Raw genomic sequence first — 57,671 nt, forward strand, 5'->3', positions numbered from 1 at the left:
CCGGCTTTGCCGTCTCGGTAGCCGGAGCGATCGGCTTCATCGGCCTGATTGCCCCGCATCTGGCAAGGCGGCTGAGCGGCAGAATGTTCGGCAGCCTGCTGGTTATGTCTGCATTAACGGGCGGCCTGCTGGTCTTCCTGGCTGATCTGATCGCCCGCACCCTGTTCCATCCGCTCGATATTCCGGCAGGCGTATTCACCGCCGGAATCGGGGCGCCGTTCTTTATTTATATGCTGTTCCGTCACCGGAATCAATGGTAGCGAAGGGGGAAGAATGTTGGCGAGTCTGGAAGCGCGTGAGTTAACCGTATCCTACGGTTCCAAGACCATAATTCATAATCTGAATCTGGCCATTCCTGAAGGGAAAATCACGGTGCTGATCGGCGGCAACGGCTGCGGCAAGTCTACACTGCTGCGCACCCTGGCCCGGCTGCTGAAGCCGGGGGGCGGTGAGGTGCTGCTGGACGGGGGGCAGATTGCCCGGATGCCCACGCGCGAGGTGGCCAAGGCGATGTCGATTCTCCCGCAGGGGCCGTCTGCGCCGGAGGGGCTGACCGTGCGGCAGCTGGTCCGCCAGGGTCGTTATCCGCATCAGAGCTGGCTGAAGGCATGGTCAGAGGCGGATGAAGCGATGGTCCGGGCCGCGCTGGAGTCCGCGAAGGTGGAGGATCTGGCGGAGAGAACCGTGGATTCGCTCTCCGGCGGCCAGCGGCAGCGGGTCTGGATTGCGATGTCCCTGGCCCAGGGGACGGATCTGCTGCTGCTGGATGAGCCGACGACCTATCTGGATCTGTCCCATCAGGTGGAGATCCTCGATATGCTGTATGAGCTGAACGACCGGGAAGGGCGGACGATTGTTATGGTTCTGCATGACCTCAATCTGGCCTGCCGCTATGCCCATCATATGGTGGCCGTCCAGGGCGGGAATATCTATGCCGAGGGAGCCCCGGAGAGCATCATTACGGCAGAGACAGTGAAAGAGGTATTCCGGCTGGACTGCGAGGTTATCCGCGACCCGCTGTTCGGGACGCCGCTGTGTATTCCGCGCGGCAGAGGCAGAATCATTCCGGCCATGGCGGAGCCCGCTTCGTCCCGGGAGGAGGCCGTGCTGCTGAAGCAGGGCTGAGGCATGGATAACGTTGTGTACTGCGCGAAACAATAAGGGCTGTCCCAGCATAAGCCATCTTGATGGCTCAAGCGGGACAGCCCGTTTGCGTCGGAAGGTTATTCCATATAAATCTCGACAACGGTAATCTGGCGTTCGCGTGACAGGTCCAGGAACTTGCCCTCGCTCTGCACGAGCGGACGGAAGACATCCAGCGGATTGTTCATAATGATGACCCCCATGTCTCCGGTGCTCAGCAGGACCCGCTTGCCGATGAAGTTGGGCATCAGATGATGAATGAAGGCCTGGACCGGCTTGCCGTTCAGCTTGCCGAAGCTTAAGGAGTTAAGCTCGCGCAGGACGGAAATCAGCTCCTGCTTGGACTGATATACCCGGTGCGTGGTCATCGCACTGTAGGTGTCGGCGACGGCGGCAATCTGGGCGTAGGGGTGGATATCATTCTTGGTCAGCTGGCGGGGATAGCCGGAGCCGTCTTCGCGTTCATGATGCTGCAGGGCGACCAGAGCGGTATAAGGGTCTTTCATGGAATTCTGAATGATTTCGTATCCGTAAACCGTATGTAATTTGATCTCTTCGAATTCGGCGGCCGTCAATTTGCCGGGCTTGTTCAGGATGTCCGGAGAAATCCGGCATTTGCCGATGTCGATCAGGTAGCCTGCACGGCCAATCTCGTAACACTCACTCTTAGAGTATCCGAGCCATGAAGCAAGGTAATACGAGAGCATTCCAACCTGCAGGGAATGATTGTAGGTATAATTATCTTCACGGTCGAGCAGCAGAAGGAGGGACACGACATCCTTATGCTTGTCGAGTGTGGATAATGTGGGCTGGAGAATATCGTCCACCACGGACTGGCTGAAGCTGCCCTTGCTGAGCGCTTCCATATACAGGGACTCGAAGCCGTCAATCATGGTATCGAAGGTGCCGGCCGCAGCCTGCATGATGGAGGAACGGCTTGAAGGGGCGGGCTGCTCCTGGGCGGTCTCGATATCGACATAATCTACACCATGCTGAATCAGCTTGGATATCTCCTCTAATTGCAGCAATGATCCCTTAGGGAGTACATGCAGCCCGCGCGAGCTGAAGGCATCCATCCGCAGATGATCGCCCGGTTTAAGATCCATGACGTGTACTCTCAATGAATAGGCCACCTTACTATAGCATTTTTTTACAGCATAGCAACAAACCCGGTAATATTCAATGGTGTAAGAGTACTGATTATGCCTTGCAGCACGGGTCCCAATTAATGTGCAACTGCGAAGGCTTCCGGCGGATGAGGCGGTTAAGGCAAAATGCGGTTATCCCCCGGAAACGGGCGGAATGAGGGCGACCTCGGCGTCTTCGCCGATCTCTGTACCCTCTGAGGCGTATTCCTTATCCACAGCAACCATAGATACGCTGATCTGACCCGCCGCATCAGGATACGCAGCGGACAGAAGCTCCTTCAGCCGGCGTGCTGTCAAAGGGGATTCAGGTGCGTCGAAGGTGAGGGCAGAGGCCCCCATGACTTCGGCCAGACCGGCGAACAGACGGACAGATATTTGCATGATTATTTCCCCCTTCAGGACTTATCGGTGGACAAGCTATAATGATTCCAATATACCATATTGGTTCTGAAAATGTTATGCTAACTCTAGAACAGCACAAGCCTGCCGCTTACACTATAAACGGCTGTACAAGTGGGAGGGAAGCGAGCTAATGAAGTCTGGGCCAGAGCGGTTAACCATTATCCATACCAATGATATACATAGTCACTTTGAAATGATGAGCCCCGCCGCCGCCGAGATATTCGCGATGAAGGCTGCGGCGGGAGATGAGCCGGTGCTGCTGCTGGATATCGGCGACCATATGGACCGCGCAGCAGTAGAGACTGAAGGCACGATGGGCCAGGCCAATATCGATATCATGAATCTGACCGGATACGATGCCGTCACGATCGGCAACAACGAAGGGCTGACCTTCTCCAAGGAGATGCTGTCGGCTGTATTTACCGGCCTTCAGTGCCCGGTTGTATGCTGCAATTTCCTCGATGCGGCAACAGGAGAGCCTCCGCACTGGATGCAGCGTCATGCCATCCTGGAGAAGGACGGAATCCGCATCGGGCTGACTGGCGCTACGGCGGCGTTTACCTCCTTCTATTCCCTGCTGGGCTGGGATGTACTGGACCCTGAGGAGGCGCTGCGCGAGCAGTGCGAGCTTCTGGCCCCGCAGGTGGATCTCCTGATTATTCTGTCTCATCTGGGGCTTCCTGCGGATCAGAAGCTGGCGGAGCATCTGGAAGGGGTGCACGCCATTCTGGGCGGCCACACCCATCATATGCTGGAGCAGCCGCAGATCATTGCGGGAACGGCGGTATGCGGAGCCGGCAAGTTCGGCCGTTACGCCGGACGGCTCGTATTCGAGCGGGAGCATCCGGGAGCCGCCTTCCGCCTGGCTGAAGGGGGATGCACGGAAGTTGACCCTTTGCTGCAGGAGGAGACGATTAGCCGGGCCGCAGCGATTCATCTGACGCGGGGCCGGGAGGCGCTGGAGGAGACCGTCGCTATTAGTGACCGGATGCTGCCGCTGGACCTGCAGGGGGAGTCCCCGTTTGCCAACCTGCTGGCCCAGGCCGTCCGGCGGTTCACCGGAACTCCGATCTCGCTGGTCAATTCGGGCCAGCTGCTGGGGCCGCTGCCGGAGGGCAAGATCACGGCAGGCATGCTGCACGCCTTATGTCCTTCGCCGATCAATCCGTGTATCGTCCAGCTCACCGGTAAGGATATCCGCATCGCGCTGGAGCAGAGCCTGCTGGCTGAATACCGCAACAAGATCATCTACGGCTACGGCTTCCGGGGAGAGATGCTGGGCACACTGGCCGTGGACGGATTAAACATCTTGTACGATCCCAGGGTGATGCCGTATGATAACGGTATTGCCATTTTTGCGGGCGGCGAGCAGCTGGAGGATTCTAAGGTTTACAGTGTGGGTACGCTGGATATGTTCACCTTCCGTACCGGCTATGAGAGCCTGGCGGACGGCCGGGACCCTGTGTATCTGCTGCCTCATTTCCTGCGCGACCTGCTGCGGATGGAGCTTCAGCGCCCGGGCAGCCTGGATGAGTGTGAAGCGCTCCGCTGGGAGAGACGATCCCCCTGATCATCCTGTAATATTCAGTTAAATAACAGTAATCGTTGTTGTTATCCATGTTTCATTGACCAGATCAGGAGGAAGTATTATGGATATGATTACGGCAATCATTCTTGCCATCGTAGAAGGAATAACCGAATTCATCCCGGTGTCGTCAACGGGACACATGATTCTGACGACCAAGCTGCTGGGCTTCAGTGAGCAGGATTCGATCATGAAGACCTATGAGATTGTGATCCAGCTTGGGGCGATTCTGGCGATTGCCCTGGTGTACCGCCAGCGGGTGCTGAATCTGCTTGGCATCGGACGCAGCCGCAGAAGCAGCGGCGTTATGCCGGCATCGCGCCTGAATCTGATTCATGTGCTGCTGGGTATCGTGCCTGCGCTTGCTGTAGCTTTTTTCGCCCGTGATTTCATCAAAAGCCTGTTCGGGGCATCCACCGTGCTCTGGGCGCTGGTGGCCGGGGGGATTCTGATGATTGTTGCGGAATGGGTGAACAAGCGCAAGATCCGCATCACCGCGCATGAGCTGGATGACCTGTCCTACGGGCAGGCGCTGGCGATCGGACTCTATCAGATTATCTCTGTTCTCTGGCCCGGATTCTCCCGCTCCGGTTCGACCATCTCCGGGGGGATGCTGAGCGGTGTCAGCTACAAGGCTTCGGCGGACTTCTCCTTCCTCATCGCCATTCCGATTATGTGTGCGGCCTCAGGCTATGAGCTGCTTGATTCCTACCGCAATTTCACGACGGAGACGATCGGATATTTTGTCGTCGGCTTCATTATTTCCTTCATTGTGGCCTATGTGGTTGTCGTTCTGTTCATGCGGATGATCCAGAAGATCAGACCTACACACTTCGCCATCTACCGCTTCATTCTTGCAGCCGTCTTCTGGCTGTTTATTATGCGTTAAGCCTCCGAAGTTCCGGGGAAGGAACCGCTCCTGACATCACACGCTTGCCCGGTCGCTCAAGGTAACGGTATAGCATAGTGCCTGGACCCGAGGATTCCGAAACAGAATAGCAATTTTACCGTTAAAGGCAGGAGTGAATCAAGGTGCGTCTAGTATCCGTGAATCGGCTTCAGGCGGGAATGAAGCTGGGTAAAAAAATATATAATGATGAAGGGCTGGTTCTCCTCGCTGACGGGGTAGAGCTGACTGATGCCTTGATCCGGCGGCTCGCCAAGATCGATATCGGCTACATCTATATTGAGGACGCGGCCACGGAGGATATCGTTATTCCCGGTATGCTGCAGGACGAGACGCGCAATCAGGCGCTCAAGGTGATCCGGGGCCAGTTCCAGCAAATGTCTGGCGCTTCCGGGATAACCAAAGGCTTCTACCATCTGGACAAGAAATTCTCCAAAATCATGGATTCGATTCTCGAAGATATGTCCTCGCAGGAGGACCCGATGATCATGCTGCTTGATATGCATACGGCAGACAACTACCTGTACGTCCATTCCCTGAATGTATGCCTGTATACGCTGGTGCTGGGTATTGCCCACGGGTACAGCAGGGAAGAGCTCCGGACGATCGGCCTGGGCGCGCTCCTGCATGACATCGGCAAGACACAGATTCCCGTCAAAATTGTCCAGAAGCCCGGTATGCTCAGTGATGAGGAGTTCCGCATCATGCAGGCCCATACCGAGATCGGCTACAAGATTCTTAAGGATGAGCCGAATATTCCGCTGCTGGCGGCCCACTGCGCGCTGCAGCATCACGAACGCATAGACGGCTCGGGGTATCCGCGCGGACTGACCGGCCAGCAGATCCATGAATATGCGAAATGGCTCGGGGTAGCGGACTCCTATGACGCCATGACCTCCAACCGGATCTACAAAAAAGCGATGCTGCCCCATCAGGCGGTTGAGGCGCTGTATGTCGGCTCCGGGACTCTATATGAGCAGAAGCAGCTGGAGCTGTTCAGAGACCGTGTGGCCATCTATCCGCTGGGGCTTACGGTCAAGCTGAGTACCGGCGAGAGCGGCGTTGTGGTAAGGATTGACCCTGCTATGCCGCACAGGCCTGTGGTCAGAGTGCTGAACGGGCCGGAAGGGGAGGAGCTTACCCCTTACGAGCTGGATCTCAGGAAAGCTCTGTCTGTGGTGATTGCCGGGGTAAGCGACGGGGATGAGGCGGCTGTGAAGAGTACAGGAAAGTGAGGGGCAGCGAGGAGAGAGAAGGAGCATCTGCAGAGGCTGCTGCGGAGGCTGTATTCTCCGCCTGGCTGTTTTTTTGCACCGTGTGGATAAATTGGACGCTTGAGCCGGGCGTGTCTCAGCAGTTTTCCGGCAGTCGTGGTATGATATAGCATAAGTTATCGTTCTTTTTGAATTACTTTGGGTTAATAATAAGGAATAAGCATTAGAAGGAGCATTAAGAAATGAGCATACTAGAGCCATCATCAGCAATAATTCCCTTAAAGGAGCTGTCGCCGGAGTATGATCCCTGGGACCCGATCACCTCACTCCGCCAGTACGGACGGCATGTGCTGACCAGTGTGGAGATGACGGTTACGAATCTGTGCAATATGCGCTGCGAGCATTGTGCTGTAGGCGACAGCCTGACCATGAAAGAGGGAGAACTGCTGCCGCTGACTGCTATGCTGAACCGTCTGGAGGAGGTAGAGCATCTGCAGACGATCAGCATCACCGGCGGTGAGCCTATGTTCCGTGCGGGAACGGTGGAGAACACCATCGTGCCGCTGCTGAAATATGCACGGGAGCGGGGCATCCGCTCCCAGATCAATTCCAATCTGACGATGCCGTATTCACGTTACGAGAAGTTGCTCCCTTACCTGGATGTCATGCATATCTCCTTCAATTATGTGAACGGAGATGACTTCCATGAGGTGGGCTTCGCGAACAGCGGACATCCGGTCTCGAAGGAAGCGGCTTACCGGCTGTATGACACGATGCTGGAGAATTCCCGCCGGCTCAGCAGTGACGGGATGCTGATCTCCGCCGAATCGATGATCAACTACCGCACGCATACCAAGCTCCCGCAGATTCACAAGCTGATCGGTGACATGGGCGCAAGGCGGCATGAGGTTCACCCGATGTACGCCTCCAGCTTCGCCTCGAAGCTGCCGGTGCTGTCGCTGCCGGAGATGGCCGCTGCTATTCATTCTCTGCTGGATCACCGCGACCCGCAGATGTGGATGCTGTTCGGCACCCTGCCGTTCTTCGCCTGCAGCTTCCTGGAGGAGGATCAGAAGCTGCTGCGCAGACTGCGCAGCGAGAAGAATGTGACGCTGCGCAATGACCCGGACGGAAGAAACCGGGTGAATGTGAATCTGTTTACGGGCGATGTGTTCGTGACGGACTTCGCGGATATTTCAGCATTCGGCAATATTGGCAGCGCCCGGCTGGATGATATTTTTGCCGAGTGGCAGACGAAGCATCCTCTGAATCAGAAGGTGAACTGCCACTGTGATGCAGCCGGCTGCTGCGGGCCTAATCTGCTGGTGGCTGATATGTACTACCCTGAGGTTGATTTCAAATCCAGAAAGGCGATCACTCTGTAGAAAAGAGGCGTTATTATAGTGGTGCATACGGAATTCGAGATAGGAAGCTTAGTGCTTAATCTGTTGCTCGTTCTGGTGCTCGTATTATTGAATGGAATCTTCGTAGCGGCGGAGTTCTCGCTGGTTAAGGTCAGGCATTCCCGTCTGACCCAGCTGGTCAGCGAAGGCAACAAAATGGCCGGCTATGCGCTGAAGGTCAACAAGAAGCTGGATGCCTATCTGTCGGCTACGCAATTCGGGATTACCCTGGCCTCCCTTGGACTTGGCTGGATCGGGGAACCCGCGATATCCGAGCTGCTGGTGGAGCCGCTGATGTATAAGTTTGGCGTCACAGACCATACCTTGATCTCTACAGTGTCTGTGGTGATCGGCTTCTCGATTATTACCTTCTTACATATTGTGCTCGGGGAGCTGGCCCCGAAATCGCTGGCCATCCAGAAGACTGAAGGCTCGGCCCTGCTGCTGTCGGCTCCGCTGATGTTCTTCTACAATCTGTTCCTGCCCTTCATCTGGGTGCTGAATGCTTCGGCCAACGCTCTGCTCCGGCTGTTCGGTGTCGAACCGGCCAGCGAAGCCGAGGCGGCCCATTCCGAAGAGGAGATCCGCATTCTGATGAACCAGAGTGCGAAGAGCGGGGTCATTGACCAGGATGAAATGAAGCTGATGGACAATATCTTCGAGTTCTCCGACCTGCTGGCCCGTGAAGTGATGCTTCCGCGGACGGATATGGATGTACTGTACAGCAATCTCCCGCTGGAAGAGAACATGCGGATTATTACCGAAACGAAGCACTCCCGTTATCCGGTGGCCTTCGAGGACAAGGACCGGATTATCGGCTTCATCCATATCACCGACCTGTTGTTTGCGCCGCTGGAGCAGCAGAATGATCTGGCCTCTCTGGTCCGGCCGATTCTGAATGTACCCGAATCCATGGAGATTAGCCATGCGCTGCGGCTGATGCAGAAGAACAAGGCACAGCTTACTCTTGTCGTCGATGAATACGGCGGGACTGCAGGGCTGCTCACAGCGGAGGAGATTCTGGAAGAGATCGTCGGCGATCTGCATGACGAATTCGAGGATGAGCGTCCCAGCGTTGAGCGCAACGGGGACTATATCTCCGTGGAAGGCCGGATGCTGATTGAGGATGTCAACGATCTGACCGGCGTCGTGATCGAGGACGATGAGGTCGACTCCATCGGCGGCTGGCTGTTCAAGGAGCTGGAGGGCAATCCGACCAAGGGCAAGCAGGTAGTCGTTGGCGATGTTACCTTCGAGGTCGAGGAATCCACCCGGCTGCGGATTACGCGGATCAATATTCATAAGGCCACTCCGGAAACGCCGGAAGAGGAAGAACAGGACGGGGAAGAAGACAAGGAATAGAGGAAGATATACCCCCGATATATGTATGATCTAATACAGGCAGGGTAATCCGGGAGCCGGCAACAGGGCTCCCCGGGGCCCTGTTTTTTATTATAGCTGTTCTTTTCCCCCCTTGGCCCGTCATAAGTTAGTTACGAGGGAATGCCGTCAATTTGATTGAGGAGGAATGATCATTGAACTCCCAGGAGCGCGTATGGACACCATACAGGGGACCGTTTGATCCTTGTCCGCCGGTGCCGTTCAAGACGTATGTTGTGCCGCCGAACCAATTCGTTACGTTTCAGCCGCCGAATCTGCCGCAATTCTCCCTGCCGGAAGCGCTGAAGCACGGAACATTGTGGCCGTCGCTGTACAGCCCTTATGAATCCAAGTTCAAAGGAGGGAAGTAGGCTATGGACGCTAATCCTTGCGAACCCCGCTACTATGAGATGCTTGAGCAGCTGCAGGTGCTTGATTTTGCACTGGTTGAGCTGAACCTGTTCCTGGACACCCATCCTGAGGATCTGAAGTCAATTGAGCAGTTCAATCAGTTGACCTATGAGCGCACTAAGCTGGCGAACCAGTTCCAGGAGCTGTACGGACCTCTGCAGAACTTCGGCCGTGCGTATTCCAAATGTCCATGGCAATGGAGCGAGAGTCCTTGGCCGTGGCAGGTCTAGGTTGGCAGGAAGCCGGGAAGAATCAAGCCTGAGGAGGGGGAAGTTCACGAATGTGGATCTATGAGAAAAAGCTGCAATACCCCGTGCGTGTCGGCAAATGTGACGTGCGCATGGCCCGTTATCTTATGGAGCAATACGGGGGGGCGGACGGGGAACTGGCGGCTGCGCTGCGCTATATGAACCAGCGGTATGCCATACCGGACAAGGTAATCGGTGTTCTTACGGATATCTCCACTGAGGAATTCGCACATCTCGAGATGATTGCCACGATGATCTATAAGCTGACCAAGGACGCCTCGGTAGAGGAGCTGGAAGCCGCAGGGTTAGGGCCGAACTATGCGCAGCGGGATCATGCCCTGTACTATCAGAACTCAGCCGGCGTACCATGGACCGCATCCTACATCCAGGCCAAGGGCGATCCGATCGCGGATCTGTATGAGGACATTGCGGCCGAAGAGAAGGCCCGGGCTACATACCAGTGGCTCATCGACATGACGGATGATGTGGATCTGCAGGACAGCTTGAAGTTCCTCCGCGAGCGGGAGATCATTCATGCCATCCGCTTCAAGGAGTCGGTGCAGATCTTGATCGAGGAGAAGGATAAGAAGCGGGTGTTCTAAATCGTGCAGATACGATTCAAAAGCCCCTCAACCTTAATGGGTTGGCGGGCTTTTTTGATTTTCTGAAGGTATGCGAAAAACCGAATACAATGTGCCGGCATGCAGGCGGTATAAATTCTTACATCTACTATGAACACTTTTGGAACGGTTTCAGTCATTTTTCTGAAATGACCAATAATAACTATAAAATCAGAGGAAATGACAGGATAGCGGGCTTCAGATTAGCCAGCTTCTCTTTGCTGACACCTTCTCTTACATGCTCGTCCTCCGCGAACCATACGCTTTTCTTTTTGCTTTTGGTCTTTTCTCCTTATTTGAAGGGGATTGCTGTCTAATACAATAAAATTTAATATGCTTACATTGTGATGATTCTACGAACATATTACGCCGTTATGCTGTCTACTAGAACCGACAACAAGGAGCGTGAAAGTTCGTGAATAATCATCCATTTGTAAAAAAAGTATGGAGCGGGATTTTGGCTATGGCGATTCTGCTTCCCGTCTTTACACCTGCCCTGGCTCCGTTACCGGCTGCTTTTGGGGCTGCGGCGGAGCCAAGCGGTGTTGTGAAGGTAGAGGATTTTGAACAGGTGAGCTTAACGGACCTGACCTTCGACAGTGCCCGCATTCACAGCGGCAGTCTGGCGCTGGAGACCAATCCGAAATACGTACATAGCGGAGCGAAGTCCCTGCGGATTGATTATGACTTCATTGGCATAACCGATAACCCGTCTCAGGTTGCCGTTGGTCCGGCCACTCAGCTGCCGCTCTCGGATAGAACCCCCAAGAGAATCGGGATGTGGGTATACGCCAATCAGGAAGGGCATGGTCTGACCTCCAAATTCTACGTGTCTTCCACGGGCAAATCGAAAACGTATGAAATCAGGAGTGAAGAGACCGGGATCGACTGGAGCGGCTGGAAGTATGTTGAGGCTGATATTGGGTCTGACCTGACTATGCCGGGTACGCTGGCCTTCTACTTCCAAATGAAAGAAAGACAAATGAGCAAAAAGAATAAAGGCTCGATTTGGATTGATGACGTCAGGCTGATCTATGATGAGCCGATTAATGAGGATATGGATGTGCCTGTGTTAAGTCCAGCGGCACCAGCTCCTAATCAAATGTTGAGCGCTCCTGTCACTGACATTATTCTGTCTGCGGAGGATGCCAAGTCGGGCATTGATCCGGATTCGATCCGGTTAACGGTGGATGGTCAGGCTGCGGCACCGTCAGCTTATGCCTATGATCTGAATCTCAAGCAGATTATTTATCACCCGGAGCTTCCGCTGGCTGGAGGGTATCATCAAGTGCTGGCAGAAGTGAAGGATAGGGCTGGTAATCCGGCAGCGTCAGAATATGCTTTTCAGATTGAGCATGGGGCCAGATTTAGCTTGGAAGCCCCGGAGGAGGCTGTCAGTAATGACACCTACCGGCTGAAGCTGAAGGCGACGGACGTGGGCGAAGTCAAGAGCTTCCAGGCCAGAATCAAGTTCGATCCAGCGACACTACAGGCAAATGTAGTTACTGCCCGCTCCGGCTTGAGCCAGGTGAAGACGACTCTCGATAATACAGGCGGCTATGTTGAAGTCAGTGCAGAGGGACTGCAAGGGGATCAGGCGGAGGCTCTGGCAAGTATTGATTTTGAGGTGAACCGGTCTGCGAAAATGGAGCGCGGCGAGACGGCCAAATATATAGAGATGGTGGATGGCAGCTTCGGGTATGGAAGCGGGACGCCAGTTCGTTCCTTAGCCTCCCCTCTTACGTTTAAGATAGGGTTTCCTTACAAGATCAGCATCAAGGGATCAGGCTTGCTCACTCAGAGTATCATCACGGTTACCTCCCGCGCAGGAGCGCCGGTGGAGGGAGCCGGGATTGATTTTACCGATACCAGCGGTCCTCAGACTTATGTGCGTGTAACCGCCGACGGGGCCAAAGTATATGCCAAAGCCGATTCATCGTCTGCAATACTGCTTACTGTTGAGAAAAACGCGCAGATGTTCGCCACAGCAGGCAGTGCCTCCGAATTCACCAAGGTGTATTTGCCGGATGGCAGCAAGGCGGGGTACATCTCATCCGTGGATGTGGAGCAGGATGATCTTACCACAGGAATGGGCTTAACGGATGCCAAGGGAGAGATTCGTACGTCCCTGACTAACCTTGCCATTGGCACTTGGAGCGTGCAGGCGGTCAAGGATGGTGGTACCAGCGAGAGTATCCGTATGAATGTTGTAGCTCCGTTTGGCGGGGAAGATCCGCAATATGTGCAGACCTTTGTTACCGAGGATATGAAGACAATGATGAGTGTCGGGTGGCAGAGCGCGCCGAGTGTTCAAGAAGCTTACATCCAGTATATGAAGGATAGTGATTGGGTGGACAGTGACCTGACGAATGCTCCTGCAAAAGCAGCCGTACAGCGTGCGTTCTCTGACGTGGAGGTCATCCCTGAGGCTGCAGGCGGACCTATGGGCGAAATTAAGTTCCACAACGCATTGGTGACGGGGCTTGAGCCGGGTACAGGGTATCATTACAGAGTCGGCTACGAAGGCCATTGGAGCGATTGGTACAGTTATAAGACGGTGGAGGCTGCGCCGGACAAGCCTGTTTCTTTTGTATTTGTAACCGATTCACATACCAAAGGGGACAATGGGCTGGAGACCTATCAGCAATTGATCAAGAATGCGTTCACCAATTATCCCGATACCCAGTTCATTATGCATGGCGGTGATATGGTCGATGACGGAGCGGTTTTGAATGAATGGAACCAGTTCCGGGAAGCTTCGTCGGTCTACGCCTCCTCTGTTCCTTCAGCGTATGCCATGGGCAATCATGATGTCAAAGGGGGAGGAAAGTACATTTTCGCCAAAGGCTTGGGGCTTCCTCTTAATGGGCCTGAGATCCAGAAGGAGTATGCTTATTCGTTCGATTCGGGAGAAGTGCATTTCGTGGTGCTGAATTCTGAAGCGGACGAAGTAACGATGGGCAAACAAGCGGAGTGGCTGCGGGAGGATCTAATAAGCAGTAATAAAAAATGGAAGATTGTCATGTTCCACAAACCTGCCTATCATACCGAAGACGGACGCGGTAATCTGATTGAATACACACAGACTTATTTTGCCCCTATTCTCGAAGAATTGAAGGTTGATCTGGTGCTGGAAGGCCATGACCATGTATATGCGCGGACTTATCCTATGAGCAAAGGCAAGCCGCTGCCAAGCGGAGAGCAAGGAACGGTCTATCTGGACGGCGGGGCGTCCGGCTGGAAGTTCTACGATGGAAGCAAATATGAGTATCTTGATTTCATGTTTGACGAGGATGTTCCGGTCTATTCAGCCATTCAGGTGAGCCATGATCAGATTATCATCCAAGCCCGCACTACAGAGAGTGCAGAATTCATTGACAACTATACGATTGTGAAAAAGGATGAGCGGACGCTCACTTCCGTGGCTGTAGCTCCGGCCGAATTGAAGCTGAATGCCGGCGATAAGCACGCGACGGTGCTTACAGCAACCTATAGTGATAACTCCACTGCCGATGTTACGAATCAAGCGGTATGGACATCTTCTAATGAGCAGGTAGCTACAGTAGATGCCGAGGGCATCATTCATGCCGTTGAAGTGGGCGAGGCGACGATCCAGGCGAATTACGGCAACCTGCCGCCGGTGAAGCTAACAGTAACGGTTCAGGCAGAAGGTACACCCCCTAAGCTGCTGAAGCTGATTGCCGAGCCTGGCACACACACCTTACAGGTGAACAAGCAAGCAGCTTCCGTGATTTCGGCGGTATATGACAATGGAGTAAATACAGTGGTTACGGATCAGGTCCATTGGACATCTTCAGATCCTGCGGTCGCCTCGGTGTCGGAAAAGGGGATCATTACGGGGGTTGCAGCGGGGGACGGGGTAACGGTCACGGCTTCCTTCGGCGGCTTAACCGTTGCGATTCTCATCGTCGTTGAGGGCGGAACGGTACCGGTGGTAACGCCGACGTCAACGCCACAAGCGGTAGGAACACCGGAAACAACGCCAGCACCAAAGCCGGCAGTAACACCGGCAGCAACGCCAAAACCAACACTGTCACCAACAGCAACGCCGACACCGTCACCGGCTATAACTGCCGCTCCTGTGAAGCCAACCTTAACCAGACCTGTGCTGAAAGACGGATTGGACTTAGATGCGCTAAAATCTATCGTTGCAACAGGCCGGACGGCTGCTATGGTTTCATTTAAGGATGTACCCGCAGTTCTGTGGAGTGCATCGTTCATTGAGCGTGCAGCCCGGATGGGGATGATAACGGGCTACGCGGATGGTTCATTCCATCCTGAAGCCAAAGTAACACGTGCGGAGTTTGCCGTAATGCTCACAAAAGCTTTCGGCCTGACCGGCTCACAGGGGACCGGATTCTCCGATACGCAGGGGCATTGGGCTTCGATGGCACTTGCAGCGCTTCAACAACATGGAGTGATTCAGGGCTATGCCGATGGTTCCTTCCACCCCAAGCAGGAGATCACCCGTGCGGAAGCTGTGACTATGCTGGCGCGTCTTACGAGCTATGTTCCCGGCACACCAGCACGATTCTCTGACCTCCCGGCAAGCTGGGCGGAAGAGCCAATTAATGCCTTCGCTAATGCGGGGATTATCTCAGGGACAGGCAATGGCGCCTTCAAACCGAAGGAATCCGCTTCCCGCGCTGAAGCCGTAGTGATGATCATCCGGCTCATGGATAAACTTGTTGAAACGGGTCAGGAGTAGGATAAATAGATTAAGATAATGCGAACATGTGTGCCTTTTGTTATATAATAATCCATTAAAATGGAATATAATCACAAGAAACAAGCAGGATATAACAGGAGGCGACTAAAATACCCTTACCGCATGATGAGGCTTTTAAGAAGCTGCTGGAGACGTTCTTTCAGGAATTTATTGAGTTGTTTTTCCCTGAGCTTGATTCGATGCTGGACTACAGTGAGACCCGGTTTCTGATGCAGGAGCTGCTGGTCGATATTGTTGGCGAGGAAGCGCGGGAGCTGGATCTGCTGCTGGAAATCCGCTACAAAGGATTGGACGGTTATATTCTGATTCATCTGGAGCCGCAGTCGTATAGGGATTCACGGTTTCATGAACGGATGTTTATTTACTTCAGCCGTCTGTTTGAGCGCTACCGCAAAGAGCATAAGCTGATTATTCCCATTGCGATCTTCACTTCAGATGAGATCAGGGAAGAGCAGGACACCTTGGAGATGGTGATTCCTGAGCACCAGATCCTGCGCTTTCAGTTTCTCAAGGTCGAACTGCGCAATCAGAACTGGCGCCGCTTTATTGATTCGGATAATGCGGTAGCTGCTGCGTTACTGGCCAAGATGGGTTATACTACAAGAGAAGCGAGAGATGTGCGCCGGGAGTTCCTGCGTATGTTCATGAAGCTGAAGACACGGCTCGATCAAGGACGGCTGGCGCTTGTGATGTCAGTGGCAGATTTATATTTCCAGCCGGACCGGGCCCAGGATGAAGAGATTATAAAAGAGTTAATGATACAATATCCGGAGGAGGGTGAAGCGATTATGGAATTGATGCCGGCCTGGAAGCGTTGGGGATACGAAGAAGGTATAGCTGAAGGCATAGAACAGGGAATTGAGAAAGGCATAGAACAAGGCATAGAACGGGGAATTGAGCAAGGAGTAGAAAAAGGCCAGGCGGAGATTATCCGCAAGCTACTGCTTCACGGATTCACTCCGGAAGAGGTGTCCAAAGCGGTGGAGTTACCGATAGAGAAGATTAAGAAGCTGATGTAAGCAGAGCCTCTCCATATATCCGTACGCAGACAAACAGACCGGCTAGCCTAAGCCGGTCTGTTTGGTGTGTCTACACCCACATTTTATTCAATATAGCTCTTCGTTGCTTCATACATCTGGGCCGCGTATTCATCAATCCGGTCGCGCGACATGCGCAGCCGTTCCACCGAGCTGCCGTATCCGATCTCCTGGAGGCCCTCAGTGAGTCCCTGGAAGATTCCATCCGTGAACGCATCTAACGGCTCGCCATGCACATGCAGTCCTGTTCCGCCGAGGTCCGTATTCACTGCCGGGGGCGCAACCTCGATCACTTCAACAGAGGTCGCGGAGAGCTGGAGCCTCAGACTCATGGTGAAGGAGTGTAGGGCCGCCTTCGTGGCAGAATAAATGGGGGCAATGGCAAACGGAGTAAAGGCCAGACCTGAGGTCACATTAAGGATGGATGCGGCTTCCTGGCTTGCGAAGTATGGAGCAAACAGCATCGCCAGATGAAGCGGAGCTTCAAGATTCGTGGTGATTTCCTGATTGTAATCAGCCCAGTGATGCTTCACATCCGCTGTCTGCACATTGAACCGCTGCTGAATTCCGGCATTGTTCACCAGAACATTCACTCCGGGATAGCTTGCGGTTACCCAGTCGAATAAGCCGAGACGTTCAGACTCTGCCTTTAAATCACACACTCGGGTAATCAGCTCCGGGAATTTCTCCTTTGCAGCCTGCAGCACCTCTTCACGCCGTCCGGTAATGATGACCGTATTCCCCATCTGGATGAACCGTTCGGCCATCGCCAGTCCAATGCCGGAGCCTCCGCCTGTAATCAGAATGGTGTTTGCTGAGAGCTTCATGATAAAACCTCTTTTCGATTAGTTTTCAAATAATTCGTATACCGCTCTATTTTCTTGTCTATCCCCTGCAAGGATTCGGTCATGAGTGCAATCTGGTCTAATACCGCCTGCTTATGTTCTTGAAACATGGCCAGCCGCAGCGCAATGGTGCTGTCCCCTTCTGCCATCCAGTCCACATATTGTCTGATCCGGCTGATGGGCATTTGTGTGTTTTTCAGATAGAGGATGATCTTAAGGAAAGCGAGATAATCCTCCGTGAAAATCCGCCTGCCTGCCTCATCGCGCTCCATCCGGGGCAGCAGCCCCTGCTTCTCATAATAACGTATGGTGGATTCCGGAACCCCTAACCGGGCCGCAGCTTCGCCAATGGAATAATACTTCATCTGGAGACCTCCAAAGTGTATGGTGTCGACTGATATAGCATACGACTTAAACTATGGTTTAAGTCAACCTGCTTTTTTGGGACTCTGTTAAAATATGGTTCTGGGGTAGTTTGCCAATTTGCTATAGTATGGGGAATACGTTTACAATTCATAGGTATGATCCAAAAATTAGGAGGATTCTAACATGACGAAGACTGATTTTGCGGCTTACAAGTGGATGAATGAGGGAGACATCAGGTTTGAGGAGAACGCGGTTATTATGAGTGCGCCGCCGAAAAGCGACTTTTTCTGCAACAACGGGGCCATTGCCGAGGAGGGGCTGACTCCTGAGAGTCTGACGAATGCTCCCTTCTTCTATACAGAGGTGACCGGAGATTTCGTGCTGCGCGTGAAGGTCAGCCATGACTTCAGGGATACGTATGATTCCTCTTCCATTATGGTGATGCAGGACCTTAGCGTCTGGGCCAAGGCCTGCTTTGAGCTGACCGATTTCAATACTCATGCCGTGGTCAGCGTGGTCACGAACCAGACCTCAGATGACGCGAACGGCTGTAACATTGACGGCAATGAGGTATGGCTTCAGGCGGCCCGGTCGGGTAACGCCTTTGCTTTTCATTATTCTACAGATGGAGTCAGGTTCGACATGATGCGCTTCTTCACGTTGCCTGTGGAAGACACGATCCGGGTAGGATTACTGGCCCAAGCCCCAACAGGTGAAGGCGGAGAGAGAAGGTATGAGCAGTACTCGCTGGAACCGCGGACCGTTAAGAATATTAGAGCTGGGGAATAAGCGGGCCTTTAGCCCGTACTTTTGGCCTGGCGGGGCCAGATGAAGTAAGTAACGGTGATGACCAGATCAATGCCGACAACAATCGACCAGATTCTCAGTGTGCCGGATAGCGCTTCAGTACGTGCGGGATCGCCAATCCAGACGATCAGTCCATAGAGAATACCTGCACCGAGGGCAAAAGAGAGCAGATGCCTCACCCAGCCTTTGAGATAATGCCTCGCATAGTCCAGGCCATACCGTTTCACCGGCTTCGCCCCTTGCTTCGTAACATAGTAGCGGAAGCGTTCGTCTGCCCAGGCGATCATGCTTTTGCCAAAGATCAGGGAGACCGAGATGTACACGGCTGCCAGCGCATGTGCAAGTGTAGCGGTAGCGCCCCGGGCGAGATCTACGCCGGAGACGGCCAGCAGAATGATATCCAGCACTGGAGTCATCGCCAGGAGAATCAGCCCCAGTGTAGGCCGTTTGAAGATATAGCGTGCTGTAAAGCCGGCAAGAATGACCACCCAGAACAACACCTCACAGGTAACAATTGCCCATGCAACCAGATTCATATCGCACCCCTTTTTATAGTCGATTGTAATAATAGTCTAGTCGAAGTATAGCAGCGGATTTTAAATAATACAAGTGTATTGCAAAAAACATTGCTTCGCGGCAGGGTTGTGCTAGAATAGGATCATGCCAAAAATTGTAGATCATTCCGAACGAAAATCACATATTGCCGAAGCCACCTGGCGTGTCATAGTGCGGCATGGAATCCAAGGGGCTACGGTGCGTAATATTGCTGCCGAGGCGGGAGTGTCTCTGGGGGCGCTGCGCCATTATTTCTCTACCCAGCATGAATTGCTGGATTTTGCCATGAATCTCGTGAAGGAGCGGGTTACTGTAAGGTGCATAGACATTATGCAGCAGGAGCTTCCCCCGAGAGAGAAGGTCTCCAAGGTTCTTCTGGAGCTCCTTCCTACAGACGAGGGCAGCATGGCGGAGATGGAGATCTGGCTCGCCTTCACCTTCCACCTCAAGACTCCGGGGGCATCGGGCACAGAGCTTGGGGATGGTATCCACCCTCTGGCCATCCGCCTGATAGAATATCTGGACGCGAACGCTCTGCTGAAGGAGAACCTGGATAAGGAGCTTGAAGCCGAGCGGCTGTATGCCATACTGGACGGACTGGCGCTGCACGCGCTGCTGGAGCCTAAGCGGCTGGACCGGGAGCGGATCATCCGGGTATTGGAGGGGCATCTGGATTCGATATGTATTTAGATTATCTGCCCCTCCAACTGATTCTTTCTCTTATTGACAAAATGTACTAGAATGGAGAGGGTTGAAGTAACCGGTTACGGGCCGGATTCAGAGAGGAGCAACGGATTCATGAAGTACCGCAGATTGGGTGGAACAGGACTGAAGGTCAGCGAGATCAGCTTGGGAAGCTGGCTGACGTATGGGGGTTATGTGGAGCAGGACCATGCGGTTAAGGCGATTGAAACCGCTTACTCGCTGGGCGTTAATTTTTTTGATACGGCTAATGTGTATGAAAAAGGGGCGGCGGAGCAGGTGCTGGGGGCAACCTTAAGCCACTATCCGCGTGAATCCTATGTCCTGGCGACCAAGGTATTCGGTGTGATGGGCGATGGTCCTAATGACCGGGGACTGTCCCGCAAGCATATCACGGAACAATGTCATGCCAGCCTGAAGCGGCTTGGTGCAGAATATGTGGATCTGCTCTATTGCCACCGGTACGATCCTGAGACTCCGCTTGAAGAGACTTTGCGGGCGCTGGATGATCTGGTCCGCCAGGGCAAGGTGCTCTATGTAGGGGTAAGCGAGTGGACGGCGGCACAGATGACCGAAGCGCTTGCCGTTGCTGACCGTTACCTGCTGGATCATATCGTGGTTAATCAGCCGGTATACAATATGTTTGAACGCTACATCGAGAAGGAGATTATTCCCCTGGGCGTGCGCAAGGGAATCGGTCAGGTTGTATTCTCTCCGCTGGCCCAAGGCCTGCTGACCGGCAAATACAGCTCCGTCAGCGACATTCCTGAGGATAGCCGGGCGGCAAGAATCGACTGGATGCGCAAAGGGATTACAGAGGAGAAGATTACCAAGGTCCAGGAGCTGGGCAAGCTGGCTGCGGAGCTGGATATCTCTGTCGGCAATCTGGCGCTGGCTTGGATTCTGCGCCAGCCGAATGTGGCCAGTGCCCTGGTCGGGGCCAGCAGTCCCGAGCAGGTGGAGCAGAATGTGCAGGCCTCCGGCCTGGAGCTTAGTGAGGATGTACTGGCACGAATTGAGGATATTATCGCTTAATCTATGATTTGAATCATTCGCATATGGAGAGGGAGGAAGCAGATGAAGGTTCTATTTATCGGAGGAACGGGGCTTATCAGCCAGGCGGTATCGCGGCTGGCAGTGGAACGGGGAATAGAACTGTATCTGTTCAACCGGGGAGAACGCAGCAGTCTGGTGCCGGAAGGCGCGCAGGTGATTCAGGGGAACATCCGTGACAAGGAGCAGGCGGCAGAGGCACTTAAGGGCTATGACTTCGATGTGGTGGTGGACTGGATTGCCTTCACACCGGAGCATGTGCAGACCGATATTGAGCTGTTCGCCGGAAAGACCCGGCAGTATATCTATATCAGCTCGGCGTCTGCTTACCAGAAGCCGCAGCGCCATTATCTGATTACAGAAGAGACGCCGCTGGTGAACCCGTACTGGCAATATTCCCGGGACAAAATTGCCTCGGAGCAGCTGCTTCTGGAAGCCTATAAGACCAGCGGCTTCCCGGTGACGATTGTCCGCCCTTCCCATACCTACGGGGATACGGCGATTCCGGCAGCGCTGACCAGCTGGAGCCATCCATGGTCTCTGATTGAGCGTATCCGCAAGGGCCAGCCGCTCGTTATTCATGGTGATGGCACTTCCCTGTGGACGCTGACACATAATACCGACTTCGCCAAGGGCTTCGTCGGGCTGCTGGGCCACCCGGAGGTGATTGGGGAGGCGGTACACATCACCTCGGATGAGGTGCTGAACTGGAACCAGATCTATGCAGCAATCGGGGAGGCCGCAGGCCGGGAGCCGAAGGTGGTGCATATGTCCACCGATTTCATCGCCGCGCATACACCGCCCGGGACAGCGGACGGGCTGATCGGGGACCAGGCGGTCAGCAGTGTGTTCGACAACAGCAAGATTAAGCGGCTTGTTCCTGACTATCAGGCTACGGTCCCCTTCGCTGAAGGGGTGAAGCGGTCGGTGGCCTGGTTCGAGGCCCGGCCCGAATTATGCACCGTGGACCCGGACTGGTCCAAGCTGCTGGACGGGTTACTGGCAAGGCATGGCGTGGATGCCAAGCTGCTGAGCTATTACGTGTAAGTAGAATAGATCATCCAGAACAGGTGCTGTCCGGGAACGGGCGGCACCTGTTCTGCGCTTTCAGCAGCAATTGTGTTTCATGCGCCGATGTCAGGTTATAGCATGAAAACCGGATTCCTGAATATACTCTCACTACCGAAATCCCCTTAATAAAGGAGTCCTGGCCATGCCGACACATCCTTATGTCTCCCGTTTCTTTGTGAAGAGCGATGCACGCCGTGAGCAGCTGGTGTATCAATTGCCGGAGGCCTGGTGGAGCCGACCTTATGAATATGAATGGTGTACCCACTTCATTTCACCGCATGATGTTGTGCTGGATGCAGCCTGCGGAATTTCCCATCCGCTCAAGTTCTATCTGGCCGGGCAGAGCGCTGAGGTCTATGCCTGCGATCTGGATGCCCGGATTCTGTCGCGGGAGGCCATTCTGCAGAATGTAGCCGAGGACATCGGTGCAGAAGCGGTCCGCCAGGTGGAGGCAGTGCCGGTGCCCCGTCTGCATCTGGCCCAGGCGAATCTGAGTAAGCTGCCGTATGAGGATGAGAGCTTCGACACGATCTTCTGCATTTCGGTGCTGGAGCATCTGTCTGTGCAGGACACGGTGCTGGCTGTCCGCGAGTTCCACCGGACACTGAACGGAGAGGGCCTGCTGATTCTGACCTTCGATTATCCTACCGTGAATCTGCCGCAGATGAATGAGATTCTGCTGCAGGCCGGATTCCGGTATTGGGGCGAGACCGATTTCAATCTTCCGCCAGACGCTGTGCATACGGAGCAGTGGGGCGGTCTGAACTGCTTCCGGGCGGTGCTCAAGAAGGTGGAAGTCTAGCAGAGTATTATCCTATCATTTGGTTGTTTCCTTCGGGTGTAGTAGAATAGCTTCAGGACAGAAGAAACAAGGAGACAACCTCACGGGGATGCCCAAAAAAGGAGATAGAGAACACTTGCGCAGATATGCTGTTATACTCATGATTCTGCTCCTGCTTGTCCCGGCTGCGGGAGTCAGCGGGCAAGGGGCTGCCCCGCAGGAGGAGATTCGCCTCGCGTTTGCCGGGGATATCCTGCTGGACGGCTTTGTCGGGGAGCAGATCGCCAAATACGGTGTGAATTTCCCTTTTCAGAAGGTGGCACCGGTGATGAAGAAGGCGGACTTGGCCTTCGCCAATCTGGAGACGCCGGTCTCGGTGCGCGGGGAGGCGGCAGGCAAGACGTTTGTCTTCCGCTCGAAGCCGGCGGCGCTGGCCGGACTGAGTTATGCGGGGATTGACGGGGTCACCCTGGCGAACAATCACATCCTCGACTATGGACGGACCGCCATGCTGGATACGCTGACGCATCTCGACCGGAACAAGATCGGGCATACCGGTGCCGGGTCCAATGCCGAAGAGGCCTTTAAGCCGTACACCAAGACCGTTAAGGGCAAGCGGATCGCCATTCTGGGCGCCAGCCGGGTGCTGTCTGACCCTTCCTGGTACGCCGGCAAGAACAGCCCGGGCGCAGCCTCCGCCTACAAGGATGAGCCGCTGCTGAGCGCGATTAAGAAGTCTGCCAAGGAGAACGATTATACCATTGTCTACATGCACTGGAATCAGGAATTCAAGGATTACCCAGAGGCGTATGCCCGCAAGCTGGCCCGGCAGATGATTGACAGCGGAGCGGATATTATTCTCGGGGCGCACAGCCACTGCCTTATGGGAATTGAATATTACAAGCATAAGCCGATTTATTATTCGCTGGGGAATTTCGTCTTCAACCGCTCCACACGGGGCGGGGACAAGACCCTGCATACCATGCTGGTTCACTTCACGATCGGGAAGTCAGGGGTGACAAGCAGCATTACTCCGGTCAAAATTATTGGCGGACAGCCTAATTTCATGGGCGACGCCTATAATAAAGAGACGGTCAGGAAGCTGAACCAGCTCTCCTATAATGCCAAGATCTCGCCCGGCGGAGTGGTCAGCGAGAAGCCCTGAAGCGCATGTGGATATGGTGAAGGTTCAAGAATACAGCCCGGGGACAGTTCATGCCCCCAGGGCTGTTTGGCGTTCGGCGCGGGATTATTCATTTTGTGCTATTCATTATTAGCATTGTACTAACCGCGTGCGGCTGATCTGCTCTACAATAGATACGGTGAGACACTAGCCCCGGTTAATGATTCACCGTCAGTGGAACGATAATATAGACATAACGAAATTGATGCAGAGGATGTTCCGCGAATGATGCCCAAGCTGAAGAAGTACATGCCTTTTACCTATAAAATGATGATTCCCTACCTGGCGCTGGTGCTCCTCACCGATGTATTCATCGGATACATTTCCTATTCGATGCTGACCGACTCCCGGACGGAGATGGCCGAGTCCAACATCCGTACCGGGATGGAGCAGTCCAGGAACAATATCCGCTACCAGATGGATGAAATCCAGCGGATGTCGGACAACCTGTTCGGCAGTCAGCCGTTCCAGCGGGCGCTGAGTCTGAAGGGGACTCCGTTCGAGATCTATCTGGCGATGATCGATGAGATTGTCCCGCAGATTACCGCGCCGCTGCAGCTGTTCGGGAACAAAATCCGCTTCATGCTCTACACGCCGAACACGGATATCAATATTGTGTCCGGCGATAATCTGGATGAGCCGATCAAGGACAGCGACTATTACATTCTTCCCATTGAGGATATTGAGAGCAGTGAATGGTACCAGTCGCTGAAGGATTCCAAGCGCGACAACCTGTGGCTGCAGATTGATACAGACCGCAAGCTCGGCAATCTCTCCCATGTGCGCACGCTCGTCAGCTTCAGCGATTACCGGACCCTGATCGGCTACGTGCGGATTACCGTATCGCTGGAGGACCTGTTCGGCGGCTTCGACACCTTCCCGCTGGAGGAAGGTATTACGCTGCGGCTGGTAGAGGAGACAACGGGCGATATTCTGTTCCAGCGCGGAAGCGCCGAGTATAATAACACGCATGAGAATGTCCTCAGCCTGCATGAGCAGATTCCGGGCAGTGACTTCGTGATTGAAGCAATGGTTCCGGATAAATATCTGACCCAGGATGCCGGACGGCTGCGCAGGGTAATCATTGCGGTCTGCTCCTTAAGCTTCCTGGTTATGACTCTGATCGGCTATCTGGTTGCCCGGATCTCCGGGCGCAAAATGAGCCGGATCGTCGGCCTGGTGCGCTCCTTCCAGGACGGGAATTTCCAGAAGCGCATCCGCTTCTCCGGCAATGACGAATTCGTGCAGATCGCGGATTCCTTCAATGATATGGCCTCCAATATCCAGGGGCTGATCAACAGCGTCTATGTGCAGGGCATCCAGAAGAAGCAGGCAGAGCTGGAGGCGCTGCAGGCCCAGATCAACCCCCATTTTCTCTACAATACGCTCTCTACGATAAGCAGCCTGGCGAATCTGGGCGAAATCGGCAAAGTCACGGAAATGGTCCAGGGGCTGTCGCGCTTCTACCGCCTGACACTGAACCAGGGGAATGTGTACATCGAGCTGCAAAAGGAGCTGGAGCAGGTGGCGACCTATCTGGAGATCCAGCGGGTCAAATATGCTGATACCTTCAAGCTGTATGTGGATGTGGATGAGGAGATCCTGCAGATGCAGGTGATTAAGCTGGTGCTGCAGCCTTTTGTGGAGAATGTGTTCAAGCATGCCTGGTTCGGCGAGACGATTGCCATCCGGTTAACCGGTAGGCGGGTGGGGAGCAACATTGAGCTGAAGGTGATTGACAACGGCATCGGGATGAGGCCTGAGGTGGTCAAGCGGATGATGCAGGGACCGAGCCAGTCGGGCGGATACGGAGTGAAGAACGTCGATGAGCGGATCAAGCTCAGATACGGCGATGCCTTCGGCGTCACCATTGCCAGCATCTACGGAGGAGGTACAACCGTCAGACTGCTGCTGCCCGCTGGAGTCCAGGATCACGAAGAGAGCTAGAGGAAGAAGCATCATATACACACGGGAGGAAAAAGATAGTCATGAGTATCAATGTATTATTGGTGGACGACGAGGCTGTCGATCTGGAATGGCTGCGGCGCAGAGTGCTGGCGAGTCCTCTGGACCTCGCCGTTGTAGGAACGGCGAACAGCGGCTTCAACGCGCTGAAGATTATGGAGCAGGAACGGGTGGATCTGATCCTCTCGGATATACGGATGCCGATTATGACGGGAACGGAGTTCGCCCGCCGGGCTAAGGTGATTAATCCGAAGGTCAAAATTGTATTCATCAGCGGCCACGAGGATTTCAGCTATGCGAAGGAGGCGATTCAGATCAACGCCTCCGGTTATCTGCTGAAGCCGGTGGAGGACAAGGACCTCTATGACATGATCGGGTCCCTGGCCGCTGCACTGGAGCAGGAACGGGAGCAGAGCCGTTCTTTCAGCGAGGCGCTGTCCCTGGTGAACAAGGAGCTGATCCTGCGCTGGTTCGAGGATACTTCCCCTGAGCCGGCGGAGCCGCATCTGCGCAGTGCGCTGAATCCGCTGCTGCAGAAGGGGGCGGTAGTCGCCATCGCCGAGATCGATGATCTGGAATGGAAGCTGCGCGATCTGTCCGAGGAGGAGGCGCGGGTCAAGACACGGCAGATGGCCGGCCTGATCAAGGACTTCGTTGAGTCTGCCAAGCTGGGTACGCTGATCCCGCTCCATCATCACCGGTTTGTCATTCTCTGCAGCCTTGCGCCGGACAGCTTCCTGAGCCTGCTTGATGAGCTGATCCGCAGCATGGCCAAGGAATCCCCCTGCACGCTAACCATCGGGGTGGGGCGTTATGCCCAGGATGAGGCGGGCCTGCACGAGTCCTACCAGCAGGCCACGGCTGCGCTCAGCGCGAAGTGGCTGCTCGGGAAGAATCGGCTGATCCGCGACAGCCTGGAGTCCCAGCAGGGAACGCCGGGGGCTTGGACCGAGCAGACGGTGGACCAGCTGCTGGAGGCGATCATCCAGTACGATCTGGTGGCGATTGACGACCATCTGCTGGCGCTGTTCCGCAATGCGGGCAAGAAGGATGTCTATGAGCTGATTATCCGCATCACCTCTAAGCTCCATGCCGACCTGCAGCAGCAGAATGAGAATCTGTACGAGCTGCTGCAGTGGGAGTCCCATCAGCCGGATATCCTGTTCCAGTTCGAGACCATTCACGATATCCTGTCCTGGATGAGGCGGCGGTTCTTCGAGTTATCCGAGCTGCTGTACGTGAAGCGGCAGCGCCAGAAGCGCAAGCTGATCGATGAGATTATGAACTACGTCGAGGAGAACCTGGAGAAGAAGATTACGCTGAAGGAGGTCGCGGCCCATTTCGACTTCACCCCGAATTATCTCGGCTTCCTGTTCAAGGAGGAGAGCGGGCTGCCCTTCAGCGAATACGTCAATGAACGCAAGACAGCGAGAGTCTTCGAGCTGCTCAGCGATCCGACACTCAAGATCTATGAGATTGCCGAGCGTATGGGCTATAAGAATATCATCTATTTCAACCGGCAGTTCAAGCAGATTACCGGCATGACGCCGGGAGAGTACCGCAAGAAGCAGAAGATCTGAACAGGTTACCAAACGTTGCCAGCACTGGTTTTTCAAATCAGAGGCAACGTTTTTTTGTTTTTTGGAGAGGATATAACTAAACCGAATCGTTGCAAAAGTATTACTTTTAGTTGATAGCCCTAATCCTCACCGTGAGTACGCTTATTTATAATAAAACTATAGAGAAACGGAACAAAAGGAAAGGGGATTCAAGATGAAACAGAAACAACATGGCTTCTGGGATGATGTGAAGAAATACAGATCCTTGCTGCTTATGCTGACACCGGCTGTATTGTTCTTCCTGCTCTTTGCTTATATACCGATGTCGGGGATTATTCTGGCATTTAAGCAATACGACTACAACGGAGGGGTGTTCGGCAGCCCCTGGAACGGATGGGCCAACTTCAAATTCTTCTTTGATTCGGGTGACGCCTGGCGCGTGACGCGAAATACGGCTCTATATAACATTGCCTTTATCGTGGTTAATAATGTGTTGCAGATCTTCGCCGCTATCCTGCTGTTCGAGGTCGCCGGCAAATGGTTCCGCAAGCTGACCCAGACCGTATTGTTCCTGCCTTACTTCATCTCCTGGGTTGTTGTCGGCGCAATTGCGTATAACCTGTTCAACTTCGATGTCGGTACCATCAACGTGCTGCTGAAGGGACTGGGGATGCAACCGGTTGATATCTATAATACGGCAGCCTACTGGCCGTTCATTCTGGTCATCGTCTCCGCCTGGAAGACACTGGGCTACGGAACGATCATGTACCTGGCCGCGATCACCAGTATTGACACCGAGATGTACGAAGCGGCGGAAATCGACGGGGCGAATATTTTCCAGCGGATTATGAAAATCACGATTCCGAACCTGATGCCGACCGTCATCATTCTGGTCCTCTTGGCTATCGGAAATATCTTCCGCGGCGATTTCGGGATGTTCTACAATATGGTCGGCAACAACGGCCTGCTGTTCTCGTCCACCGACGTTATCGACACCTTCGTCTTCCGCTCACTGACCACCTCCAATGAGATTGGCATGTCTGCGGCAGCCGGCTTCTACCAGTCACTGCTTGGCTTCGCGACCATCATGCTCGCCAACTATGCAGTACGCAGATACGATAAGGACCGTGCCCTATTCTAGGAAAAGGAGGTAATGCCCCATGAGTTCAACAACTGCAAATATTCACTCACCGGAAATGCGCAAAAAGCCGGTTAACCGGGACAAGATGATCCTGTCCATCGTCGGGTACGTAACCCTTACTATACTGGCAGTCTTCTGTGTCTTCCCGTTCCTTCTGGTGATCTCCTCTTCCCTAAGTGACGAGAGTACGATCATCGAGAAGGGATTCCAGATCTTCCCGACAGCCTTCTCTACGGAAGCTTACAGCCTGCTGTTCAAATACCCGGAGGAGATGCTCAAGGCCTATGGGATTACGATCTCCGTCACCGCAATTGGTACGCTGGTCGGACTGTTCCTGACCTCGATGACCGCCTACGTGCTGTCCCGCAGAGATTTCAAATGGCGCAGCAGCTTCTCGTTCTTCTTCTTCTTCACCACACTGTTCAGCGGCGGTCTGGTGCCGTGGTATCTGATGATCGTCAACTACCTGCATCTGAAGGATACCCTCCTGGTGCTGATCCTGCCGATGCTGATGAACGTGTTCTACATCATCGTCATGAAGTCGTTCATGAGCAGCATCCCGGATGCAATTACAGAATCCGCCAAAATTGACGGAGCCGGCGATTTCCGCATCTTCATGCAGCTGATTGTGCCGCTGTCCAAGCCGGCGCTGGCGACCATTGGTCTCTTCATTGCCCTGGCCTACTGGAATGACTGGTATAATGCGCTGCTCTTCATCTCCAAGTCCGACCTGATGCCGCTGCAGTACTATCTCTATAAGATGCTCGGCAATATGGACGGTATGCGCAAGGCGATGATGGCCTCCGGCGCGGTGGTCAACACCGATCTGCCGACCGAGAGCCTGAAGATGGCGATGACGATTGTGGCCACCGGGCCGATCCTGCTGGCGTATCCATTCATTCAGAAGTATTTTGTTACAGGTCTTACGATTGGTGCCGTTAAGGGATGATCACAGGGCAACCTGGTTATCAATATAACAATCAAGCAACTATTATCTTAAGGGGGAAATACAGGTCATGATGAATAAGAAAAAGAAACTGACAGCTACGCTTGCAGCAATGATGACACTGGGGACGGTTCTCAGCGCCTGCGGCGGTAACAATAACGGTAATACAGCAGCTGAAGCCACCAAGGCTCCGGCAGCATCCGAAGGGGCAGCCACGAACTCCGGCGCTCCTGACACTTCCAAGGAAGTGAAGCTCAAAATGATTCTGCTCGGACCGCAGCCCGGCGATTACGATAAGGTCTTCGGCGAGCTGAATGCCAAGCTGAAAGAAAAAATCAATGCAACCGTGGAAACTGAATTCCTGGACTGGTCTGACTGGACTCAGAAGTACCCGCTGAAGTTCGCGGCCAATGAGGATTTTGACCTTGTGTATTCTGCGAACTGGGCCTTCTATAACGATCAGGCGCTTAAAGGCGGCTTCTTGGAATTGACCGATGATATGCTGCAAAAATACATGCCGAAGACCTGGGAAGTGATGCCGAAGGTGAACTGGGAGCAGGCTAAGGTAGACGGCAAGCTCTTCATGGTACCGAACAACAATGTTGAGGTAACCGATAAAGTGGTGCTGTACCGCGAGGATCTGCGCAAGAAATACAATCTGCCTGAAATCAACAGCCCTGAGACCTACGCCACATATCTGAAAACGATTGCTAAGGATGAGAAAGGCATCACCGCTTTTGGAGCGAAACCGGCAGACGGCTGGAAGTTCCATGAGCTGGATCAGACGCTGCTGGAGCAGAACAACAACTTCAAGCTGGTCGACCGCAGCCTGCTGCCGCTGGCGTACAAGCTCGAAGATGCTTCCGGCAAAGTCTTCAATATCTATGACACTCCAGAGTTCACAACCCTGCTGAAATACTACAAAGACCTGGCCGATAACGGCGCATGGTCGAAGAACGTAGTCAGCAACAAAAATGACGTATGGCAGGATGTCAAGGCAGGTAAGGTATCCTCTTATGCCCACAACCTGGGTACGGTAGCCGCTAACCTGTCCGAAATGCGCCGTGACAAACCGGAAATTGAGCTCGGCATTGCCGATCTGACACCGGACAAGAAGAAAATTGCTGCAATCTCTACACAGAACGGGATGTCCGTCCATGCCAGCTCGAAGAACCCTGAGCGTGCACTGATGCTGATCGACCTGCTGCAGAATGACAAGGAAATTCACGATTTGACTATGTACGGGATTGCCGGAAGCAACTACAATCCGGAAGGCGACAAGAAGTTCACTGCCGGTCCTGCTGCCGCGAACTACACAGGCTTCTCGAACTGGGGCTGGAACTCCCCGCTGAACCGTCAGGATGCTGCATATCCTGAGGAAGCAAATGCGATGTTCGACAAATGGCAGTCCAGCATCTACCACTTCCCGCTGGAGACCTTTGTCTTCGACTCCACACCGGTGAAGAACGAAGTGGCTAACATCGGCAACGTTATGCTGCGCTATGCAATTCCGCTGGAATACGGCTTGATTGAGGATATCGACAAAGGCCAGGCGGAACTGTTGAAGCAATTGAAATCTGCCGGACTCGATAAAGTACAGACGGAAATGCAGAAGCAAATCGATGCGTTCCTGGCTGCGCAGAAGTAAGCATACAGCATAAGCTTCCAGACTGCTCCAAAGCATTGGCTTTGGGGCAGTTTTTGTGAAATCATAGGTACAGGTTGTATATGGATCATATCCTAACGGCAAAGGAGACCTTCTCATGAATTATACGATTCAGGCTCAAGTGTCCCCCAAGAATATCTATCCCTCTTCGCTTCGTCTGGGCGGAACCAGCCCCCAAGGAGATGAGATCAGCTTCACCAATTATTATATGGAGCTTAACGGCAAGCCTTATGTCGCGATCTGCGGCGAATTCCATTATTCCCGTTATCCCGAAGCAGACTGGGAGACGGAAATCCGCAAAATGAAGCTGTCGGGCATCAATGTAATTGCTACCTATATCTTCTGGAATCACCATGAAGAGCGGGAAGGGGAGATGGACTGGACGGGCAACCGCGATCTGCGGCGGTTCGTTAAGCTGTGCCGGAATAACGGACTCTATGTTATTCTGCGTGTCGGGCCGTTCTGCCACGGTGAGGTCCGCAACGGCGGGCTGCCGGACTGGCTGTTCGGGCGCGAGTTCGATGTCCGCTCCAATGATGCAGGCTATCTGCGGCTTGTTCAGCGCCTGTTCGGGGAGATCGGGCATCAGGCCCGCGGCCTGATGTTCAAGGACGGCGGGCCGGTCATCGGCATCCAGCTGGAGAATGAGCTGAATGCCGCCGCTGCACTGTGGGAGGAGACCGCCAAGCAGGGCGATGAGTATCTTAGCGGCGGGGTAAGCGGTGCTGAAGGCTCAGAGCATATGCGTCTGCTCAAGCAGTACGCGTCAGATGCCGGGCTGATAGCTCCGATATATACGAGCACAGGCTGGGGAGCCGCACCGTTCCTGGAGGATGAGGTGCTGCCGCTGTATGGCGGATATGCGTATACGCCCTGGAGCATCAGTGACCCGAACCAGACCCAGAAGCCTACGCCGGAGTATGTCTTCGTGAACTTCCATGACGATCAGGCGCCGGGCGGTGAATTCAATCCGCCGTATCCACGGACGAAATACCCGTTCGCCTGCTGTGAGATGGGCGGCGGGATGCAGACCTGGTACCTGTCCCGCTTCCAGGTGGAGCCGGAGAGCGTCATCGCTATGAGCTTAATGAAGCTGGCCGGGGGCTGCAACTTCATCGGCTATTATATGTTCCACGGCGGAACGAATCCGGTGGGCAGCACCGGATATCTGAACGAGAGCACCACCCCCAAGCTGACCTATGACTTCCAGGCGCCGATCGGCGAGTTCGGGCAGATCCGCGAATCGAACGGCCTGCTCCGCCCGCTGCATTATTTCCTGCGCCGGTTCGCTGACCGGCTGGCTCCGCTGGCAACGGTGCTTCCGGCCGGGGCTGAGGCGATCACGCCGGAGGATGCGCATTCACTGCGTTATGCAGTCCGCACTAATGGCAGGTCGGGCTTCCTGTTCGTCAATAATTATCAGGACCATGTGCAGATGGATACACATGAAGAGGTTGTGTTTGGTGTTAAGCTGGGTGCGGAGGTCATTAGCTTCCCGCAGCGGAGCAGCCTGACGGTTCAGTCCAAGGCATCCTTCCTGCTGCCGTTCAACTTCGATCTGGACGGACTGAATCTTAAGTATGCTACGGCACAGCCTGTCACGGCAGTCGAAACGGATGAAGCAGCTACCTACTTCTTCTCCATGCCGGAAGGGGTGGACGGTGAGTTCCAGCTCGCGGCGGAGGGCGGCATATTGGACGTTGTTGCTGATGCCGGAGACGTAGTGCAGGATGGCGGCTACACGTTCGTGCTTCCGCATGATGTATCGTCCATGATTGTCATCAAGCGCGAGGGCGCCAGAGAAGTGCGGATCTATGCGGTGAGCGCCAGGGAAGCCTCGGAGCTGTGGGAGCTGGAGGAGAACGGACAGAACCGGGTGTTGTTCTCACCTGTTCCACCGGTGCAGACTCCGGACGGAATCGAATTCATCAGCCCGGGGCAGCATGCCTTCACGTTCCGGGAATATACGGGCGGAGCTGCGGCGGCCCCGCAGTGGCATCCGGTCCAGGCGGATGCAGCCGTCAGCGGGCGGCGCGAGGGCTGGTTCCAGGTGTATGATGTCCAGGTTCCGGCCCAAGAGATCGGTGTTACGGTGCGGCGGATTCATGATCATAAGGTGGTGCTAGAACTGCCGGAGACTGTGCTGGAAGGCACGGAAGAAGTACTGCTGAGCATTGATTATACAGGCAATGTGGGCTACGCTTTTGCTGGCGGCAAGCTGTTTCACGATCACTTCTACAACGGCTTGCCGTGGGAGATCGGGTTGTTACGGTTCCGCGAGGTGCTGCGCCGGGGTGAGATCGTGCTGGAGACCACGCCGCGCCGCACCGGTGCTGTCAAGCTGGCCGATGACGCCGCCATGGCGGTGGAGAAGGTGTTCGAGGGCGAAGCGGTGGCGGTGTTCCACAGTGTAACTGCAACGCCGGTGTACCGGGTGGGGGTTAGACGGTAGAGCAGTAGCTGCTGGAAAGGTTGCGGATGTGGGGAGAGGAATTGGCCTTCCCGTGAGCTGATGGTGGATGCGCGGACTGTGAGGCCCTTATTCGGTCTGAAAGGACTGAATTTGCCGTATTTGCGGACTCAGTGGACCTTATTCTTCGGATTCCCCCTCGTTTATGGCCAGAGTGTGCGGAATAAGCGCAACTGAGTCCGCGGAGGGTGCCAAAAGTGGTGCTATCGGCGAAATAAGCGCATGTGAGTCCGTGTCTCCCCAGGGGGGGACGCAAAAAGTTTGTGTGAACGATTATACCCAAAATCCACCTCATAAAAAGAAGGCACGGCCCCAAGCGAGTTCGCTTAGGCTGTGCCTTCTTGCCGTCCGGAAGCGGGCAGAGTAGAGGAGCAGGATCGAATCAGCCCTTAACCGCCCCCGCCACGACGCCCTTAACAATATACTTCTGCAGGAAGATGAACACGATGATCGAAGGAAGCACTGCCATTACCATCGCCGTCATCGCATACTGCCAATCCGACGTATACTGGCCGACGAAGGTGTAGGCCGCCAGCGTCAGCGTCTTGGTGCTTGGTGAGCCGTTGACCATCAGCAGCGGGAGCAGGAAGTCATTCCAGATCCACATCACGTCGATGATCACAATCGTGGTGGTGACCGATTTCAGCAGCGGAAAGATCACACTGAAGAACAGGCGGAAGCCGGAAGCGCCGTCGATCGTCGCGCTCTCGTCAATCTCAGCCGGAATGCCCTTCACGAAGCCGTGATAGATGAACACCGCGAGCGGAGCGCCGAAGCCCCAATACAAGAGGCCCAGTCCCCAGGTGCTCTCCGACATGTTCAGGCTTTTGGCCGTCTGCAGCACCGTCAGCATGATCGACTGGAACGGGATCAGCATCGGCATAATGCACAGGAAGTAGAGGACGCCGCTCCATCTGGTTTTGGTCCGGGCCAGCTTATAGGCGGCAATGGACGAGATGAATACGATGCCGAGCAGGCCGACCCCGGTAATGATGAAGTTGTTCAGGAACAAGCGCGGATAGTTGATGAACTCCCAGACATAGGCGTAGTTACTGAAGTTGATGTGCTTCGGGAGGGCGATAACGTCGGTCATAACCTCGCCGAAGCTTTTCAGGGAGTTGATCACTGCCAGGAATAACGGATACAGGAACAGCAGAGACAAGAGCACGAGCACCACTTCGAGTATGATCTTGCCTGCCTTGTTAGGTTTAGTTGTCATTAGGCCTCTACCTCTCTGCGTTTGAAGACTGTCAGCTGGATGATGGTTACGACTAGCACTGCCAGGAACAGAATCAGCGCTTTGGCTGTGCCGTAGCCGTACAGGTTATTCTGGAACGTATCCCGGTAGATATCATAAGCGATACTATAAGTAGTTCCGCCGGGGCCGCCGCCGGTCAGCGACAGGATTACGTCGAATACCTTAATCGAGTTGGTCAGAGCCATGAACACCGAAATCGTGATCGATGGAGCCAGCAGCGGCAGCGTCACACTGAAGAACCGTCTCAGCGGACCGGCACCGTCAACGGTGGCCGCTTCCTTGAGATCCTCCGGCACCGATTGCAGCCCGGCGATGTAGATCACCAGATAGAACCCGATCGACTGCCAGATGGACACGCCAAGGATCGAGATGAACGCCAGCCCCGGTGTTCCAAGCCAGCTCAGGCCGAATATGCTCCACCCGGTGCTCTCTCCGAGGGAATTGAAGCCCTGCATGAAGATGAATTTCCAGATGAAGCCGACAATCACAAGGCTGAGGATATAAGGGATGAAGAAGGCCGCCCGCAGCCAGGAGGTGCTCTTCAGCTTCATGTCCAGCAGCACCGCCAGCAGAATCGCCAGTACGTTGATGATTACGATATAGAGAATCGCATATTTAATCGTGAACCAGGCGGCATTGGAGAAGTTCGTATCGCCCGAGAAGATCTGGCGGAAATTGTCCAGCCCGATGAATTTGGGATGCTTGGCAATCCCGTTCCACTTCGTCATGGAATAGCGGATCGTCATGGCAAAGGGGATGTAGAAGGCTACAGCAATACAGATCAGAACCGGGAGTGTAAAGATTCCGAATTCGAGTCTTTCGCGCCATTGTCTGCCGAGTGTTTTTAACATGGATGCACCTCTTCTGGAGTTATCTGCGTGGAAGAATCAGGCCCGGCTTGCCACGCTTAACCATTCCGGTTAGTCTATATGGTGTAATTATAGAGCAGCCCCCTGACCGCCAAAATGGATTTAAGAGGACAGTTAAGGGTAAAAAGGTGAACGGTGTGCAGCGGCTGTCCAGTGGACAGAAACCGGCGGCAGGAAGAAGGGGAACATCATGAAAAAAGTGTGGTTGAAGCTCGCTGAGCCTTTACTGGAGCGGATCTCCCGGCGGCTGGCGAACAAGCTGATCCTGTTGTTTACGATTATTATCATCCTGGTGGTCAGCTCGCTTACATACATCTCTTACCGCATGCTACAGCGGGAATCGGTGGATAACAGCATCGCCAGCACAAGCAACAATCTGCTGCTGGTCGGGCGGAATCTGGAGAGCTACCTGAGCGGTATTGAGCAGCTCTCATTGCCCCAGATCTCTTACGACGAGTTCAATTATGCCCTGCTGCACGAATCGGAGGACTACAGCTCGCGGATGTATGTGGAGGATTATCTGAAGAATCTGTATTTCTCCCGCAATGATCTGGAGTCGGTGTACCTGTATATCATCAAGGAGCAGAAGTATTACTATGTAACCAAGGAGAACTACAATATCACCGTGCGGGTGTCCTCACATCCGCCCATTACTGATCTGCCGTGGTATCAGCGGGCGCTGGCGAGTCCGTATAATCGTTCATATCAATCTTTTGCGGAAAAAAGACTTGCACCCGGCAGCAGTGCCGATTACCCGGTCAACCCGGACAAGGTCTTCATGGGCTATCACCGGCTGATCCGCTCCATCGTCTCCCGGGAGCCGCAGGCGGTATTGTCGCTGTACCTGAATTCCTCGGTGACCGGTGAGATTATGAAGGATATTCCGTTCAGCAGCGGAGAGCATCTGATGTATATCAGCCCGGATGAGGAGCCTTTTGTCGTGGATGATATGCCGTTCTTCCGGGAGAGCAGGGAGGCGGGGCTGACGGAGCTGCTGACACCGGAGCACAAGGGGCGGGTGACCTGGTCCGGCAACGGGCAGAAGTACCTCGTGATCTACGACATCAGCCAAAAAGAAGGCTGGAAGCTCGTCAAGCCGATTCCGTATACCCAGATCTACGAAGCGGCCACGACGACGCGTACCCTGAGTGTGGCGCTTGGCCTGCTGTTCCTGATTGTCTCGGTCGTGCTGGTCAGCGTCATCTCGAACCGGATCACCGATCCGCTGAAGAATCTGTCGCTGCAGATGAAGCGGTTCAGCTCGGGGAGCTTCGACGCCCAGGCTGCGGTATCCGGCAAGGATGAGATCGCCTATCTGTCCCGCCATTTCAACAAAATGGTCGAACGGACCAATGAGCTGATCAATGAACGCTACAAGATGAAAATTGTGGAGAAGAACGCTGTCCTCAAAGCGCTGGAGGCGGAAATTAACCCCCACTTCCTGTACAATGCGCTCCAGGCGATCTCGACCAAGGCGCTGAAGAACCACAATGATGATATCGTTGAGATGGTGGACAATCTGGCGTTAACCCTGCGATACTGTATCAGCGGCAAGGATGTCGTGCAGGCCAGGGAGGAGCTGCGGCATATCGGGCGTTATCTGGCGCTGCAGCAGGCCCGGTTCGGCAGCCGGATGCAGGTCGTCTATGACTGGGAGGAAGGGCTGATGGACCTTAGAATTCCCAAGCTGTCGATCCAGACGCTGGTCGAGAACTGCATCAAGCACGCGCTGGAGAAGGTCTCCACTACGGTGACTATCCGCATCGAAGCACATGTTACGGATACACACAGTATCATTTCAGTGGTGGATGACGGGCCGGGCATCCGGGCCGGGCGGCTGGAGCAGGTCATGGGCTCGCTGGAGGTTCAGTGGGAGGACCGCGGCCTGGATACAGACGGGGAGGATGGAACCGGGAGCATCGGCTTGAAGAATCTGAACACCCGGCTGAAGCTGCTGTACGGGGAGCAGGCGGGCCTGATGATCCACAGCAGTGAACAGGGAACACAAATGGAGATGCGGCTGCCGCGGGGAGGATCACATGTATAGAGTATTGATAATTGACGATGAGGAGCCGCTGCGCGAAGCGATCCAGATTCTGGGAGACTGGGAGAGTATCGGGGTCAGCGAGGTGCTGGAGGCGACGGACGGGAAGTCAGGTCTTGCGATGCTGCGCCGGGAGAAGTTCGATCTGGTGCTGGTGGATATGAAAATGCCCGAGCTGAGCGGGGCCGAGCTGCTGCAGATCGCCGAGCAGGAATTCCCGGAGCTGCTGATGATTGTCATCAGCGGCTACAATGATTTCGAGTATACGCGCCAGGCGATCCGCTCCAAGGTGGTGGATTACCTGCTGAAGCCGGTGAACCGCACGGACCTTAACCATGCCCTGCGCAAGGCTACCGGCGTGCTGGATGCCAAGCGTAAGCGGGAGAGTGAGTTCATCAACCGCAATATTACGCTGAACATGTCGCTGCCGAAGCTGAAGGAGAAGATGTACCTGTCCATCCTTGACCGGAGCTTCAAGCCGCAGACGAATGAAGCCTTCCTGCCGCTGATCGGCGCAGACGGAGGGGCCAGCCACTTCGCTGCCGGTACGCTGCGGATGCTCAATCTGGAGCAGGTCCGAAAGGAGCGGTTCCACGGGGACCGTGATCTGCTGCATTTTGCCGTTACCAATGTGATGAACGAGCACAGCGACGGGCAGTTCGGGGCGTTCAGCTTCGCCAGCCCCCAGGGGGACCGGGAATTCATTGCCGTGTTCACGATGAAGGACGGGTACGAGGAAGAGGCGGCTTTCCTGTCGCTGCACCATATGAAAAGAGCGGCCTCCACCTTGAAGGAGCTGTTCGGCATCGCCTGCGCGGGCGGGCTGGGCGGACCCTGCAATGATCCGCTTGGCCTTGCGGCATCCTATGAGCAGGCCAAGGCGGCGTTGGATAACCTGGATCTGCTCAGCCTGAAGAACGGCCAGATTGTGCAGGGCGGCGCGGTGCAGCCTGTACTCCGGGACAATCCCTCGCTGACCGGGCGGATGCCGCAGATCCGCAGTGCGCTGGAGAGCGGGAATGTGAATCATGCGCGCAGCATTCTGAATGATTTCACCGGGAGCTGGCAGCAGGCTGAAGTCTTTACGCTTGGGGAGGCGGACCGGGCGCTGCGGGTATTCCTGCTGCAGCTCAGCGAGATTGCTGCCCAGCTTGACGCGCTGCCGCCGCAGAGCTCTAGCGGGAAGGACAGCGCCCTCCAAGCTCTGGGCATCTCCGGTGACTTCGCTTCCTTCGGGCAGTTTACGGCGCTGCTTAATGATATCTTTGACGGTTACGCGGGCGGAATCAGCCGTAAGCTGTCGGGAGACCGCAGCAGCGTACTGGAGAATATTAAAGCGTACATTGACAACCATTACTTTGAAGATATTAAGATATCAAACTTCACGGAGCAATATTTCCTGAGCCGGGAATATCTGATGAAGCTGTTCAAGGGGCAATACGGGTACGGCATCCACGAGTATGTGCAGAAGGTAAGGATGGACAAGGCGGCAGCCCTGCTGCGTGATCCCGCCCTCAAAATTCAGGATATTTCCGAGATGCTGGGGTATAAGGACAAGAACTATTTCAGCAAGGCGTTCCGCAATTATTATGATTGCTCACCTTCCGAGTTCCGGCAGCAGCTGGAGGGGGGAGAAAAGTGAAACGGTTACATCAGCACACTTTTTTACCCCTATAAGTTCACTTATGTACCTTCTTATCCTTTTTCTTTTTCTTTAGAATGATGAGCAAGACCACAAGATGTATGAGGAAAAAGGGGGCAACATCCATGTTAAAACGATTCATGGCCGTATCTGCGAGTCTGCTGCTGGCAGGGGGACTGCTGGCGGGCTGCGGCGGAAATAACACCAACAATGCCGCTAACAACACAGGTGGAACAAATGGGGCCGGCAACAGCACTGCCGATTCCTCGAAGCCTGTCACGATTAATATGTTCACCGCATCTCCCGAATACACCGATGCCTTCAATGCTTACATCGCCGAATACAAGAAGGTGAAGCCCAACGTAACGATCAATCTGGAAATTATGCAGGCGGATTACAATACGGTACTGAAATCCAAGATTGCGGCCGGCAGCACCCCGGATGTGTTCCAGACGACTGCGGGCGGCGATATTGATACTTTTGCCGAATACAGCGCCGACCTGACGAATGAACCGCTGGCCGCTGCGATGACCGATGCCGTCCGCTCCAATATGAGCTCCTCGGATGGCAAAGTGCTCGGGCTTCCGGTCAAGGGCAACCTGTTCGTCCTGATGTACAACAAGAAGCTGCTGACGGATGCCGGCATTACCGAGGTTCCGAAGACAACCGCCGAGCTGGATGATGCGATCACTAAGCTGGAAGCCAAGGGAATTACACCGTTCGCCAATGCCTACAAGGAGTGGTGGGTATGGAAGCATATCTTCCAGCACTTCGTTGATGCGGCAGCCACCGATGCAGGTACAGACGCCAAGACCCTGGTAGCCGACTTCATCGCCGGCAAGACCACCTTCAAGGATCATCCCGTGCTGAACGATAATTTCTTCAACTTCATTGATACGACCGTGAAGCATGGTACAGACAAGCCGCTGGAACGCGACAGCAATGCGGAAGTCAGTGACTTCGCCCTCGGCAAAACCGCCTTCATGACCGGCAAGGGTGCCTGGGATGAAGAGGCCATCAAGAAGATCACCCCTGACTTCGATCTCGGCATCGCCGGTTATCCGGTCAGCGACAAGCCGGAGCAGTCCCAGATCATTACGGGTGCTGACCAGGCGCTGCGCATCAACAAGGATTCGGCTGTAGCTAAGGAGACGATCAAATTCTTCAACTGGCTGTATACCTCTGATTACGGCAAAAGCTGGTTCTCCAACGTAGCCAAGGTGATTCCGCCGATCAAGGATGCGCCGATGCCTGACCTGCAAATGCCTAAGGAGATGGAGGAAATCCTGAAGACCGAGAAATCCGGCGACCTGTCCGTGAACTATTCGCTGGATACGTTCCACCAGAAATTCGGTGAATTGATGCAGGCTTATATCGGCGGCAGCAAGACCAAGGACCAAGCGATCGATGAAATTCAGAAGGCCTGGATTCAGTTCGGGTCCGCACAATAAAAGCATCAGGATGAACTTGAACGGCCACCGCGGTGTAATTACTGAGGGGGCCGTTCCTGTATTAAGGAGGCTGCAGGATACATGGACAGCAAGCTTATAGAAGTTGCCGAGAACGGGCTTTATCTTACCATTGAAGTGACAGGGCAGCAGGATGTGCGGCTGCTGCATTTCGGCGCTGCGCCGCTTGAGGCGGGAAGCATTGAGGAGAAGAACAAGGCCGGCTTCCGGCTGCTGGAGCTGCAAATGACCGGCGAGGACCGGGCCGAATATCACGGGCGGACGCACCGCGCCTCTTATCCGGGGCTGCGCATGGTATATGACGGCCACGAGGATACGTTCAATCCGCTGGGGCGCAAGCTGGAGATTGCCCTTGCAGATCCGCTTACAGGTATGAAGGCGGTCCAGCATTATCAGTTCTATAACGGGGTGCAGGTGGTGCGCTCCTGGACTGTCCTGCACAATGAAGGCACTGCGGAAGCGGGGGTGGAGTACATCTCCTCGTTTGCCCTGACCGGAGTGGATAAGGAGGGCAGCGGAGACCGCAGCGGCAAAATAGAGCTGAGCCTGGCCCACAGCGGCTGGCAAAGCGAGCTGCAATGGAAGGCGTACAGCCTGCCGGAGCTGGGCATGTCCCATCTGGCCGACCGGGGCTCGAAGCGGATTGCCGCCAGCAATACCGGCTCCTGGTCGGCGGCAGAGCTGCTACCGATGGCGGTGCTGGAGAACAAGGAGAGCGGGGCCAGCCTGTTCTGGCAGATCGAGCATAACGGCTCCTGGCACTGGGAGCTGACCGATCAATACGACCAGCTCACCCTGCTGGCCGGAGGGCCTAACGAGCATGACAACCAATGGTGGCTGAAGCTCGCACCCGGCGAAGCCTTCACTTCTGTACCGGTGGCCGCAGGGGCGGTGCAAGGCGGCTTCCAGGCTGCGGCTGAGCAGCTGACGGCGTACCGGCGGATCATCCGCAGGCCGAATGAGGATAATGAGCTGCTGCGGATTATTTTTAATGACTATATGAACTGCCTGTGGGGCAGCCCGACGACGGAGAAGCTCTTGCCGCTGATCGATGCCGCTGCCGGGGTCGGCTGTGAATACTTCTGCATCGATGCCGGCTGGTATGCCCCCGGTGAGTGGTGGGACGGCGTAGGCGAGTGGGAGCCGTCCGCCGAGCGCTTCCCGGAGGGCATTAAGTTTGTGCTGGATTACATCCGCAGCCAAGGGATGATTCCCGGCTTATGGCTGGAGCTGGAGGTGATGGGAATCAACAGCCCGAAGCTGGCAGAGACCGACGACAGCTGGTTCTTCATGCGCCACGGGAAGCGGGTGAAGGACCGCAGCCGCTATCAGCTCGATTACCGCAGCCCGGCGGTGCGGAAGCATGCCGATGGGGTGATCGCCCGGCTGGTCGAGGAATACGGCGTCGGGTATATCAAGATGGACTACAACATCAATGCCGGAACCGGTACGGAGACGGGAGCGGACAGCTTCGGGGACGGCCTGCTGCAGCATAACCGGGCCTATCTGGCGTGGCTGGACAGCATTTTCGCCCGTTATCCGCAGCTGGTGATCGAGAACTGCTCCAGCGGCGGAATGCGGATGGACTACGCCATGCTGAGCCGCCACAGCATCCAGTCCACCAGCGACCAGGAGGATTATGTGAAGTATGCGGCCATTGCCGCAGGCGCTCCGGCTGCGCTGACCCCGGAGCAGGCAGCCGTCTGGTCGTATCCGCTGCGCGAGGGCGATGATGAAGAGGTCATCTTCAACATGGTCAATGCGCTGCTGCTCCGGGTCCACCAGAGCGGCCATCTGGCCGAGCTGACGCCGGGGCGCCGGGCACTGGTGAAGGAGGCGCTGGATTACTACAAGTCCATCCGTTCCCGGATTCCGCAAGCCTTCGCCTTCTGGCCGCTCGGCCTGCCTGACAGCGGGGGAGACTGGATCAGCCTCGGGCTCCGCCACGGAGACATGCGCTATATTGCGGTGTGGCGGATCGCTGGAGACGCCGCAGAGGTCAAGCTGCCATTGCCCGAGCTTCAGGGACAGGCGGCAGAGGTCCGCTGCGCTTATCCTGCCGGAGCTTACGGAACGGCCTGGAGCTGGGATTCTGCGGCTGGCAGCTTGAGCGTCTCGCTGCCGGCTGGCCGGACCGCACGGCTCTTCGAGCTTCATTCATAGAGAATAACCCGGTGGGGTTATTGCGATTACAGGGGGATTTCAGCGCCTGATTGAGGCTGCTGGAATCCCCTTTATGTGTTAATGAAAGTAATGCACCTGCGCAGCAGACGGCGGGTGTGATAGAAGGACCAGGCCAGCAGGAACCCTACTACCAAGCCATATGGCAGGCTGAGGAGCTCCGGGACAGAATAGGACGGGGTGAGCCTCATCCCTATCGCGCTGAAGCCGAAGGTCCGCAGGAGGCCGGCAATAGGCGCGATGATGGCACATACCAGGCTGCCAACCAGCCATGTGCCCAGCACGGGCAGGGCAAACAGGATAACGAACGCTTTGGACAGATAATTGCGCAGGTAAAGCAATGGGCCAGAAGATGATCTCATTTTATGTACCTCCAGTTTGGTTCATTTGTGTGATTCTGCCTACTTGTGATTGAGGATGAAGGGTCAGATGATCCCGGTAACGGATCTCCCCGATGATACAGCCCGGCCCTATCGTAACATCATGCCCGCATACGAGGTCTGCCCGGGTCCTGTACAGGGTGATACCGGCCCCTTCAATGGTCCCGCAACGCAGCGTCTGGAATGGGCGCATCGGAAGATTCAGCAGCCTGGAAGAAGGGGCTACAGTAATTTCGCCATCGCAGGTCATGTGTCTGATCTTGCACCAGGCACCCAGCTGAATACGGATCGATACCGCACAGGACAGCCGGTCGATTCGCACAGCGCCGTCAGCCCGGAATTCATCCGCGTGTGCTGAGCGGGCTACCGACAAATACCCGTTAGACACTACCCTTACAGCCTTAAGGCTTCCGGTACGCAGACTCCCGAAGCAGTACAGCTCCTGCGCATTGCAGGACTGCGCTACCGAGCATTCTCCCCGGAGCTTCAGCCGCGCTGCCGCCAGCTTCCCGCGGACATGCAGATGTCCAAGCACCTCGACGCTGGCAGCCGTAAGGTCCCCCCGGCAGGTCTGAGAGCCGTAGACCTTCAGCGGCTTCCCGTCTGCCTGGAGCGGATTCAGTGTAGTCATGGAAGAAATCACCGCCAGTTCATATTTATTTTAGTAACTATAATATATAGTAAACGAAATATAAGGCGAATAAAAGACTTTTAATAAAAAGTCACCTTTGGGTGATAGATTACTTGTCCTAAAATCATCTTAAGTGCGGCGCGGAATGTATTCGGTTTTTGACATACAAATGGCCCAGTTGCAGTCGTGAAGCGGAATGTATTCGGTTTTTGACATACAAATGGCCCGGTTGCAGTCGTGGAGCGGAATGTATTCGGTTTTTCGCATACAATTGGCCCGGTCGCAGTCGTGGAGCGGAATGTATTCGGTTTTTCACATACAAATGGCCCAGTTGCAGTCGTGGTGCGGAATGTATTCGGTTTTTGACATACAAATGGCCCAGTTGCAGTCGCGGCGCGGAATGTAATCGGTTTTTCACATACAATTGGCCCGGTTGCAGTCGTGGCGCGGAATGTAATCGGTTTTTCGCATACATCCGGTTCACTTACCCCGCCTCCGCCCATTGAATTCGGTTTTCCACGTACGTACTTGTCTCCTCACTCGTAAATAGCACTTATCCACGGGCTTACGTAAATCATCATTCCCAAACAACAAAAAACTGCACCCCCTCAAGGAGATGCAGTCCAGTCTGAATGATACATTGTGGTCACGAACGGGTAATCCCGCTTATCAGGTTGTCGATCGTTTGCAGGGTCGAGGACATTTTGTCCAGATCAGCTACTGCATAGGTGTCGAATAAGGAGAGGATGCGCTGCCTGCCTTGGGCGGTAAGGGCGATATTGACCACTCTCCGGTCTTCCTTCGTTCGGCTTCGCTCTACATACTCCAGAGCCTCCAGCTTATCGCACATGAAGGATGCGGCACCCGGGGTAATCATCAGCCGTTCTGAAATATCCGTAATGTTGAGGGAGCCGGTAAGCTGCAGCAGGAACATCAGCATAATCTGATTCTGTGACAGCGTATCTTCTTTCCTCGTGATGTGGTCGATGAATGCCTGTGATTTCTGCTGCACGCTGGTCATATAGTCCATAACCTTGTAGATGGCCTGCTCTTTGTCTGCTTCTTCGCTCATGGAAACACTCCAATTTTATTTGCTGATTGAAATATATAGCCAGTATAACTTTACTGTCAAGTGAAGGCCGTTAACCGTGCGCTCCAGACCGTAGAAATGGACTTACAAAAAAATTTTCGGACTTAGTGAAATTTCTGGACTTAATTGAATAAAATAGTTATAAACAAACACGAATTTATTAATTTGTCGAAAAAACTCTAAACTTTGTCGAATTCTTTGTCGATTAATATCAAAAGATGTAGAAATAAAATTGACAGGAAAGAAATAGCACTTTACAATGCTATTATAGAGATTACATTTCTACTTTTTAGAAGCTTTAATAGTTTTTTAACACCAAGAGCTGTTCATGGGTGATTTCAAGGGAGGATGCATAATGATGAAGGCAACAGGAATAGTAAGAAAAGTCGATGAACTGGGACGTATTGTGATTCCGATTGAACTGCGCAGAACAATGGGAATTGACATAAAAGATCCGCTGGAAATTTTTGTGGACGGCGAAAAGATCATTCTCAGAAAATATGAACCAACCTGCATTTTCTCCGGCAGCGCTGAGAACCTGATCAGCTTCAAAGGCAAAATGGTCAGCAAAGATGTTCTCGATGAACTGATCGCAAGTTTCGACAAAATCTAAGTTTTGATTGGCGGAGGCCGGGTCACAGACACTTCAACAGTGTTCGTGCTCCGGTTCTTTTTTGTCTGTCCGGCCGGAAGGCCGGTTCGTAGACAATCCCAGCGGCTTCCTATATCATTAAGGGCGTTGTATGCAGAACAATACTGGAAGGGATGGTCACCTCATGAGCAACGAAGCACAGACACAAGCGGAGAACAGCCCGCTGCCCCGGCTGAACCGGCCGGAAGCGATTGTATTTGATATGGATGGTACGCTGTTCCAGACGGAGAGCCTGCTGCTGCCCGCCTATCATAGAATGTTCGATATTCTGCGGGAGGAAGGGCTGCATTCCGGTCCTACGCCGCCGGAGGAGCGCATTCTGGGCAGTCTGGGGATGCTGCTGGCTGATATCTGGAAGAATGTGATGCCTGAAGCGGACGAGGCGGTGCACCGCCGGGCGGATGAGCTGCTGCTGCAGCTGGAGATTGAAGGACTGGAAGCAGGGGGAACCCTGTTGTACCCTAAAGTAGTAGAGACGCTGCGTGCGCTGCATCAGCGCGGAGTGAAGCTGTTCGTCGCCAGCAACGGGCTGGAGGACTACATCCACAGCATCGTGGTCGTTCATGAGCTCAAGGACCTGTTCGAGGGCCTGTATAGCGCGGGCGGCCAAGGGACGGCAACCAAGACAGAATTACTCCGCCTTCTGCTGGACAATCACAACATCAGCAGCGCCTGGATGGTCGGAGACCGCTCCTCGGATGTGCAGGCAGGCAAAGGCAACGGGCAGACCGTTATCGGCTGCGGCTACGCCGGCTTCGGGCGGCAGGAGGAGCTGAAGGGCTCGGATGTCATTATCTCATCGTTCGATGAATTGATTGCGCTGTATGATAACAGCGTTGCAGCTGAGCTGTAATCAGGCAGCCTGAAGCGCAGGATAAATATACCAGGCAAGCAGATCCGGATGTCATTTCCGCCTTATTAGAGGCGTTAAGGGCATCCGGTTTGATGTCTTAAGCGGAGGGTACGGATAGTTCTCGAAATTTCATACCTTTTCTCGAATGGGTACCGTTTCTTTGCAGGTGCCCGCAATTTTATACTGGTACTGTAAGCGTTTCACAAGAGGTTGATCTCAGGAGCTTGCGGAGCGGTACGGTGGCCGGAATACTGTATTTGGAGGGGATCGGCTTGCACAAGCTGTTTCTGGTGGAGGATGAAGCCCTGATCCGTTCGGGCCTTAAGCATTTAATTGAGCAGGTTATCGGCGGCTATCAGGTCATAGGGGAGGCTGAGAACGGAAGGCTTGCGCTGGAGGCGCTCAAGAGCGTGAAGCCCGATGTTCTGATTACCGATATACGGATGAATGAAATGAACGGCCTGGAGATGATCCGGCGGATTCGGGACCAGTACCCCGACATGTACATCCTGATCTTAAGCGGGTTCGCCGACTTTGAATATGCGAAGCAGGCGATCAAATACGGGATCAGCGATTATCTGCTGAAGCCGGTGGACCGCACGGAGCTGGCCCAGGCGCTGGGGGAATTCAAGCGCAAGCACGGAACCGGGGGCGGGCAGCCGGGCCAGCCGGAGGAAGGCGAAGCAGACCAGAAAGGCAGGCAACTGATCCGTAAAGTGAAGGAGCTGGTCGCACTGCGGCTGGATCAGGAGATATCGCTTCAGTATATGGCCGAGCAGGTGCATCTGAATCACCAGTACCTGTCGGTGCTGTTCAAGTCGGAGACCGGCCAGAACTTCACGGATTACGTCTTACAGTGCCGGATGAAGCGGGCCAAGCAGCTGCTGAAGGAGACGAATCTCAAAATCTACGAGGTTGCCAAATTGTCGGGCTACCTAAGCTCCAAGCATTTCATGGCGGTATTCAAGGACCATACCGGCAGCACTCCCACGCAGTACAGGGAGCAGCAATAATGTAACCGTTAACTTTAAAAGGAAGAGGAGGAGCAAGGATGCGGAAATATGAAGTCGTTGTAGCAGGCGGAGGAGTCTCCGGCTCCATTGCGGCCATGGCGGCAGCACGGGCAGGTGCCCGGACGCTGATCATTGAGGCGGGGGGCTTCCTCGGCGGAACCCTGACCGCTGCGGGCGTGGGGCCGATGATGACTTTTCACGCAGGGGATAAGCAGGCTATTCAGGGAATCACCGACGAGCTGATTCAGCGGCTCCGGGCACTCGGCAAATCTCCCGGGCATATCCCGGACGCGACGAACTACACCTATTCGGTGACGCCGTTCGATGCCGAAGCCATGAAGTACGAGCTGGATCTGATGCTGCAGGAGAGCGGAGGCGAGGTGCTGTACCATACCATGCTCGCCGGGGCGGAGGTATCAGACAGACGAATTAAGTCGCTTACCTTGTGCAACAAGGCGGGGCTTAGCACGATTTCGGCGGATGTGTTCATCGATGCTACAGGGGATGGCGATCTGGCAGCCTGGTCCGGCGTTCCGTTCACCAAAGGGCGCGAGTCTGATGAGCAGTCGCAGCCGATGACGCTGAAGATGAAGATGAGAGGAGTGGACACGGAGAAAATTAAGGCGTATATCCGTGAGCACCGTGAGGACTTTCCCCGCATGAATCTGGATATCACGGTTATGGACTCTGCGGCCAGATTATCGGTCGTCGGCTTCGACAAGCAGTTCCGCGAAGCGAAGGAGCGCGGCGAGATCAGCATTCCGAGAGAGGATGTCCTGTTCTTCGAGACGAGCAATCCCGGTGAGATTATTATGAATACTACGCGGATTCTCGGCAAGGACAGCACAGACCCGTGGAGCCTCAGCGAGGCCGAGATTGAGGGCCGCAAGCAGTGCCGGGAGCTGGAGCTTTTTCTGAAAAAATATATTCCCGGATTTGAAGATGCTGTGGTTGTCTCCACAGGCCCGTCCATCGGCGTACGCGGTTCCCGCCAGATCAAGGGCGTGTATACCCTGACTGCGCAGGATATTCTGTCGGTGAAGCCCTTCGAGGATGTGATTGCCCATTCCGGCTACCCGATTGATATCCACAGCCCGGACGGCGAGGGCACGGCAACGGATCATCTGGAGTGGGGGGCGATGTACGGTATTCCTTACCGCTGCCTGATCACGAGTGAGATCGACAATCTGATTGTAGTTGGCCGATGCCTCTCAGCCACGTTTGAAGCCCAGGCGGCTGTGCGGACAACACCGACCGTAGGCGCAATCGGGCAGGCGGGCGGTACGGCGGCGGCGCTGGCAGTGCAAGCAGGAGTTCCAGTGCAGCAGGTGGACTATAAGAAACTGCAGGAGACACTTACAGCACATGGCGCTTATCTGGAACTGTAACGCGCGCGCCATAACTGTAATATGTGCAACTAAAGCGGCCAGTTATTAAGTTGTGTGGAGTTTAATTGTATTCCATACAGTTAAAAATCCCCATATATCGTAAAATCGGACATATCGTTAATTTTAATTGTACAAAGTACAGCTATCCTGAGAAATCCGGGTTTTCGAAGTCTTTTAACTGTAGGAAATACATCTATCTGCTGTTGGGTGTTAGCATCTACCATTGGCTGCAATTAAATGCTTGTACCTCATCAAAGTTCTAATAGATTTAAGAATAATTCTTATAACAACGTATATTCAACAAAACATTAGGAGGAATTGGTTTGGAAACCGTGCAAATTATCGGGATTTTACTTGTATTCATTGTGTTTGTGGGCCTGATGATGACCCGCAAGCTGACCACGCTGCTCGCGCTGCCGATGATGGCGATTCTGCTGGCAGCGATTGCAGGCATCCCGCTACTGTCTGATAACCCGGACACCTTCACCATCACGAAGGGAGTGCTTGCCGGCGGGGCTATGAAGCTGTCCACCGCAATTGCCGGACTGATCTTCGGCGCCTGGTTCGGCCAGATTCTCAGCAAGGTCGGCATTACGAAGACGATTATCCGCAAGGCCGCTGAGCTGGCGGGTGATAAGCCGCTGGCAATCGCCATTATCTTTTTCCTCGCTGCCTCTGTCATCTTCTCCGCTGCCAACGGTCTGGGCATGGTCATTCTGGTCGGAACGATCGCGATTCCTATTATGCTGACGGCCGGGCTTAAGCCCTTCGTAAGCGGTCTGGTGGTACTGCTGGCCAACGCGGTCGGCGTAGTGTTCAACGTCTCCACCTGGGCGATTTACACGGATGTGCTTAAGGTGCCGACGAACACCATTGCTTCCTATTCCCTCGTCTGTGCTGTTCCGCTGATTGTCATTGCCTTGATTATGATCGTCTACTATACCCGCAAAGACGGCAAGGTCCGCCGTGCCTGGGCGATGCCGATTAAGCCGGAATTCCAGGCTCAGGACAGCAAGAATGTAAGAGCGGTTGCGCTGATCAGCCCGCTTGTTCCGGTGCTGCTGGTGTTTTTCCTGAAGGTGGATATTGTGTCTGCGGTCTTCATGGGGGCGCTGGTTACCCTGCTGCTGGCCACGCCGAAGCGTCCTTTCCATGTGTTGTCGAGTGCGCTCGTTGAAGGGATTCAGGATGTAGCCGGTGCGCTCGGCCTGATGATCGGCATCGGGATGCTGCTCAGTGCCGTTACCGCGCCACAGGTGGCCGCGTTAATCCAGCCGCTGATCGAAGGCATCATTCCAACCAGTCCGCTGATGTATATTCTTGTCTTCACCCTGCTGTCTCCGCTGGCAATCTACCGTGGACCGCTTAATGTATGGGGACTCGGCAGCGGTATCGCGGCGTTGATCGTGGCCGGAGGCATGGCGCCTGTTGCCGCGATGCTGGCCCTGCGTATCGTAAGCAATCTGCAGGCGGTCAGTGATCCGACCAACTCGCACAATGTCTGGATCGCCGATTACACCAAGACGGATATTATTGAAACGCTTCGCAAGACACTGCCATGGATGTTTGTTGCGGTAATGATCTCGATGATTATTGCGGGGATGATCGCTTTTTAGGCAGCGGCAAGCGAGCCTGCAGACATAAGCTTCACGGAGAGGAGAACCTGCTATGAGCAATAAACAAATCAGAATCGGCATCGATGTCGGAGGAACCTTCACGGATGCCGTAGCGATAGATAATGAGACCTTCGAGGTGCTGTCCAAAGTCAAAATGCCCACCACGCACCACGATGAACGCGGAGTAGCCAGCGGGATTGTCCAGATTATCCAGCGGATCATGAGCGAGAACGGTATTCTTCCCGGCGATATCAAGTTCATCGCCCACGGCACGACCCAGGCCACCAATGCCCTGCTCGAAGGGGATGTTGCCCGTGTCGGCATCGTAGGGATGGGGACGGGGATGGATGCCCGCAGTGCCCGCTCGGAGACCAATGTGGCAAATATCGAGCTGGCGGCGGGTAAATACCTGACCACGTATCACAAGTTCATTGACTCCAAGGAGCTTACAGCAGAAGCCATTGACGATGCAATTGACCAGCTGCTGGCCCAGGGGGCGGAGGTCATTGTCGCCTCGGAGGCCTACAGCGTCGATGATCCGGCCAATGAGCTGAGAGTGATGGAAGCAGCGCGCAGCCGGGGGGTGTATGCCACTGGCGGCCACGAGATCTCCCAGCTCTACGGGCTGAAGACCCGGACCCGGACAGCGGTAGTTAATGCAAGTCTGATTCCCAAAATGATGGAGACCGCCAACATGACCGAGCAGGCAGTCAAGGAGGCGGGGATTACCTCTCAGCTGATGATTATGCGCTGCGACGGCGGGGTCATGAGCATCGATGAGGTGCGCAAGCGTCCGATCCTGACTATGCTGTCAGGGCTGGCGGCCGGAGTGGCCGGCGCCCTGATGTATGAGAAGATCTCGGACGGTATTTTCTTCGAGGTCGGAGGCACGAGTGTAGATATTTCCGTGATCAAGAACGGTAAAGTCATGATTGAGAACGCCCAGGTAGGCGGACACAAAACCTATCTGCGCTCGCTGGATGTGCGGACACTGGCGGTTGCCGGGGGCAGCATGATCCAGATCGGCGGGGGCAAGATTACGGATGTCGGCCCGCGCAGCGCACATATTGCCGGTCTGGAATACGAATGCTTCACCGGCAAGGAGAATCTGGAGCAGCCGTCTATCGGCCTTGTCCGTCCGCGTGATGGAGATCCGGATTATGTTACGGTCCGTAGTGCCGGAGGGCATGAATATGCGCTGACCCTGGCGGGAGCGGCGAATCTGCTGAACCATGTGCCGGAGACGGATTATGCCCGCGGGAATATGGAGAGCACGCGGATCGCCTGGCAGGCGCTGGGTGCCCATCTCGGGATGTCTGCGGAGGAGGCGGCCCGGGCCGCCATGGATATTGCCATCCGCAAGGTGATGGCCGTGGTGAACCAGATGATCGGCGACTATGAGCTGGACACGAGCTTCATTACACTGGTGGGCGGCGGCGGCAGCGGTGCGGTTCTGGTTCCCGCCATGGCGGCGAAGGAGGGCTTCAAGCACCAGATTGCGAACAATGCGCCGTATATCTCTACGATTGGTGTCGGGATGGCGATGGTCCGCGAGCAGATCGAGAAGACGGTAGTGGGGGCCACAGAGCATGACATCAAGCTGATCCGGGCGGAGATTGTGGAGAAAATTGTCCAGTACGGTGCGAACGAATCCACCGTCGATGTCACGATCGAGATCGACTCCCAGCGGAATATTCTGCGCGCGATTGCCACCGGCTCCACCGAGCTGCGCTTCAAGGATCTGGCCAGCCGCGAGGTGCCGGTGAATGAGCTGAAGCTGACAGCAGCGGATGCGCTTGGGCAGCCGGCGGACACGACGGAGCTGAAGGCAGCCTCCGGCAGATGGTATCTGTTCGAGTCCAGCGAGATCAAGAAGTCGCTATTCGGGCTGGTGAAGAAGAAGCTGAGCCATGTCAGCGTGCTGGACCGCGAGGGGGTGGTGCGCTTCAAGAAGACGAATGCGTACCATCTGGCTTTTCAGAAGAAGAATATGACGGACCGGTTCGTCTCGTTCCTGGAGGAGAATACGATCTATTCGGACGCCAATGCGACGATCCCGAAGACGTTTGTCTTCTACAAGGAAAAAATGCTGGATCTGACCGGGATGCAGACCAAGGAGCAGCTGTTCTCCATTCTTGAGGTGGAGACCCAGTTGCTCGAGGACAACAGCGAGCTGCTCGCTGTCGTCTACCAGTAGGAGGTGCTCAGGATGATGAAGACAGCTGAATGTACGCTGCCGGGCGAGGATATACTGGCGTATGCCGAATTGAAGAACGATCTGCTGTTTCACCGGATACCGCACAGCAAACGGCGTTATTATGTGGAGCGCCCGCTTGCAATCGGCAGGGAGCAGGCACTGGCGTTCAAGGCCCGGTATGGCACCGATGTCGGGGCCATCTGCCGGGACCGCGGCATCCGTGTCCAGCTCAATGAGCGGAAGGGCAGCATCGGGCAGATCCGCTTCCGCGCCCAGATTGAGCTGTCGGCCAAGGAGCGCATCATTACGCTGTATCAGTCATCCATGGAGGAGCTGCGGCAATGTGCCGGCGTATTGCTTCCGGGCCGTTCCTTCAGCCTGAAGGAGGTCACAGACATTCATCTGGCTCACGAGCTGTTCCACGATCTGGAGTTCACGGAGCTGGGGTATACCAACAAGCGGCTGGATGATATCAGCAGCCTCTCCCTCGGTCCGTTGCGCATCCGGGCCAGTGTGACCCGAACCTCGGAGATTGCCGCACATGCGTTCAGCCGCTATCTGCTGGATCTGCCCTGCCTGCCGAATCTGCTGGATTATGCTTATATGATTCACAGCGGTACGCTGAGCGCTGCTGATTTCTGGAGACAGACGGAGATATGGGCGGAAGAGCTGGAGCGTAGCTGAACCGCAGGCGCTGAGCGGCTGCCCTTCCGCTGGTGAATACTCATGCGAAGCGGCTCTGACTTCATCCGCAAATTATGCTATGTTGGTGTAGGGAACCAGAGTCAGGGAGGCTGTTTCGCATGCTGTTCAGAAAAGGGTCGAATCCAAAATCATTCTATGTGCCGCTGCGCACGAAGTTTATTGTTTTATTTTTTCTGCTGATCACGATTCCGTTTCTAATTATCGGTACGATCAGCTACCGCAAATATACCGCCGGCGTCGAACGCAGTACGGTGGAGCTGTCCAATCAGGTCGTGAACCAGATTAATGTTAATCTGGAGCGCTATATTAAGGAGCTGGACCGCCTTACCCTTACGCCGCTGTACGATGAGGATATGATGCAGATTCTCCGCAAGCACAGGGGCGCAGACCCGGGCAGCACCTATCTGAGCACGGATGAGACGCTGAAGATGAACCTGTTCATCTCTTCGCTGGCTTTTGACCGGGGGGAGATTGAGAGCATTCTGGTGTTCACGAATGACGGCGGAATCTTCAGCAATCTGGACCAGAGTGTACGGAAACGGTGGGACGGCAGCATGGCGGACTGGATGGAGCCTGTAGAACGGGAGGACGGAGGCCTGACCATCCTTCCGCCGCATACCGCCGCTTATTATACTGAGGGGAAGCAGGGAATGATCTCCGCAGCCAGGGTAATCCGTGAGCCGTATACCAATGCTAAGCTGGGGATCGTAAAAGTGGATCTGACGCCGCGCGGCTTCGGTTCGATTGTGTCCACACTGCGTTCCGGCGGAAGCGGCCTGCTGCAGATTACGGACAAGGATCAGGCGGTCCTGTACTCTGAAGCAGACAAGCTTCCCGATTCGCAGGAATCCTATATTACAGCTTCGGCGGAATCTTCGTATACGGGGCTGAAGGTGACCTCACTGATTCCGCGCACGCAGCTCCGCGAGGACGCCCGTGAGTTAACCAACTCTACGCTGATGGTCTCGATTGTGGCCCTGGCGGCGGCGTATGCGGCGGCGATCCTGCTGTCGAACCGGCTGATTAAGCCCATTGCCCATCTTCAGTCGAAGATGAGGCAGGTGAAGCGGGGGCTGTTCCTCGAACGGGCGACGGTGACCACCAGCGATGAGATCGGGCAGCTGACCGAAGGGTTCAATACGATGATCGGCGAGATCGACCGGCTGGTCAAAGAGGTGTATGAGACCCGGCTGAAGGAGCGGGAGGCTGAGCTGCTGGCGCTGCAGAGCCAGATTCATCCGCATTTTCTGTACAATACACTGGAAATGGTGAACATGCTGGCCCTTCAGGGCAATACCCGGGAGCTCTCCGGTGTGGTGACCAGTCTCGGCAAGCTGCTGCGTTATACGGTAGGCCACCGGGAGCAGATGGTGCATGTGCTGGATGAGGTGAAATTTGTGGAGGCTTACCTGCGTATTCAGGGCGTGCGCCTGGGCGACAAGCTGCAGGCCATGATTCATATCGATTCTTCCTTCGATTACTGTGTGGTTCCGAAGCTAATTCTGCAGCCGCTGATTGAGAATGTGATTGAGCATGCTATGGGACAGGAGACGCTGCACCTTGTCCTGACCGCTTCTGTGGACGAGGAGGATCTGATCCTGGCGGTCAAGGATGATGGTCTTGGCATCAGCAGCGCACGGCTGCTGGAGCTTGAGCAGCAGCTATATGTCAGTGCTCCCCGGCCCGCTGCGGATGCTGATCAGGGAGGCTTTGGCCGGATTCAGAAGGGGCTGGCGCTACGTAACGTCCATCAGCGGCTCCGGCTGCTCTATGGGGAGCCTTACGGCCTGACATTGGATAATACGGCAGAGCGCGGGCTAACGGTCTCGCTGCGGCTGCCGATGAACTGGGAAGCGATGAACGATGCCGGCCCCGCCGGGGTGCGGCAGGAGGAGGAAGAATGATACGGACAAGGCTGTTAGGCCTTATGGCAGCGCTGTTATTGATCTCAGGCTGCACGTCTGGTGCAGGAAGCGGAGCGGCTGACGGGACAGACGGCCAAGGAAGTGCAGGCCATGAGGCGGGTGCTGTACAGGAGCGCGTGAAGCTGAAGTTCAGCCTCTGGGGCAATGATGCGCAGAAGGCGATGGTTGAGGGGCTGGTGGATGAATTCGAGCAGCTTCACCCCGGAATCGAGGTGGAGATTATGACGATTCCTTTCGCCGATTACCAGCAGAAGCTGTCGATTATGCTCGCCTCCCGTACCGCGCCGGATGCCGGCTGGCTGGCGGAACGGATGATTCCTCAGCTGCTGGAATCGGGACAGCTGGTGGATATTGCCGCTGAGGTGAAGGAGGACCCCGAATACCATTACGAGGATATCTATCCTTCCACGCTCGATATCTTCAAGCGGGAGGACCGGCTGTACGGCATCCCGTTCTCCACGCCTCCGGTGCTGATCTATTACAATAAGGACCTGTTCCTGGAGAAAGGCCTGAAGACACCAACGGAGCTATATAAGGAAGGAAAATGGAACTACGATGAATTTCTCAAGGCTGCGCGGAGTCTCACCGACCGGCAGCGCGGGATCTACGGTGTGAAGCTGGTCCGCGACTGGAACAACTGGTCGGACGCTCTGCTGCCGCTGTTCTGGTCGCACGGCGCCGAGCTGTTCGACAGCAGCGGCGCGTCATTTGCGCTGAATTCGCCCGAAGGGAAGGAGGCGCTCCAGCTCTACAGTGATATGATGTTCAAGGACAAGGTGCACCCGCTTCCCGGGGATGAGCTGACCTTCGACAGCGGGCGGATCGGCATGTATACAGACCGCTACAGTTATACCTCGAAGGCACGGGCGGTCACTGATTTCGCCTGGGATATCGCCCCGATGCCGGCAGGCATTAAGGGGACAGGAACCTCGCTCGGCTATGCGGGAGTGTCCGTATTCGAGACCAGGCATCCGGCCGAAGCCGCCGAGCTGCTGAAGTTCATTACCAGTGCGGAGGCTATGCGTGTTACCGCGCAATATTTTGTCCCGTCGCGCAAGTCGGTCCTGGAATCGGATGTCTTCCTGCGGGCGGCTTCCGAGCCTTCACCCGAGAGCATCCAGCTGGCCGTGCTCGACCAGATCGGGAGCGCCCGGATTGCACCGGGGCATAAGAACTGGCAGCAGATTGATACGAAGATCCAGATGCTGCTGGACGGGCTATACACGCAAAGCGCCACGGTGGACGGGGTGCTGGGACAAATGGAGCTGGAGGTTAACCCGCTTATGAAATAAGCGGGTTGTTGGTGTGCCTATCTGATGGATCTTGCACAGTAGCATGGAAATCCTGCACATAATGCAACATTCACCCCGCTATATGGGGCTGTAACCTGGAAATGTTGCACAAAAGGCAGGATTCTTTCCACTTTAACCGTCTGTGTGAGATGATTGTTGCAATTTATGCAGGAATTTCCCTCAACGCCAAATTTCCAACAGCCTGAGTTGCAAAAATTGCAACATTGCGGGCTTGCCTGATTACAGATTGCCGGGCCTGGAAGGGCTCCAGCAACTTGGCTACAGTAACAAATCCGGTAACCCCTGCACAGGCTCATAGTAACAAACATACGCATTATTCACTACCGGGCGCAGCAGCCCTTTACGGACCAGCGCCTGCAGCTGTTTGCGGGCCGTCCGGAAGCTAACGTTGTACTGAAGCATCAGATCTTTGGGACGCAGCCCCTTCTTTTGGGCCAAGGCGAGTCTAACCATCTCTCTCTCCAGCGGTGAAAGCGAGGGCCCGGACGGACTCCGCAGCATTGCCGGGGCAATGACCATCTGCAGCAGCATACGGCAAATGTCAGGACGATGCTTCACATCATCGAAGGAGAAATGAATAATCCTCCAGCCGAGCCCGCTCAGGTAAGTATCCCTGTTCAGCGAATAGCTGAACCGCTCCCGGTCCATATCCTTCACATGGCTCTGATAGCCATCGCATTCCAGGCCGAACTTCCCGTATGGCGGGAGAAAAGCAAAATCAAGAAATTGGGATTTACGGTTCCAATCGTAGACCTCATATTCCGGGTGCAGGTCATCCAAGTTGCCGAATAACGGCCACCAGACATTTTGCAGCAGCAGCTTCTCAGCATACTGATGCCCCCTGGACAATCGTCCTCTGCGCTCCCCTGTCCGGGCCGTTAAGTGCCGCTCCAACAGCAGCTGATGCTCTTTTTCAAAATCCATATCCTATTTCCTCCTTCTTAATAGAAGCAAAAAAAGAACGTCCCTCTGCCGGCAATGGCGTGGGACGTTCTTCGTCTGAGTTAATTATACGCCGGTGCGCTGAGGATCGGCAATACGATCATGCAAGGAGATATTTGAGTTCATTTCGTTTATACTGAGTTTA

At 54.8% G+C, this 57,671-nt stretch carries 48 protein-coding genes (1 of these 48 running past the window's edge); 37 read left to right on the forward strand and 11 right to left on the reverse strand.

Going from position 1 to position 57,671, the window contains the following annotated elements:
• Both MHI24_RS25640 and MHI24_RS25645 read left to right on the forward strand, forming a co-directional pair.
• Window positions 1–260 carry the final stretch of an iron ABC transporter permease gene (locus MHI24_RS25640; RefSeq protein WP_340022383.1) on the forward strand. The gene continues 784 nt to the left of window position 1, outside the view, so 260 of the gene's 1,044 nt are visible here — the last part of the coding sequence; its start codon lies off the left edge, out of view; it ends in the stop codon at window positions 258–260.
• Window positions 261–276: 16 nt separating this feature from the next.
• Entirely contained in the window at window positions 277–1,125 is an 849-nt protein-coding gene (locus tag MHI24_RS25645; RefSeq protein WP_340026790.1) for an ABC transporter ATP-binding protein, read from the forward strand.
• Window positions 1,126–1,223: 98 nt separating this feature from the next.
• Here the strand turns inward: MHI24_RS25645 and MHI24_RS25650 are convergent, their stop codons facing one another.
• Complete coding sequence (locus MHI24_RS25650; protein ID WP_340022384.1) at window positions 1,224–2,264, reverse strand: HD-GYP domain-containing protein; 1,041 nt, start codon at window positions 2,262–2,264, stop codon at window positions 1,224–1,226.
• 159 nt (window positions 2,265–2,423) lie between these two features.
• On the reverse strand, window positions 2,424–2,672 hold the full coding sequence (locus tag MHI24_RS25655) for a MoaD/ThiS family protein (RefSeq protein WP_340022385.1): 249 nt from the start codon (window positions 2,670–2,672) through the stop codon (window positions 2,424–2,426).
• A gap of 151 nt (window positions 2,673–2,823) precedes the next feature.
• Here MHI24_RS25655 and MHI24_RS25660 point away from each other — a divergent pair, with 151 nt between their 5' ends.
• The 10 genes from MHI24_RS25660 to MHI24_RS25705 all read left to right on the forward strand — a co-directional run bounded on the left by MHI24_RS25660 (window position 2,824) and on the right by MHI24_RS25705 (window position 16,230).
• Window positions 2,824–4,263 carry a bifunctional UDP-sugar hydrolase/5'-nucleotidase gene (locus tag MHI24_RS25660; protein WP_340022386.1) on the forward strand — a complete coding sequence of 480 codons (1,440 nt, stop codon included), beginning with the start codon at window positions 2,824–2,826 and terminating at the stop codon, window positions 4,261–4,263.
• A 79-nt stretch (window positions 4,264–4,342) separates the two neighbouring features.
• Window positions 4,343–5,167, forward strand: a complete 825-nt coding sequence (locus tag MHI24_RS25665; protein ID WP_340022387.1) for an undecaprenyl-diphosphate phosphatase — start codon at window positions 4,343–4,345, stop codon at window positions 5,165–5,167.
• A 143-nt stretch (window positions 5,168–5,310) separates the two neighbouring features.
• Window positions 5,311–6,420 (forward strand): HD-GYP domain-containing protein, encoded by a 1,110-nt coding sequence (locus tag MHI24_RS25670; protein ID WP_340022388.1) that lies wholly within the window; start codon window positions 5,311–5,313, stop codon window positions 6,418–6,420.
• 221 nt (window positions 6,421–6,641) lie between these two features.
• The gene (gene yfkAB, locus MHI24_RS25675; RefSeq protein WP_340022389.1) at window positions 6,642–7,784 is read left to right on the forward strand and encodes a radical SAM/CxCxxxxC motif protein YfkAB; all 1,143 of its coding nucleotides are present in this window, start codon (window positions 6,642–6,644) and stop codon (window positions 7,782–7,784) included.
• A gap of 15 nt (window positions 7,785–7,799) precedes the next feature.
• Window positions 7,800–9,164 carry a hemolysin family protein gene (locus MHI24_RS25680; RefSeq protein ID WP_340026791.1) on the forward strand — a complete coding sequence of 455 codons (1,365 nt, stop codon included), beginning with the start codon at window positions 7,800–7,802 and terminating at the stop codon, window positions 9,162–9,164.
• Between the two features lie 173 nt (window positions 9,165–9,337).
• Entirely contained in the window at window positions 9,338–9,553 is a 216-nt protein-coding gene (locus MHI24_RS25685) for a spore coat associated protein CotJA (RefSeq protein ID WP_340022390.1), read from the forward strand.
• Between the two features lie 3 nt (window positions 9,554–9,556).
• Entirely contained in the window at window positions 9,557–9,823 is a 267-nt protein-coding gene (locus MHI24_RS25690) for a spore coat protein CotJB (protein ID WP_340022391.1), read from the forward strand.
• A gap of 50 nt (window positions 9,824–9,873) precedes the next feature.
• On the forward strand, window positions 9,874–10,443 hold the full coding sequence (locus MHI24_RS25695) for a manganese catalase family protein (protein ID WP_340022392.1): 570 nt from the start codon (window positions 9,874–9,876) through the stop codon (window positions 10,441–10,443).
• 433 nt (window positions 10,444–10,876) lie between these two features.
• Window positions 10,877–15,190 (forward strand): S-layer homology domain-containing protein, encoded by a 4,314-nt coding sequence (locus MHI24_RS25700; RefSeq protein ID WP_340022393.1) that lies wholly within the window; start codon window positions 10,877–10,879, stop codon window positions 15,188–15,190.
• Window positions 15,191–15,366: 176 nt separating this feature from the next.
• Window positions 15,367–16,230 carry a transposase gene (locus MHI24_RS25705; protein WP_340022394.1) on the forward strand — a complete coding sequence of 288 codons (864 nt, stop codon included), beginning with the start codon at window positions 15,367–15,369 and terminating at the stop codon, window positions 16,228–16,230.
• 83 nt (window positions 16,231–16,313) lie between these two features.
• Here MHI24_RS25705 and MHI24_RS25710 read toward each other — a convergent pair whose 3' ends face one another.
• Window positions 16,314–17,075 (reverse strand): SDR family NAD(P)-dependent oxidoreductase, encoded by a 762-nt coding sequence (locus tag MHI24_RS25710; RefSeq protein ID WP_340022395.1) that lies wholly within the window; start codon window positions 17,073–17,075, stop codon window positions 16,314–16,316.
• The gene (locus MHI24_RS25715) at window positions 17,072–17,458 is read right to left on the reverse strand and encodes a MerR family transcriptional regulator (protein WP_340022396.1); all 387 of its coding nucleotides are present in this window, start codon (window positions 17,456–17,458) and stop codon (window positions 17,072–17,074) included. The genes MHI24_RS25710 and MHI24_RS25715 overlap by 4 nt, the downstream gene beginning before the upstream one ends.
• Window positions 17,459–17,642: 184 nt before the next feature.
• Between MHI24_RS25715 and MHI24_RS25720 the strand changes: the two genes are divergently transcribed.
• Window positions 17,643–18,248, forward strand: coding sequence for a DUF1349 domain-containing protein (locus tag MHI24_RS25720; protein WP_340022397.1), 606 nt, complete (start codon window positions 17,643–17,645; stop codon window positions 18,246–18,248).
• 8 nt (window positions 18,249–18,256) lie between these two features.
• On the opposite strand, the gene MHI24_RS25725 is transcribed toward MHI24_RS25720, so the two are convergent.
• A complete protein-coding gene (locus MHI24_RS25725) occupies window positions 18,257–18,802 on the reverse strand; it encodes a hypothetical protein (RefSeq protein ID WP_340022398.1) in 546 nt (181 codons plus the stop codon).
• A gap of 124 nt (window positions 18,803–18,926) precedes the next feature.
• Here MHI24_RS25725 and MHI24_RS25730 point away from each other — a divergent pair, with 124 nt between their 5' ends.
• The 11 genes from MHI24_RS25730 to MHI24_RS25780 all read left to right on the forward strand — a co-directional run bounded on the left by MHI24_RS25730 (window position 18,927) and on the right by MHI24_RS25780 (window position 33,340).
• A complete protein-coding gene (locus tag MHI24_RS25730) occupies window positions 18,927–19,511 on the forward strand; it encodes a TetR/AcrR family transcriptional regulator (RefSeq protein WP_340022399.1) in 585 nt (194 codons plus the stop codon).
• 108 nt (window positions 19,512–19,619) lie between these two features.
• Entirely contained in the window at window positions 19,620–20,558 is a 939-nt protein-coding gene (locus MHI24_RS25735; RefSeq protein ID WP_340022400.1) for an aldo/keto reductase family protein, read from the forward strand.
• Window positions 20,559–20,600: 42 nt separating this feature from the next.
• Window positions 20,601–21,623 (forward strand): SDR family oxidoreductase, encoded by a 1,023-nt coding sequence (locus MHI24_RS25740; protein WP_340022401.1) that lies wholly within the window; start codon window positions 20,601–20,603, stop codon window positions 21,621–21,623.
• Between the two features lie 166 nt (window positions 21,624–21,789).
• On the forward strand, window positions 21,790–22,449 hold the full coding sequence (locus MHI24_RS25745; protein ID WP_340022402.1) for a class I SAM-dependent methyltransferase: 660 nt from the start codon (window positions 21,790–21,792) through the stop codon (window positions 22,447–22,449).
• 115 nt (window positions 22,450–22,564) lie between these two features.
• Window positions 22,565–23,593 carry a CapA family protein gene (locus MHI24_RS25750; protein ID WP_340022403.1) on the forward strand — a complete coding sequence of 343 codons (1,029 nt, stop codon included), beginning with the start codon at window positions 22,565–22,567 and terminating at the stop codon, window positions 23,591–23,593.
• A 243-nt stretch (window positions 23,594–23,836) separates the two neighbouring features.
• Window positions 23,837–25,558, forward strand: coding sequence for a histidine kinase (locus MHI24_RS25755; protein WP_340022404.1), 1,722 nt, complete (start codon window positions 23,837–23,839; stop codon window positions 25,556–25,558).
• A 41-nt stretch (window positions 25,559–25,599) separates the two neighbouring features.
• On the forward strand, window positions 25,600–27,156 hold the full coding sequence (locus tag MHI24_RS25760; protein ID WP_340022405.1) for a response regulator: 1,557 nt from the start codon (window positions 25,600–25,602) through the stop codon (window positions 27,154–27,156).
• A 193-nt stretch (window positions 27,157–27,349) separates the two neighbouring features.
• Complete coding sequence (locus tag MHI24_RS25765) at window positions 27,350–28,276, forward strand: ABC transporter permease subunit (RefSeq protein ID WP_340022407.1); 927 nt, start codon at window positions 27,350–27,352, stop codon at window positions 28,274–28,276.
• A 19-nt stretch (window positions 28,277–28,295) separates the two neighbouring features.
• A complete protein-coding gene (locus tag MHI24_RS25770; protein WP_340022408.1) occupies window positions 28,296–29,225 on the forward strand; it encodes a carbohydrate ABC transporter permease in 930 nt (309 codons plus the stop codon).
• Between the two features lie 67 nt (window positions 29,226–29,292).
• On the forward strand, window positions 29,293–30,870 hold the full coding sequence (locus MHI24_RS25775) for an ABC transporter substrate-binding protein (RefSeq protein ID WP_340022409.1): 1,578 nt from the start codon (window positions 29,293–29,295) through the stop codon (window positions 30,868–30,870).
• Window positions 30,871–30,985: 115 nt separating this feature from the next.
• Complete coding sequence (locus tag MHI24_RS25780; protein WP_340022410.1) at window positions 30,986–33,340, forward strand: beta-galactosidase; 2,355 nt, start codon at window positions 30,986–30,988, stop codon at window positions 33,338–33,340.
• A gap of 400 nt (window positions 33,341–33,740) precedes the next feature.
• Here MHI24_RS25780 and MHI24_RS25785 read toward each other — a convergent pair whose 3' ends face one another.
• Together MHI24_RS25785 and MHI24_RS25790 are read right to left on the reverse strand one after the other, a co-directional pair.
• Window positions 33,741–34,577, reverse strand: coding sequence for a carbohydrate ABC transporter permease (locus MHI24_RS25785; protein ID WP_340022411.1), 837 nt, complete (start codon window positions 34,575–34,577; stop codon window positions 33,741–33,743).
• Window positions 34,577–35,467, reverse strand: coding sequence for a sugar ABC transporter permease (locus MHI24_RS25790; RefSeq protein ID WP_340022412.1), 891 nt, complete (start codon window positions 35,465–35,467; stop codon window positions 34,577–34,579). Before MHI24_RS25790 ends, MHI24_RS25785 begins: the two co-directional genes overlap by 1 nt.
• 208 nt (window positions 35,468–35,675) lie before the next feature.
• Here MHI24_RS25790 and MHI24_RS25795 point away from each other — a divergent pair, with 208 nt between their 5' ends.
• The 4 genes from MHI24_RS25795 to MHI24_RS25810 all read left to right on the forward strand — a co-directional run bounded on the left by MHI24_RS25795 (window position 35,676) and on the right by MHI24_RS25810 (window position 42,803).
• Window positions 35,676–37,532 carry a histidine kinase gene (locus tag MHI24_RS25795; RefSeq protein ID WP_340022413.1) on the forward strand — a complete coding sequence of 619 codons (1,857 nt, stop codon included), beginning with the start codon at window positions 35,676–35,678 and terminating at the stop codon, window positions 37,530–37,532.
• Window positions 37,525–39,171 carry a response regulator gene (locus MHI24_RS25800; RefSeq protein WP_340022414.1) on the forward strand — a complete coding sequence of 549 codons (1,647 nt, stop codon included), beginning with the start codon at window positions 37,525–37,527 and terminating at the stop codon, window positions 39,169–39,171. The genes MHI24_RS25795 and MHI24_RS25800 overlap by 8 nt, the downstream gene beginning before the upstream one ends.
• A gap of 125 nt (window positions 39,172–39,296) precedes the next feature.
• Window positions 39,297–40,622: a sugar ABC transporter substrate-binding protein gene (locus tag MHI24_RS25805; protein WP_340022415.1), complete on the forward strand. Its 1,326-nt coding sequence runs from the start codon at window positions 39,297–39,299 to the stop codon at window positions 40,620–40,622.
• Window positions 40,623–40,703: 81 nt separating this feature from the next.
• Window positions 40,704–42,803, forward strand: a complete 2,100-nt coding sequence (locus MHI24_RS25810; RefSeq protein ID WP_340022416.1) for a glycoside hydrolase family 36 protein — start codon at window positions 40,704–40,706, stop codon at window positions 42,801–42,803.
• 71 nt (window positions 42,804–42,874) lie between these two features.
• On the opposite strand, the gene MHI24_RS25815 is transcribed toward MHI24_RS25810, so the two are convergent.
• The 3 genes from MHI24_RS25815 to MHI24_RS25825 all read right to left on the reverse strand — a co-directional run bounded on the left by MHI24_RS25815 (window position 42,875) and on the right by MHI24_RS25825 (window position 44,904).
• Complete coding sequence (locus tag MHI24_RS25815) at window positions 42,875–43,183, reverse strand: hypothetical protein (RefSeq protein ID WP_340022417.1); 309 nt, start codon at window positions 43,181–43,183, stop codon at window positions 42,875–42,877.
• Window position 43,184: 1 nt separating this feature from the next.
• Window positions 43,185–43,832: a hypothetical protein gene (locus MHI24_RS25820; protein WP_340022418.1), complete on the reverse strand. Its 648-nt coding sequence runs from the start codon at window positions 43,830–43,832 to the stop codon at window positions 43,185–43,187.
• Between the two features lie 646 nt (window positions 43,833–44,478).
• The gene (locus tag MHI24_RS25825) at window positions 44,479–44,904 is read right to left on the reverse strand and encodes a MarR family transcriptional regulator (protein ID WP_340022419.1); all 426 of its coding nucleotides are present in this window, start codon (window positions 44,902–44,904) and stop codon (window positions 44,479–44,481) included.
• A 373-nt stretch (window positions 44,905–45,277) separates the two neighbouring features.
• On the opposite strand from MHI24_RS25825, the gene MHI24_RS25830 reads away from it, so the two are divergent.
• The 9 genes from MHI24_RS25830 (at window position 45,278) to MHI24_RS25870 (ending at window position 56,563) form a co-directional block, all read left to right on the forward strand.
• A complete protein-coding gene (locus tag MHI24_RS25830; protein WP_274528657.1) occupies window positions 45,278–45,535 on the forward strand; it encodes an AbrB/MazE/SpoVT family DNA-binding domain-containing protein in 258 nt (85 codons plus the stop codon).
• Window positions 45,536–45,698: 163 nt separating this feature from the next.
• A complete protein-coding gene (locus MHI24_RS25835; RefSeq protein WP_340022420.1) occupies window positions 45,699–46,427 on the forward strand; it encodes an HAD family hydrolase in 729 nt (242 codons plus the stop codon).
• A gap of 272 nt (window positions 46,428–46,699) precedes the next feature.
• Window positions 46,700–47,440, forward strand: a complete 741-nt coding sequence (locus MHI24_RS25840) for a response regulator (RefSeq protein WP_340022421.1) — start codon at window positions 46,700–46,702, stop codon at window positions 47,438–47,440.
• A gap of 38 nt (window positions 47,441–47,478) precedes the next feature.
• Window positions 47,479–48,828 (forward strand): FAD-dependent oxidoreductase, encoded by a 1,350-nt coding sequence (locus MHI24_RS25845; RefSeq protein ID WP_340022422.1) that lies wholly within the window; start codon window positions 47,479–47,481, stop codon window positions 48,826–48,828.
• A gap of 332 nt (window positions 48,829–49,160) precedes the next feature.
• Window positions 49,161–50,444 carry a citrate transporter gene (locus MHI24_RS25850; protein WP_340026792.1) on the forward strand — a complete coding sequence of 428 codons (1,284 nt, stop codon included), beginning with the start codon at window positions 49,161–49,163 and terminating at the stop codon, window positions 50,442–50,444.
• Window positions 50,445–50,496: 52 nt separating this feature from the next.
• A complete protein-coding gene (locus MHI24_RS25855; RefSeq protein ID WP_340022423.1) occupies window positions 50,497–52,641 on the forward strand; it encodes a hydantoinase/oxoprolinase family protein in 2,145 nt (714 codons plus the stop codon).
• A 12-nt stretch (window positions 52,642–52,653) separates the two neighbouring features.
• Window positions 52,654–53,325 carry a hypothetical protein gene (locus tag MHI24_RS25860; protein WP_340022424.1) on the forward strand — a complete coding sequence of 224 codons (672 nt, stop codon included), beginning with the start codon at window positions 52,654–52,656 and terminating at the stop codon, window positions 53,323–53,325.
• 119 nt (window positions 53,326–53,444) lie between these two features.
• Entirely contained in the window at window positions 53,445–55,250 is a 1,806-nt protein-coding gene (locus MHI24_RS25865) for a histidine kinase (RefSeq protein ID WP_340022425.1), read from the forward strand.
• Complete coding sequence (locus MHI24_RS25870; RefSeq protein ID WP_340022426.1) at window positions 55,247–56,563, forward strand: sugar ABC transporter substrate-binding protein; 1,317 nt, start codon at window positions 55,247–55,249, stop codon at window positions 56,561–56,563. The genes MHI24_RS25865 and MHI24_RS25870 overlap by 4 nt, the downstream gene beginning before the upstream one ends.
• Window positions 56,564–56,842: 279 nt before the next feature.
• Here the strand turns inward: MHI24_RS25870 and MHI24_RS25875 are convergent, their stop codons facing one another.
• Entirely contained in the window at window positions 56,843–57,508 is a 666-nt protein-coding gene (locus MHI24_RS25875) for a hypothetical protein (RefSeq protein WP_340022427.1), read from the reverse strand.
• Window positions 57,509–57,671 lie beyond the last annotated feature (163 nt).

The sequence above is a fragment of the Paenibacillus sp. FSL K6-1096 genome (assembly GCF_037977055.1).
Taxonomy (GTDB): domain Bacteria; phylum Bacillota; class Bacilli; order Paenibacillales; family Paenibacillaceae; genus Paenibacillus_AQ.

Coding starts and splice junctions, on each gene's coding strand:
- MHI24_RS25770 (WP_340022408.1), top strand. CDS start 28,296: ATGAGTTCAACAACTGCAAATATTCACTCACCGGAAATGCGCAAAAAG.
- MHI24_RS25800 (WP_340022414.1), top strand. CDS start 37,525: ATGTATAGAGTATTGATAATTGACGATGAGGAGCCGCTGCGCGAAGCG.
- MHI24_RS25695 (WP_340022392.1), top strand. CDS start 9,874: ATGTGGATCTATGAGAAAAAGCTGCAATACCCCGTGCGTGTCGGCAAA.
- MHI24_RS25765 (WP_340022407.1), top strand. CDS start 27,350: ATGAAACAGAAACAACATGGCTTCTGGGATGATGTGAAGAAATACAGA.
- MHI24_RS25810 (WP_340022416.1), top strand. CDS start 40,704: ATGGACAGCAAGCTTATAGAAGTTGCCGAGAACGGGCTTTATCTTACC.
- MHI24_RS25690 (WP_340022391.1), top strand. CDS start 9,557: ATGGACGCTAATCCTTGCGAACCCCGCTACTATGAGATGCTTGAGCAG.
- MHI24_RS25735 (WP_340022400.1), top strand. CDS start 19,620: ATGAAGTACCGCAGATTGGGTGGAACAGGACTGAAGGTCAGCGAGATC.
- MHI24_RS25715 (WP_340022396.1), bottom strand. CDS start 17,458: ATGAAGTATTATTCCATTGGCGAAGCTGCGGCCCGGTTAGGGGTTCCG.
- MHI24_RS25730 (WP_340022399.1), top strand. CDS start 18,927: ATGCCAAAAATTGTAGATCATTCCGAACGAAAATCACATATTGCCGAA.
- MHI24_RS25860 (WP_340022424.1), top strand. CDS start 52,654: ATGATGAAGACAGCTGAATGTACGCTGCCGGGCGAGGATATACTGGCG.
- yfkAB (WP_340022389.1), top strand. CDS start 6,642: ATGAGCATACTAGAGCCATCATCAGCAATAATTCCCTTAAAGGAGCTG.
- MHI24_RS25725 (WP_340022398.1), bottom strand. CDS start 18,802: ATGAATCTGGTTGCATGGGCAATTGTTACCTGTGAGGTGTTGTTCTGG.
- MHI24_RS25710 (WP_340022395.1), bottom strand. CDS start 17,075: ATGAAGCTCTCAGCAAACACCATTCTGATTACAGGCGGAGGCTCCGGC.
- MHI24_RS25720 (WP_340022397.1), top strand. CDS start 17,643: ATGACGAAGACTGATTTTGCGGCTTACAAGTGGATGAATGAGGGAGAC.
- MHI24_RS25785 (WP_340022411.1), bottom strand. CDS start 34,577: ATGACAACTAAACCTAACAAGGCAGGCAAGATCATACTCGAAGTGGTG.
- MHI24_RS25780 (WP_340022410.1), top strand. CDS start 30,986: ATGAATTATACGATTCAGGCTCAAGTGTCCCCCAAGAATATCTATCCC.
- MHI24_RS25845 (WP_340022422.1), top strand. CDS start 47,479: ATGCGGAAATATGAAGTCGTTGTAGCAGGCGGAGGAGTCTCCGGCTCC.
- MHI24_RS25665 (WP_340022387.1), top strand. CDS start 4,343: ATGGATATGATTACGGCAATCATTCTTGCCATCGTAGAAGGAATAACC.
- MHI24_RS25865 (WP_340022425.1), top strand. CDS start 53,445: ATGCTGTTCAGAAAAGGGTCGAATCCAAAATCATTCTATGTGCCGCTG.
- MHI24_RS25875 (WP_340022427.1), bottom strand. CDS start 57,508: ATGGATTTTGAAAAAGAGCATCAGCTGCTGTTGGAGCGGCACTTAACG.
- MHI24_RS25805 (WP_340022415.1), top strand. CDS start 39,297: ATGTTAAAACGATTCATGGCCGTATCTGCGAGTCTGCTGCTGGCAGGG.
- MHI24_RS25815 (WP_340022417.1), bottom strand. CDS start 43,183: ATGAGATCATCTTCTGGCCCATTGCTTTACCTGCGCAATTATCTGTCC.
- MHI24_RS25790 (WP_340022412.1), bottom strand. CDS start 35,467: ATGTTAAAAACACTCGGCAGACAATGGCGCGAAAGACTCGAATTCGGA.
- MHI24_RS25835 (WP_340022420.1), top strand. CDS start 45,699: ATGAGCAACGAAGCACAGACACAAGCGGAGAACAGCCCGCTGCCCCGG.
- MHI24_RS25740 (WP_340022401.1), top strand. CDS start 20,601: ATGAAGGTTCTATTTATCGGAGGAACGGGGCTTATCAGCCAGGCGGTA.
- MHI24_RS25820 (WP_340022418.1), bottom strand. CDS start 43,832: ATGACTACACTGAATCCGCTCCAGGCAGACGGGAAGCCGCTGAAGGTC.
- MHI24_RS25870 (WP_340022426.1), top strand. CDS start 55,247: ATGATACGGACAAGGCTGTTAGGCCTTATGGCAGCGCTGTTATTGATC.
- MHI24_RS25825 (WP_340022419.1), bottom strand. CDS start 44,904: ATGAGCGAAGAAGCAGACAAAGAGCAGGCCATCTACAAGGTTATGGAC.
- MHI24_RS25760 (WP_340022405.1), top strand. CDS start 25,600: ATGAGTATCAATGTATTATTGGTGGACGACGAGGCTGTCGATCTGGAA.
- MHI24_RS25755 (WP_340022404.1), top strand. CDS start 23,837: ATGATGCCCAAGCTGAAGAAGTACATGCCTTTTACCTATAAAATGATG.
- MHI24_RS25655 (WP_340022385.1), bottom strand. CDS start 2,672: ATGCAAATATCTGTCCGTCTGTTCGCCGGTCTGGCCGAAGTCATGGGG.
- MHI24_RS25660 (WP_340022386.1), top strand. CDS start 2,824: ATGAAGTCTGGGCCAGAGCGGTTAACCATTATCCATACCAATGATATA.
- MHI24_RS25795 (WP_340022413.1), top strand. CDS start 35,676: ATGAAAAAAGTGTGGTTGAAGCTCGCTGAGCCTTTACTGGAGCGGATC.
- MHI24_RS25775 (WP_340022409.1), top strand. CDS start 29,293: ATGATGAATAAGAAAAAGAAACTGACAGCTACGCTTGCAGCAATGATG.
- MHI24_RS25745 (WP_340022402.1), top strand. CDS start 21,790: ATGCCGACACATCCTTATGTCTCCCGTTTCTTTGTGAAGAGCGATGCA.
- MHI24_RS25855 (WP_340022423.1), top strand. CDS start 50,497: ATGAGCAATAAACAAATCAGAATCGGCATCGATGTCGGAGGAACCTTC.
- MHI24_RS25830 (WP_274528657.1), top strand. CDS start 45,278: ATGATGAAGGCAACAGGAATAGTAAGAAAAGTCGATGAACTGGGACGT.